Here is a 47,550-nt window from a genome sequence, read left to right on the forward strand (position 1 = left end):
TTGCGCGAGCGGATGAACATCCCCGTCTTCCATGACGACCAGCACGGCACCGCGATCATCACCGCCGCCGGGCTGATCAACGCCTGCCTGCTGACGCGGCGGCGGATGGATGAGGTCAAGATCGTCGTCAACGGCGCGGGCGCGGCGGCGATCGCCTGCACCGAGCTGGTGAAGGCGATGGGCGTGCGCCACGATAACGTGATCATGTGCGATCGCCAGGGCGTCATTTATCAGGGCCGCGAGGAAGGGATGGACCAATGGAAGTCCGCCCATGCCGCCAACACTGACCGCCGCACGCTGACAGAGGCGCTGCACGGCGCGGACGTGTTCCTGGGACTGTCGGCGGCGGGGGCGCTCAAGCCCGAGATGGTCCGCGACATGGCTCCCGCGCCGATCATCTTCGCGATGGCGAACCCCGAACCCGAGATCCGGCCCGAGGCGGCGACCGCCGCGCGGCCCGACGCTATCGTCGCGACGGGACGGTCGGACTATCCCAACCAGGTCAACAACGTGCTGGGCTTCCCATACGTATTCCGCGGGGCGCTGGACGTGCGGGCGACGGCGATCAACGACCGGATGAAGGTCGCCGCCGCGCATGCGATCGCCGACCTGGCGCGCCAGCGCGTGCCGGAGGAGGTCGCGGTCGCCTATGGCGTGCGGCACAGCTTCGGTCCCGAATACATCATCCCCGCGCCCTTCGATCCGCGGCTGATGGAGGTGGTGCCGATGGCGGTCGCGCGCGCGGCGATGGATTCGGGGGTGGCGACGCGGCCGATCCTGGACATGGACGCATACCGCCAGCGGCTGCGCGAGCGGTTGAACCCGACCACCTCCGTGCTGACGCTCGCCTATGAGGGCGCGCGGGCCCGACCCAAGCGCGTGCTGTTCGCGGAAGGCGAGGAGGAGGTGGTGCTGCGCGCCGCCATCGCCTTCAAGGAGGGTGGGCTCGGCACCCCCGTGCTGGTGGGGCGCGACGACGTCCCCGATCGCCTGCGCGCGCTGGGCGTCGAGCAGCCGGAGGAGTACGAACTTCACAACAGCCGCCATTCGCCGCTGGTCCCCGCGATGGTCGAATATCTGTACGGCCGGCTCCAGCGACGCGGCTATCTTCGCCGCGATATCGAGCGGATGATCAACCAGGATCGCAACACCTTCGGCGCGGTGCTGCTCCAGATGGGGCATGCCGACGCGATGATCACCGGCGTCACGCGCACCTACGCGCACACGATGCGCGACCTGCGCCGAGTGATCGACCCCGCCGAGGGTCGCGTGCCGTTCGGGATCCACCTGCTCGTCGGGCGGACGCACACGGTGTTCATCGCCGACACCACCGTCAACGAGCGTCCGACCGCCGAGGAGCTCGCCGACATCGCCGAGCAGACCGCCCAGGTGGCTCGGCGGATGGGCCACGAGCCGCGCGTCGCGTTCCTGAGCTACTCCACCTTCGGCAATCCCGAGGGCAAGTGGCTGGAGAACATCCGCGCGGCGGTGGGCGTGCTCGACGGGCGGGAGGTCGCGTTCGAGTATGAGGGCGAGATGGCCCCGGACGTGGCGCTCAATCCCAAGCAGCTGGCGAACTATCCCTTCGCGCGGCTGTCGGGGCCGGCGAACGTGCTGGTCATGCCGGGGCTCCAGTCGGCCAACATCTCCGCCAAGCTGCTCCGCGAACTGGGCGGCGACGCGATGATCGGGCCGATGCTGGTGGGGATGGAAAAGCCCGTCCAGATCGCGCCCATGACCTCCACCGCGAGCGAGCTGGTGACGCTGGCGGTGCTCGCGGCGGGCGGGATCGCGCGGTAGCCGTCATGCGCAGCACGTTGGCGGCGATATGCGTCGCGATGCTCGCCGGGCCGGCTGCGGCGGCCGAGCGGGCGGGGCTGGTCCACGTGCGGCTGGAGACGTCGGCGGGGCCGATCACGCTCGCGCTCGACGCACGGCGAGCGCCGATCACGACCGCGAACTTCATGGCTTATGTCGATGACGGCCGCTTCGACGGCACCGTCTTCTACCGCGCGGCGAGGAGCAAGGCGCGGCCCGGAGCGGGGTTCGTCCAAGGCGGCGTGCGCACCGACCTGCGCCGCGCGCTCCCGCCGATCGATCTGGAGCCGACGAGCCGGACGGGCCTGCGTCACTTGGATGCGACCGTGTCAATGGCACACGGTACCTTCGATGCGTCGGCGACAGGCAACTTCGTCCTGACGGTCGGCCCCTCGCCGCAGATGGACGCGCGGCCCGGCTTCACCGGCTACGCCGCGTTCGGGCGAGTGACGGGGGGCATGGACGCGGTCCGCCGCATCCTGGCGCAACCATCGGGCGGTGGATCGGGCGTGATGCGCGGGCAGATGATCCTGCGACCGGTCCGGATCGTACGTGCGGTGCGGCTGGACGGGGTGGCGAAGCCGTCCGGGCGGCCCAAGGTATGGCTGATCCTGCGGGGTAGCTAAGCGGGCGAGATGCCGGTTCGGCTTGCGGGATGTCGCGATCAGCTCTAAATGACTAGCTAGATAGTCCGGAGATCGACATGGAGACCTTGCCCTTAGCCGATGTGAAAGCGCGGTTGAGTGAACTCGTGAAACGGGTGCAGCACGGCGAGAGCATCTCGATCACGTCGCGCGGCAAGCCGGTCGCCAAGTTGGTGCCCGACACGCCGCCTCGAAAGCCCGTCGATATCGCTGCGCTGGAGCGCCTGGCCGCTTCGCTGCCCCCGCAGGACGAGGACGCCGGAACGTTCATGCGTCGAATGCGCGACGATTATCGCTATTGATGATTTATCCGGACACGTCGGTACTGATCGCAGCCGCCACTCGGGAGAAGTTCACGTCCAACGCGCTGCGCCTACTGGCGGCTACTCCGGCGGGCGGACTGCTCGCGAGTCTGTGGACGCGGACCGAGCTGGCGTCCGCGCTAGGCGTGAAGCAACGGTCCGACCGGATCGATGCCGCGGGCCGGTTAGCGGCGGCAAGGACGCTCCGAGCGTTATTGGACGACGCGTTCACGATCGTACCGGTCGAGGATCGGCACTTCCGGCTGGCGACGGAGATGATGGAGCGCGATGTCGCGCCATTGAAAGCACCGGACGCGCTGCACCTTGCGATCACGTCCGCGGTCGGTGCTACCTTGTGGACGGGTGATCGCCCGATGGTGACCGCGGCCAAGGCGCTCGGCGTACCGGTCCGGCACATAACGGAAGCGTAGCCGTACGCTATCCGTCGATGCTTGTCCCCACCGCCGCATGGACGAGCCCGCCGTCGACCGTGATCGTGTCGCCGACCACGTAATCGCCCGCCCGGCTGGCGAGATAGATCGCCGCGCCCGCCATGTCCTCGTCGACGCCGATGCGCTTGGCTGGAATGCCCTGCGCCACTTCGGAGCCGTGGTCGCGCGCCGATCGGTTCATCTCGCTCGCGAACGCGCCGGGGGCGATGGAGGTGACGTTGATCGCATCCTGGATCAGCCGCGCGGCCATTCGCTTGGTCAGATAGATTAGCGCCGATTTGGAGGCATGATAGCTATAGGTGTCCCACGGGTTCAGCCGCTGGCCGTCGATCGAGGTGATGTTGATGACCTTGCCCGGCCGCTCGCGGCTCGCCGCCGCCTTGAGGGCGGGGTGCAGCGCCTGGGTCAGGAAAAAGGGCGACTTGACGTTCAGGTCCATGACCTTGTCCCAGCCCTTTTCGGGAAACACCTCGAACGGCTCGCCCCAGGCTGCGCCCGCGTTGTTGACGAGGATGTCGAGCGCGCCCTCGGCCTCGGCATATTGCGCGGCCAGCGCCTGGCAGCCCGCCACGGTGGACACGTCCTGCGGCAGCGCGACGCAGTCGGGGCCGAGTTCGGCCGCTGCCGCGAAGCAGGCGTCGGCCTTGCGCGACGAGATATAGACCTTGGCCCCCTGCGCGATGAAGCCCGCCGCGATCATCTTGCCGATGCCGCGGCTACCCCCGGTGATCAGCGCCGTGCGCCCATCGAGGCGGAACAGGTTGGTCGTGTCCATCAATCTTCTCCTTCGTGTTTCCTTCCCTCTCCCGCTTTCGCGGGAGAGGGTGGCCGAGCGAAGCGAGGTCGGGTGAGGGCGGTTCACGACACGCACTGCCCTCACCCTGGCGCTTCGCGCCTGTCCCTCTCCCGCGGAGCCGAAGGCGGGCGTAGCCCTACGCGGGAGAGGGTTAGGTCAGCCACCGCGCTTCAGCGTCTCGCGGGCGATGATGACCTGCTGAATCTGGCTGGTGCCCTCATAGATGCGGAACAAGCGCACGTCGCGGTACAGCCGCTCGATCCCATAATCCGCGATATAGCCGGCACCTCCGTAGATCTGGACCGCGCGGTCGGCGACGCGGCCGACCATCTCAGACGCGTAGTATTTCGCGGCCGCCGACTCGAGCACCACGTCCTCCTGCCGATCCTTCTTGTCCGCCGTCTCGAGCACCAGCGCGCGCGCCGCCAGGGCCTCCGTCTTCGAGTCCGCCAGCATGCCCTGGATCAGCTGGTGATGGACGATCGGATTGCCGAACTGGTGCCGCTCCGACCCATAGGCGACGCAGTCGGCGATCAGCCGCTCCGCCACGCCGACGCATACCGCCGAGATGTGCAGCCGCCCCCGGTCGAGCACGCGCATCGCGATCTTGAAGCCTTCGCCTTCCGCGCCGAGACGATTGGCGGCGGGGACGACGACGTTGTCGAAATGAACGTCGGAGACCTTGGCCCCTTTCTGTCCCATCTTCTTCTCGGGCTCGCCCAGCGTCACGCCGGGCAGATCGCGGGGTACCAGGAACGCCGAGACGCCGCGCGCGCCCTTCTCCTCGCCCGTGCGCGCCATGACGGTGAAAAGGTCGGCCTTGTCGGCGTTGGTGATATAGCGCTTGGTGCCGCTTAGCCGGTAGGTGTCGCCGTCCTTGACCGCGCGCGTCTTTACCGCGCCGCTATCCGACCCGACATCGGGCTCGGTCAGCGCGAAGCTGGTGATGATCTCGCCGCTCGCGATGCGCGGCAACCAGTGCGCCTTCTGTTCGGGGCTGCCCGACATGACGAGCCCCTGGCTGCCGATCCCGACATTGGTGCCGAAGGTCGACCGGAAGGCGGGGGTGGTCCGCCCCAGTTCGATGGCGACGCGGCATTCCTCCGCCATCGTCAGCGCCAGCCCGCCATGCTCCTCGGGGATCGACAGCCCGAACAGACCCATCTCGCGCATCTCCCGGACGACGTCGTCCGGGATCGCGTCGGCTGCCTCCACATCGGCCTCGAGCGGGCGGAGCCGTTCGGCCACGAAACGGCGGACGCCGTCGATCAGCGCGTCGAAGGTTTCGGTGTCGAGGGCCACGCATACACTCCATCAATCCGGTCGCGTCGGCGGTACCCAGCGCGGGCGCGCAGCGCAAGAACCCCAAACCGCACCTTCGAACCGCGGCGTCATTGACGGCGCGCACCCCCATACTATGGTCGCAAAAAACGGGAGAGAGCCGGAATGCGGTTCACGAGCAAGCGCGCGGTGGTCACCGGCGGCGCATCGGGCATCGGGCGAGCGACCGCGCTCCGGCTGGCCGAGGAGGGCGCACAGGTCCTGATCGGCGACATCGACGAACAGGGCGCGGCCGATCTGGTCGACGGATCGGACGGCCGGATCGGATTCCGGCGCTGCGACGTGACCAAGGCCGACCAGCTCGAGGCGTTGATGGACCAGGCCGACGCCGAAGGCGGTCTCGACTTGCTGTTCAACAATGCCGGCGCGGGCGGCGCGCGCGAGGGGATAGACACGGTCGAGCCCGGCGAGTGGGACCGCACCATGGCGCTGCTCCTCACCTCCGTCGCGCTCGGCACCCGCTATGCCGCGCCATTGATCGCGAAGCGGGGCGGCGGCGCGATCGTAAACACCGCCAGCGTCGCCGCGCTCGCCAGCGGCTTCGCGCCGACCGCCTATTCGGTCGCGAAGGCGGGGGTGCTCCACCTGACCACCGTGTCCGCCGCCGACCTCGCGCGGCATGGCATCCGGGTGAACGCGGTACTGCCGGGGTTCATCACGACGAACATCTTCACCCGCCATCTCGACATCGCCGAGGACGCGCGCGCGCAGGCGGACGGCATGATCGCAGCCGTCGCCGCCAAGGCGCAGCCGATCGCGCGCGCGGGTCGGCCGGAGGACATCGCCGCCGCCGTCTGCTTCCTGCTGAGCGACGACGCCTCGTTCGTCACCGGCACCAGCCTGCTGGTTGACGGCGGGATGACGGTGGGCAGCCGCGCGAGCTGGGATCCGGCATCGCCGACCTTGTTCGAAGCGCTGGACCAGGTCCGATGAACGTCGCGCTTCCAGTTCCGCCCAGACGAGACCTGCGGCAGGGGACCGTCGTCGCCTATGGCTTCGGCGCGGTCGCGTACGGCGTGAAGGACGCGGGGTTCGGGACGTTCCTGCTGCTGTTCTACAACCAGGTCGTGGGCCTCCCCGCCGCGACGGTGGGCATCGTGATCGCCGCCGCCTTGATCATCGACGCGTTCGTCGATCCGGCGGTCGGGTTCCTGTCCGACCGGACACGCAGCCGCTGGGGACGGCGGCATCCGTGGATGTACGCCTCCGCGCTCCCGATCATGATCGGCTATGTCCTGCTCTGGCGCCCGCCCGCGGGCGAGACGGCGGCGCTCGCCTGGTTGTTCGGCTGCGCGGTGCTCGTCCGCACCGCCGTCAGCGCGTACGAGGTGCCCTCGGTCGCCCTCACCGCCGAGCTGACGAGCGATTACGACGAGCGCACGCGCATCCTGGCCTGGCGGTATCTGTGGGGCTGGGGCGGGGGGCTGACGATGGGGCTGGCCGCGTGGCTGTATTTCCTCGCGCCGGCGCCCGGCTATCCCAACGGCATGCTCAACCGCGACGGTTACGCCGGCTACGCGGTCGCGGGCGCGCTGCTGATGGGGACCGCGATCCTCGTTTCGGCGATCGGCACCCACCGCGAGATCCCGTACCTGCCGCGCCCCGTGATCGAGAAGCAGACATTGCGCGAAAGCTTCGGCGAGCTGGGCGAGGCGTTCCGCAACCGCGCCTTCCTCATACTGATGCTCGCGTCGCTGTGCGTGTACGTCAACCAGGGCGTGTCCTATGCTCTCGGCACCTATCTCCAGGGCTATGTCTGGGGATTTCGGCCGTCCGACTTCGTCGTCGTCACGGTCTCGTACCTGCTGGCCGCCTTCGCGGCGTTCGTGTTCGCGCCCCGGCTCGGCAAGCACGGCGACAAATCCAGGACCGCGGCGATCGTCGTGCTGATCGGTGCGGCCATCATCACCTTTCCCTATTGGCTGCGAATGGCCGGGCTCGCGCCCGCTTCAGGCGATCCGCTCGCGGTGCCGTTCGTCATCGCCTGCGCCGTCGCTGGCACGGCGTTCAACATAACCGGATTTATCCTGGGCGCGTCGATGATGGCCGACGTCGTCGAGGACTCGGAGGTCCGCACCGGTCGCCGGCAGGAAGGCGTGTTCTTCGCGGGCGCGTTCTTCGTCCAGAAATGCACCAGCGGGATCGGCATCTTCATCGCCGGCAGCATCCTCACCGCCGCCGGCCTGTCCGCAAAGGCGACGCCCGGATCGGTGCCCGAGGCGACGCTGGCGAGTCTGAGCACCTTCTATGCGGTCGGCTATCTCATGCTCGCGGTGCTCGGCGCGTATGTGTTCACACGTTTCCCGTTTGGCCGTGCGGAGCACGAGGCGCGGCTCGCAACGTTGGCAGAGGGCGGATCATCGGCGCGGTAACACGCTTCATCCCGATTTGTTCCCGCTCCGCTTTTCTTTTTTACTTCTCCCCCGTAGCCCCATTCTCAAGAGCAACCGAGGGCGGGGCTTACCTTGCAAATCAATCGTTTAACAGCGCGTTTTGCGCTGGTGTCTTCGTGCGTCCTGAGCCTGGCGGCTCCCGCCGCCGCGCAATTCTGGCAGTGTGCGCCCTATGCCCGCGAGATCTCGGGCATCCAGATCCGCGGCAATGCGAATACCTGGTGGGCTCAGGCGGCAGGTCGTTACGAGCGCGGCCGGACGCCCAAGGCTGGGTCGGTGTTGGCGTTCGAGCCCACGCGGCGGATGCGGGTCGGCCATGTCGCGATGGTGTCCCGCGTGGTCGGGGAACGCGAGCTGCTGCTCACCCATGCCAACTGGTCGCGCCGTGGCGGGATCGAGCGCGACGTGCGCGCGGTCGACGTGTCGGCGGCGAACGACTGGAGCCAGGTCAAGGTCTGGTACGGTCCGCAGGGCGGGCTCGGCACGTCGAGCTATCCGACGAGCGGCTTCATCCATTCGGGCGAAGCGCCCAAGGCCGCCGAGTTCCCGAGCGTCCGCATGGCGAGTGTCGGCGGTACGGTCGGCGTCCGGGCGTTCGTCGACGAGCGCTTCTGAGGTCAGGCGGCGCGGAACTTCATCGCCGCGCCGTTCATGCAATACCGCTTGCCCGTCGGCTTGGGGCCGTCGTCGAACACATGCCCCAGATGCCCGCCGCACTCGTCGCAGTGAACCTCGGTGCGCGCGATGAACATGGCGCGATCGGTCCTTTCGCCGACCGCGTTCGGCAGCGGAGCCCAGAAGCTCGGCCAGCCGGTGCCGGATTCGAACTTGGTCTTGGCCGAGAACAGCGCCTGGTCGCATCCCGCGCACCGGAACACGCCCGCGCGCTTTTCGGCGTCGAGGGGGCTGGAACCGGGCCGCTCGGTACTCTCTTGGCGGAGCACGGCGTAGGCGGCAGGCGATAGCCGCTTCTTCCATTCGGCGTCGGGCAGGGTCACGCGGAAGCGCTCGGTCGCCTTCGCGTCGGCGTCGCGGCAGCCGAACAGGAGCGCGGCGGCTCCAGCGGTGAAGCCCGCGAGCAGGCCGCGGCGGTCGGGGTAGTTGGTCATGGTCGGGATGTAGGGAGCGCGAGGCGGAAGGGGAGAGGTGCTTCAGCCTGATCCTACCGCCTTCATCCCCCAATCCGTCATCCCAGCGAAGGCTGGGATCTCGTGGTGAGGATACGAGGTGCTTCCCCGGAGAGCGACCCCAGCCTTCGCTGGGGTGACGGAAGGAATGCGGCGAGATGCGCGCGCCCTCGCGCCTAATATCTACTGATCTCCACCGGCAGCTTTCGGTATCCATGCACGAAGCATGCGGCCACCCGCACCGGCTTCCCCACCACGTTCACCCGCATCCGGCGTTTCGCCATCTCCTGAAGCAGTATGCCGACCTGCATCTCCGCCAGCCGCGCGCCGACGCAGCGGTGGATGCCGTGGCCGAACGCCAGGTGCCGCCGGGCGTTCGGCCGGTCGACGACGATGTCGTCAGCGTCGTCGCCGAACACGCTCCGGTCGCGGTTCGCCGACACGTACCAGAGCGCCAGCTTGTCGCCCTGCTTGATCCGTTGCCCTGCAGCTCGTAATCCTGCGTCGCGGTGCGGCGCATGTGCGCGAGCGGCGTCTGCCAGCGGATCACCTTCTGCGTCGTGTTGCCGATCAGCCCCGGATCCGCCTCGAGCTTGGCGCGCGCGTCCGGGAACTTGTCGAGCCCGTAGGCCAGCGCCGACATGGTGTTACGCGTCGTGTCGTTGCCGCCTACGATGAGCAATATGAGGTTCCCGATGAACTCCATCTGGTCCATTTCCGCCATCGCGTCGGAGTGGATCATCATCGAAATGAGGTCGGGCGTCTGCGGCTGGCCGAGCTTGCCGTTCCACAGCTGCGAGAAATAGGCCCCGCATTCGTACATATGTTGGAGGCGTTGCAGCCGGAGCTCCTCGTTCTTGACGAGCTCGATGTCGCCCGCCCAGTCGGACCAGAAGGTCAGCTTGCGCCGATCCGCCCATGGAAAATCGAACAGGATGGCGAGCATCTGGGTCGTAAGCTCGACCGATACCGTGTCGACCCAATCGAACTCCTCGTTCCAGGGCAGCTCGTCGAGCAAGATCGCCGTCCGTTGCCGCAGCCCGTCCGACATCCGCGTCATCTCCGACGGGGTGAAGGCGGGGGCGACGGTGCGACGCTGCGCGGTGTGGACGGGCCGGTCGCGTGCGATGAACATCGGCATGCGTACGTCGATCGCGGGATCGAGGAAGTCCGCCAGCGTGATCCCGCCCACCTCCGACGAGAAGATTTCGGGGAGCGATTCGACCTCGACGATCGGCTTGTAGGTCGACACCGACCAATATGGGCCGAAGCTCGATGCGGGGGTGTGATAGACCGGGGCCCGCGCGCGTAGATGGTCGAACGGGGCCTGCCAGGTATCGTCGCGGTAGAGCTCGGCGCGGCTCACATCGAGCGGATCGGGCGCGGGTTCGGGCGCGAGGTCTGGTTGGGTCATCGCCGTAGCCATCGGTCCACTCCTGTTTCGCTCGAGTGAACCGATTACCTACAACGCTGTCAATAGCCTTACGCCGGACTGCGACGCAGGCGCGACAGCCAACCCGGCCCGCTTCCCGATTGCAGCACGCCCCGCCGGAACAGCCGCGCGCCGACCGTGATGAAGACCCCGACCCACAGCGCCTGCCACGCCAGCGCCGCGACGTGCGGCCAGATCGCGGCCGAATTGGCCGCGCGCGCGGCCATCGCGAAAGGCGACGATAGCGGGAACAGCTCGGCCGCGGTCGCGATCCAGCTGTCCGGCCTGGACGCCGCCGCCGAGGAGAGCGCGAACATCCCCACCTGGACGATCGTGATCGGGAGCGAGAGCATCTGGATCTCGCGCATGGTCGACGCCTGCGCGCCGATCCCCAGGAACACCGATCCCAGCAGCAGGTACGCCATCGTGAAATACGCGAAGAACAGCACCGCGAAGGCGGGGCCGCCGATGGCCGGGGTCAGCTCGCTCATCGCGGCGCCGAGAGCCGGGGGCAGGAAGCCGCCGACCTGTCCGACGATCGTGCCCCAGAACACGACGAACAGGACGGCCACGCCGAACATGCCGAGCAGCTTGCCCAGGAACACCGATTCGAGCGGGACGGCGGCGGCGAGCACCTCGAGCACCTTGTTGTTGCGCTCCTCCGCCATCGTGCCGACGACCTGGCCCGCGAGGAACAGCGTCAGGAAGAACACGCCGAACACCGCCAGGAACGCCGACTGGTTCCGCCCCCCGCGCGACGCGCCTTGTCGGGTGAGGCGCACTTCCTCCACGCGCACGGTCGGCACATCCGCCCCCAGCCGCTGGTCGACGAGCGTCTCGCGCGCGAGGATGCCGAGATAGCGCGCGGTGCGTCGGTCGAGCGGGCCGAACAGCACCGTCGGGCGGTCGAGGGGGCCGTACAGGACGCCGGCCGCGTCGTAATCCTTGGTCTCGAACGCCGCGCGCGCTTGGCGCTCCGGATCGGCGGCCGGGGTGAGAGTCAGCAGCCGGGGCGGGGCCTCGTCGCGGCGGAAGGCGGTGCGCAGCCGCTTGTCGGCCTCCGTCATGATCCGCGCCTGATCAGGCGGGAGGACCGCGACGACGCGCGCCTTGCCCGCCGAATCGTCCGCGACGCTGGCCGCGCCGAGGCCGCCGACCGCGCCGAACGCGCCCATGATGACGGGGGCGAACAGGAACAGGAGGAAGATGGGGGTGAAGACCGTTGCGACGAAATCGCGGCGCGCGACCGTCATCGTCTGGCGAAGGGTGCGGCGCAGGCTCATCGTGCGGTCTCCGCTTCGCCGACGATGCGCACGAAGGCTTCGTGGAGCCCCGGCCGCTCGATCCGCAAGCCGGAGATACCGTGCCCGGCCTGGATCAGCCGTTCGAGCAGGCGCTCGACGCCCTCGCCCGGCAGCTCGAAGCGCCAGCCGTCACGCTCGCGCTCGGCGTCGGCGGGGAGCAGCCGTCCCAGCTCCGGCCCGTCCGCGCGGGGCGAGTAGTGGACCTGGGCCGGGAGCATCGCGCGCGCGTCGTCGACCGTCCCCTCGAAGCGCCGCTTGCCGCCCGCGATGATCGCCAGCCGGTCGCACAGCCGCTCGGCGTGCGCCATCACGTGCGTCGAGAACAGGATCGTCGCGCCCCGGTCGCGCTCGGCGAGGATCAGCGCCTCCAGCTTCTCCTGGTTGACGGGATCGAGCCCGGAGAAAGGCTCGTCGAGCACCAGCAGATCGGGCCGGTGGACGACCGATCCCAGCAGCTGGACGAGCTGGGCCATGCCCTTCGACAATTTCCGGATCTTCTCGTCGACGGCATGGCCCAGTCCCGCTGCCTCGAGCAGTTCGACCGCCCGCGCCCGTCCGGTACGCCAATCGAGCCCGCGCAGCGCGCCCATGAACGCGATCGCCTCCCTGGCCTTCATCGCCGGATACAGCCCGCGCTCCTCGGGCAGGTAGCCGACCCGGTCGCTCGCGTCGCGCGGGCGGGCGTGGCCGAGCAGCGTGCGCGTCCCCGCATCGGGTTCGATGATGCCCAGCAGCATGCGAAGCGTGGTCGTCTTGCCCGCGCCGTTGGGGCCGAGCACGCCGTAGATCGCGCCCGCCGGAACCGCGATATCGACGCCGTCCACCACCCGCCGGTCGCCGAAACGCTTGACCAGCCTCTCGGCGGTGATCGCCATTCCGCCCCGCACTATATCGGTCCCCCACAAACCGGGGTGTGGTAGCGGGCGCGCGTGGCGGAACACAAGCCTTTGGCGACGCGGATCAAGGTGATGGCGGCCGAGCTCGGCTTCGCCGCCTGCGGGATCGCGCCCGCCGACGCCGCGCCCCGGTCGGGCGAGCGACTGCGCGAGTGGCTGGCCGAGGGGCGGCACGGCGACATGATCTGGATGGAGGAGCGCGCGCACCATCGCGAAAGCCCGGCCGCGCTGTGGCCCGAGGTCCGGAGCGTGATCGCGCTGGGGATGAGCTACGCCCCCGCCGCCGATCCGCTCGCGCTGGCGGAGGAAGGCGACCGGGGCCGCATTTCCGTGTATGCGCAAGGGGGCGACTATCACGACGTGGTCAAGCGGCAATTGAAGGCGCTAGGCCGCTGGCTGGCGAACGCGGCGGGCTGCGACCTGAAGGTGTTCGTCGATACCGCGCCGGTGATGGAAAAGCCGCTGGCCGAGGCCGCCGGACTCGGCTGGCAGGGCAAGCACACCAACCTCGTCAGTCGCGATCACGGCAGCTGGTTGTTCCTCGGCGCGATCTACACGACGCTGGACCTTGAACCCGACTGGGGCGGGGTCGCGTCCTGCGGCTCGTGCGACGCATGCCAAAGGGCGTGTCCGACCGACGCGTTCCCCGCGCCCTACCGGCTCGACGCGCGACGGTGCGTGTCGTACCTGACGATCGAGCATCGCGGCCCGATCCCGCATGAGTTCCGTAGCCGGATGGGCAACCGCATCTACGGCTGCGACGATTGCCTCGCGGTCTGTCCCTGGAACAAGTTCGCCGCGAGCGCCGCCGCGAACCGCGCCTTCCTCCCCCGCGCGGAGCTGACCGCGCCGTCGCTGGGCGATCTGCTCGATCTCGACGATGCGGGCTTTCGGCAGGTGTTCGCGGGATCGCCGATCAAGCGGATCGGGCGCGACCGGATGGTGCGCAACGTGGCGGTCGCGGCGGGGAACAGCGGCGACCCGGCGCTGGTGGAGCGGCTTATCCGGTTGCTGGACGACCCTGCGCCGGTCGTGCGCGGGGCGGCGGTATGGGCGCTTGGACGGTTGGACGCGGCGCGGTGGGTGGCGGAGCGGTGGCGGGTCGCGCAAGAGCAGGATGATGACGTTCGTGCAGAGTGGGCCGGTCTGCAACCCTCTCCCGCTTTCGCGGGAGAGGGACAGGCGCGTAAGCGCCAGGGTGAGGGCAGTTCTTAGGGCGAACTGCCCTCACCCGACCTCGCTACGCTCGGCCACCCTCTCCCGCAAAGGCGGGAGAGGGAAGAAAGCGGGAGAGGGTCACTTCACCGCCCCTCTCCGCGTCATCGCCGCCACGCAGCTGGCGCGGTCGATGGGGCTGCCGTCGGGCTCGCGCGCGTCAAGATAGGTGACGCGCGGGTCGGACCCGCCGTTCGGATACAGATACGCGTCGAGCACGCAGATCCCGCTCTCGAACTGCAACTTGCGCGCGTCGCCCTCGCGCATGTCGGCGTCCGCCTCTCCGAAGAGGCGGACCAGCCCGGCCGCATCCTGACCCAGCACCCGCTCCAGCCCGATCGCGGCGAAAGCGGGCGCGACGGGAGCGGCCGGCGCCGGGCGCGCGGTCGGCGCGGCGCAGGCGGAGAGCAGGCCGCCGACGAGGAACGGAGCGAGGGTGAACGAACGCGTCATGCCCGCAGCGCATGCTGCCGCCGCCCACCTTCGGTCAACGCCGGTTGCGCCGACCCGACCGCACGGCTAGCCCGCGTGCTTCCCCCATGCCTCGGAGCGCTCCTTGACCCAGCCCAGCCTTGACGTCGTCGCGATCGGCAACGCCATCGTCGACGTGCTCAGCCCCGCCGACGACGCGTTCATCGCCGCGCAGGGCATGACCAAGGGTTCGATGCAGCTGATGTTCTCCCCCGCCGAGGCCGACGCGCTCTACGCCAAGATGGGTCCGGGCCGCGAGGCGTCGGGAGGCTCCGCCGCCAACACCGTCGCGGGCGTCGCCGCGCTCGGCGGGCGCGCGGGCTTCATCGGCCAGGTCGCGGACGACCAGCTGGGCGGGGTCTTCGCGCACGACATCCGCGCGGCCGGCGTCCGCTTCGACACGGCCGTGCGCGCGGGGGAGCCGACGACCGGCCGCTGCCTGATCTTCGTCACCCCCGATGGCCAGCGGACGATGAACACGTTCCTGGGCGCGGGCCAGTTCCTGCCCGCGACCGCGCTCGACCGCTCGGTGATCGCCGACAGCGCGATCCTGTATCTCGAGGGCTATCTGTGGGATCCGGAGGAGCCGCGCGCGGCCATGCGCGCCGCGATCGACGTGGCGCGCATGGCCGGGCGCAAGGTGGCGTTCACGCTGTCGGACGTGTTCTGCATCTCGCGCCATGGCGACGATTTCCGCGCGCTGATCGCCGAAGGGGTGATCGACATCCTGTTCGCCAACGAGAACGAGCTGACCGCGCTCGCGCGGACCGACGATTTCGAGGAAGCGGCGGCGAGCGTCGCGCGTCAAGTGCCGACGCTGGTCGTCACGCGCGGCGAGCACGGCGCGCTGGCGATCCAAGCGGGCGAGCGGGTCGAGGTCGGCGCGGAGCCGATCGATCGGCTGGTCGACACGACGGGCGCGGGCGACCTGTTCGCGGCGGGCTTCCTGCACGGCCAGGCGAGCGGCCGCGACTTGCGCGCTTCGCTCCGTCTCGGCGCGATCTGCGCGGCGGAGGTGATCGGCCATTACGGCGCGCGGCCGGAGGTGGACCTGAAGGCGCTGGCGACCGAGAAGATGGGCTGAGCCTAACCCGGCGACCCATGCCAGCATGGAAAGAAGAAGGGTCGGAGCATCGCCGCTCCGACCCTTTCTTGGTTCAACGTCCGCTCGGCACGCCCGGCTCGAGCTTGCCTGTCTCGCTCTCCGGCACCTCCGCGATGCCCCGCCCGACATGGCTCATCCGGCGGCTGTAAAAGAAGTACACGATCAGCCCGACTCCACCCCAGATCGGCAGCACCAGCATCGCCGCCGTGGGCAGGTTGAAGAACAGGAACACGCATCCCACGATCGTCGCGGGCGCGATCAACCAGATGAACGGCGTGCGGAACGACCGCGCCCGGCCCGGGTCGGTGCGCCGCAGCACCAGCACCGCGACGGCGACCATCGCGAATGCGTACAACGTGCCGGCGTTGGCGATGTCGGCGAGCTGGCCCACCGGCAGGAACGCCGCCGCGAACGCGACCGCCGCGCCCGTGAGCATCGTCACGATATGCGGCGTCTTATACCGCGGATGAACACGCGACAGCGCATCGGGGAGCAGCCCGTCGCGACTCATCACGAAGAAGATGCGCGTCTGGCCGAACATCAGCACCAGGATGACCGAGGGTAGCGCGATGAACGCCGCGATGCCGAGCAGGTTGCCGATCGTGCCAAATCCGATCCGGCGGAGCACATGCGCCAGCGCCTCGTTCGAGCAGACCAGCGCCTGGGCATGCTGCGGCAACGCGCATTGACGCGCGAGCTCCTCCGACCCGGCGGGAAAGGGAATGCCGCCCGGCCCCATGATCGGCTGGCCGCCGATGGTGCCGACCGCGCCCGCCGCGACCAGGATATAGAAGACGGTGCAGAAGAGCAGGGACGCGATCAGCCCGATCGGTACGTTGCGTTGCGGGTCCTTGGTCTCCTCGGCGGCGGTCGAGACGGCATCGAATCCGACATAGGCGAAAAAGATCGTCGCCGCCGCGCCTACCGCGCCGACGCCCGTGCCGAAGCCGCCGAACAGCCCGGCGGGCAGGAAGGGGTTGAAGCGCGACGCGCTGAACTGGTCGGAAGGGAGCGTGAGCGCGATGAAGGCGGTAAGCGCGGTCACCTTGATCGCGACCAGCACCGCGTTGACCTTGGCGCTTTCGCTCGTGCCGACCACGAGCAGCCAGGTCACGAGCAGGGCGATGATGACTGCTGGCAGGTTGATGAACCCGCCCGGCGCGCCGCCCAGCGCCAGCGGCCCGGCCGCAAGCCATGCGGGCAGCTGAACTCCCAGGAACTCATTGAGGATGGTTCCGGAGAAATAGCCGGACCAGCCGACCGCGACCGCGCTCGCCGCGACCGCATATTCGAGCACCAGCGCCCAACCGACGGTCCAGGCCAGGAACTCGCCCATGGTGGCGTAAGTGTAGGTGTAGGCCGATCCCGCGACCGGGATCATCGACGCGATCTCGGCGTAGCAGAGCGCCGCCACGATGCAGATCGCCCCCGCGATCGCGAAGGCGAGCATCAGCCCGGGCCCCGCCTTTTGCGCGCCGGCGGCGGTCAACACGAAAATGCCCGTGCCGATCACGCAACCGATGCCGAATAGCGTCAGCTGAAACCAGCCGAGCGTCCGGCTGAGCGACTTCTTCTCGGCGGTCGCCAGGATCGCGTCGAGCGACTTGATACGGTCGAAGATCATCGAGAAACGCAACTCCCCATTCGGGGCTCATGGACGGCCCCGTAACATCATTGTTCCGGAACCTAGCCGCAAACGCGGGGCGCGCAACGCCTTATCGCGCGAGCATGAGGCCGAGCGGGGTTCCGCCGAACAGGTGGACATGCAGATGCGGCACCTCCTGCCCGCCATGCGGCCCCGTGTTGGCGAGCAAGCGATAGCCCGGCTCGACCAGCCCCAGCGTCCGTGCGACCGTCCCCACCGCCCGCACGAACCCCACGATCTCCGCGTCGGACCCGTGATCGCTGAAATCGTCCCACGACACGTACGGGCCGCGCGGGATCACCAGCACGTGCGTCGGCGCGACCGGCGCGATGTCATGGAACGCCACCGCCCATTCGTCCTCATGAACGCGAGTGGAGGGGATCTCGCCCCGCAAGAGGCGCGCGAAGATGTTGGCGGGATCATAGGGCAGGGTGGCGTCGATGGGCATACGAAGGTCCTTGAAGCCTGCGAGGTCGAGCGATCGACCTTATTCATCCCCGCCGCGCCAGCAAGACCGACCCGCGCCCCGCTTGTCGGGGACGTCTCTTCCTGGGTGGAACGCCGCACCCCAGCATTCGTGAAAGATCATCAAGACTTGATCCTGACCTAAGTAAGTTTCCGGAACCGGTCGGCATGTTACTCGCTTTAGTTATTGAAGCAGGGAGCATGCAATATGGATCAGCATCCGGATACGCCGCGCGCTCGGGGGGACAAGGACGCGCCGCATCTAAGTCCGGTCACGCCGGCCGAGGACGCGCGCACCATCATGATCAACCAAGTCGCTTGGGGCGCGATCTTCGCGGGCGTCGCGATCGGACTGATCACGCAGTTGCTGCTCAATATGGTCGGACTGGGCCTGGGCCTCGCGACGCTCGACCCGGGGACGTCGGACAACCCGTCGGCGGGCGGCTTGTCGATGGGCGCGGGCATCTGGTTCGTGCTGTCGGGGATCATCGCGTCGCTCGCCGGCGGCTGGATCGCCGGGCGGATGGCCGGAAAGCCGCGCGAGTCGACGGGCGGTTTCCACGGGCTGATCTCGTGGGCCGTCATGTCGCTGGCGGTGATCTACCTGCTGTCCTCGGCCATCAGCGGGATCGTCGGCGGGGCGCTCGGCGCGCTGAGCGGCGCGGCGGGTGGCGTGGCGCGCGCCGCCGGGACGGTGGCAACCGCGGCCGGCCCGGCGGCCGCGGGCCAAGGCGACGAGATCGCGGGCGCGGTCCAGAGCGAGGTCCGACAGGCGACGGGCGGGGCCGATCTGGGCCAGATCGCGGGCGCGGCGGGCGCGGCGTTGAAGGGCGCGACCAGCGACGACCCGGCCGAACAGGCGCGGGCGCGCGAGCAGGCGGCGCAGGTCTACGCCCAGACGCAGAACGTCCCGCCCGCCGAGGCGCGCGCCAAGGTGGCGCAGGCCGAACAGCGGACGGCCGCGCAGGCGACCGAGTTGAAGCAACGCGCGACGCAGGCGGCCGACACCGCCGCCAAGGCGGCGTCGACGGCGGCCCTGGTCGCGGCGGTTTCCCTGATCCTCGGGGCGCTCGCCGCCTGGTTCGGCGGTCGCCAGGGCGCGGTGCAACCGACGCTGACGTCGCGCATGCGGGAGTAAGAGTATGCGGCGGGCGATCCGATCGGACATCAAGGTCGTCTTGCCCGGTCCGTTCGGCCCCGCCGCGATCCAGAGCCGCCGCCGACCCCCGCTCATTCAGCGACCGAGCAGCGTCGCCATCGCGTCCAGATCCACGCGGACCAGTTCCTCGCGACCGTCGGGATGAACACGGCGGTCCATGACAACTCTCCTTGTCGCGGGCGGAACCTACACCGGGCGACGCGGCCCGCCTTAGCCACGCCGCCCCGCCTTCTCCTCCAGCCCCGACACGCCCTCGCGCCGCGCCAGCTCCGCGCGCACATCCGCAAGCGTCAGGTCCGCGTCGGCCAGGAGGACGAGCAGGTGATATAGCAGGTCCGCCGCCTCCGGCACGATCGCCCGAGCTTCGGGGCCAAGCGCGGCGATCACGCATTCGACCGCCTCCTCGCCCAGCTTCTGCGCGATGCGGGGGCGGCCGCGCGCGAACAGGCCGGCGGTGTAGGAGGATGCGGGATCGGCGCCGCGACGGGCGCGAATGGCGGCCTCCAGGCGGTCGAGCGGATCGTCCATCGCTGCTAATCCTTGCGCGGGAAACGGTCGCGCGGACGCAACCGGACCGCCGGCGCCGCCGTGGCGACGTAGGATGGTTCGGGCGCGGTGAGACCAGCGGCGGGAGCAATGGTCATAAGCAAGGCGACGATCACCGCCCGCGCACCGGGACGCCCGCCGCCGCCAGCGCGCGGTGGGCGTCGGCGATCGTCGCCTGCCCGAAATGAAAGATCGACGCCGCCAGCACCGCCGACGCGCCGCCCTCCGTGATTCCCGCCACGAGGTGGCCCAGCGTGCCGACGCCGCCGCTCGCCACCACGGGCACGCTTACCCGGTCGGCGACCTCGCGGGTGAGGGCGAGGTCGTACCCGTCGCGCGTCCCGTCGCGGTCCATGGAGGTGACGAGGATCTCGCCCGCGCCCAGTTCCGCCAGCCGCACCGCGTGCGCCACCGCGTCGATCCCGGTCGCGCGCCGCCCGCCATGCGTGAAGACCTCCCAGGCTCCGTCCGATCGGCGCCGCGCATCGATCGAGGCGACGACGCACTGGCTCCCGAACCGCTCGGCGATCTCCGCCACCACCTCCGGCCGCGCGACCGCCGCCGAGTTGACCGCCACCTTGTCCGCCCCCGCGAGCAGCAGCGCGCGCGCGTCGTCCGCCGTCCGGACACCGCCGCCGACCGTCAGCGGCATGAAGCAGACCGAAGCCGTCCGCCGCACGATGTCGAGCAGGGTCCCGCGCCCCTCGTGGCTGGCCGAGATGTCCAGGAAGCACAGCTCGTCCGCCCCCGCCGCGTCATAGGCGCGCGCCTGCTCGACGGGGTCGCCCGCATCGCGCAACGCGACGAAGTTGACGCCCTTCACCACCCGCCCGCCAGCGACGTCGAGGCAGGGGATCACCCGCGCGCGCACCGTCATGGTTTGACGCTCACGCCGCCGCCACGGCCAGCGCCGCGCCCAGATCGAGCCGCCCGTCATACAGCGCCCGCCCGGTGATCACGCCCTCCACCCCATCCTTCGCATGGAGCGCGAGCACGCGGATGTCCGCCAGTCCCTTGACGCCGCCGCTCGCGATCACCGGGATCGCGACCTGCCGCGCCAGGTCGACCGTCGCGTCGATGTTCGCACCCCTCAGCAACCCGTCACGACCCACGTCGGTGAACAGCAGCGCCGCGACCCCCGCGTCCTCGAACCGCCGCGCGAGTTCGACCACGCCCACGTCCGACACCGACGCCCAGCCTCGCGTCGCGACCATGCCGTCCTTGGCGTCCACCGCCACCACGATCCCGCCCGGGAAATCGCGCGCCGCCGCGCGCACGAATTCGGGGTCCTCCAGCGCCGCGGTGCCGATGACGACGCGCGCGACGCCCAGATCGAACCACCGTTCCACCCCCGCCCGGTCGCGGATGCCGCCGCCGAGCTGGACGTGTCCCGGGAAGGCCCCGACGATCGCCGCCACCGCGTCGCCGTTGACCGACGCGCCCGCGAACGCGCCGTCGAGGTCGACGACGTGCAGATGCTCCGCCCCGGCTTGCGCGAACGACATCGCCTGCGCGGCCGGGTCGTCGCCATACACGGTCGCGCGCGCCATATCGCCCTCGGCCAGCCGCACCACCTGTCCCGCCTTCAGGTCGATCGCGGGAAAGACGATGAGGCTCACGGTCGCCACGCCAGGAACCGCGCCAGCATCTCCAGCCCGTAACGCTGGCTCTTCTCCGGATGGAACTGGACGCCCAGCAGATTGTCGCGCCCGATCGCCGCCGTCACCGGCCCGCCATGATCGGTCGTCGCGAGCAGCCCCGCGCCGTCATAGGCGTAGCTGTGGAGGAAATACGCCTCGCCCCGCGCCAGCAGCGGGTGCTCGCCCATCGGGGTCACGTCGTTCCACCCCATATGCGGCACCTTGACGCTCGCGTCCTCCGGCGCCAGCCGCCGCACGCGCCCCGGCAGCCAGCCCAGCCCCGCATGGGCCCCATGCTCCTCGCCCGCAGCCGCCATCAGCTGCATGCCGACGCAGATGCCCAGGAACGGCTTGGCGTCCCGGAGCACCGCTTCCTCCAACGCATCGATCAGCCCGTCCACGGCGTGCAAGGCCGCCGCGCATGCCCCGAACGCGCCCACGCCCGGCAGCACGATCCGCTCCGCCCCGCGCACCGCGTCCGGATCGGCGGTCACCAGCACGTCGTCCGCGCCCACCGCCGCAAGCGCGTTCTCGACCGAATGGAGATTGCCCGACCCGATATCGATCAGCGCCAGCATCCTCCCCTCCCGCATGCGGGAGGGGTCGGGGGAGGGCAGGGCGCGGACGGCGGGGTCGGGCCCTCCCCCAAACGGGAGGGTAGCATCAAAGCACCCCCTTGGTCGACGGCACCGCGTCCCCTTTACGCGGATCGATCTCCACCGCCGTCCGCAAAGCGCGCGCCAACCCCTTGAACGCGCTCTCGACGATGTGGTGGTTGTTCCGACCGTGCAGCAGCTCGATATGGAGCGTCATCGCCGCCGTCTGCGCGAACGAGTGGAACCAGTGCTCGATCAGTTCGGTGTCCCACGTCCCCAGCCGCGTCTGCGTGAACGGGCAACGCCACACCAGCCACGGCCGCCCCGACAGGTCGAGCGCCACGCGCGTCAGGCATTCGTCCATCGGCGACAGCGCGTCGCCGTACCGCCTGACCCCGCGCTTGTCCCCCAACGCCTTGGCCACGGCTTGGCCCAGCGCGAGCGCCGAATCCTCGGTCGTGTGATGCCCGTCGATATGCAAGTCGCCCTCGACGGTCAGGTCGATGTCGATCAGCGAATGCCGAGACAGCTGTTCGACCATGTGGTCGAGGAAACCGATGCCCGTCCTCACCCGGTAGACGCCGGTCCCGTCCAGGTCGACGGTGGCCGAGATCCGGGTCTCGGCGGTGTCGCGTGCGATGGTGGCTTGGCGCATGGCGTCGCCGTTAAGCGCGCCGCCGCGCCCATGCAATCTTGACCCGCCCCGAAAACCGCCTAACCCCGTTCACCATGAGCGAAGGCCTCCCCGACAGCCTGATCCCCTATGACGAGATCGTCCAGGAGGCGTTGCGCGCGGTCGTCGGCCGCGTGTTGACGACGGTGGTCGAGGGCGGGTCGATGCTGCCCGGCGAGCACCATTTCTACATCACCTTCAAGACGCACGCGCCCGGCGTCGACATTCCCAAGCGCCTGATCGAACGCTTTCCCGACGAGATGACGATCGTGCTCCAGAACCGTTTCTGGGACCTGATCGTCGATGACGCGAAGTTCTCGGTCGGGCTGTCCTTCAACCAGGTGCCGTCCAAGCTCGTCATTCCATATTCGGCGATCACCGGCTTCCACGATCCCGCCGTCGCGTTCGAACTTCGCTTCCAGGCACAAGAGGGCCCGAACGACGGCCCGACCGAACATGACGCGGCGCAGAATGACGGGCCGACGGTGGTGCAAGCCGACGACGGTTCGAACGTGGTGAGCGTGGATTTCAAGAGGAAGAAGTAAGGCGCCAGGGCGCACGCGCCGAGCGAAGCTCGAAGCGAGACGCCCAAGCCCGGCCGGCGCGAGCCCGCTCGCGACCGACGGCGCGGCTTTGCCGCGACGCCCCTTCTTCACCCGTCACCCCGGACTTGTTCCGGGGTCCATCGTTGTACGCGCCCACCGGCTGCCATATGCGCACCGCGATGGATGCCGGAACGAGTCCGGCATGACGGAGTGACCAGACGCATGACCGCCTCCACCGACACCCGCACCGAAACCGATTCGATCGGCCCCATCGCCGTTCCCGCCGCCGCATATTGGGGCGCGCAGACTCAGCGTTCGATCGAGAACTTCCCGTTCGGCGCGGCGGAACGGATGCCGATCGGCATCGTCCACGCGCTGGCGCTGGTGAAGCAGGCCTGCGCCCGCGTGAACCGCGCCCATGGGCTCGACAGCGCCAAGGCCGACGCGATCGAGGCCGCCGCCGCCGAGGTAGCGTCCGGTAAGCTCGACGACCAGTTCCCGCTCGTCATCTGGCAGACCGGATCGGGCACCCAGTCCAACATGAACGCGAACGAGGTGATCGCCGGTCGCGCCAACGAGGCGATGAGCGGCACCCGGGGCGGCAAGGTGCCCGTCCACCCCAACGACGACGTAAATAGCGGCCAATCCTCGAACGACAGCTTCCCGACCGCGCTCCACGTCGCCGCCGCGATCGCGGTGCGCGACAAGCTTACCCCCGCGCTCGACCGCCTTCATGCCGCGCTCGACGCGAAGGCGCGCGAGTGGGACGACATCGTCAAGATTGGCCGCACGCACCTCCAGGACGCGACGCCGCTGACGCTCGGCCAGGAATTCTCCGGATACGCCCAGCAGCTCAGTAACGCGCGCGAGCGGATCGAGAACACGACCCGTTACAACATCATGCCGCTCGCCCAGGGCGGCACGGCGGTCGGCACGGGCCTGAACGCTCCCGCCGGCTTCGGCGAGGCGGTCGCCGCCGAGATCGCGAAAATGACCGAGCTTCCTTTCACAAGCGCGCCCAACAAGTTCGAGGCGCTGGCGTCGAACGACGGCCTGGTCGACCTGCACGGGACATTGAACGTCCTGGCGGTCGCCCTCACCAAGATCGCCAACGACCTGCGCCTCCTCGCCTCGGGTCCGCGCTCGGGACTCGGCGAGCTCGAGCTTCCCGCCAACGAGCCGGGCAGCTCGATCATGCCCGGCAAGGTCAACCCGACTCAGAACGAGATGCTGACCATGGTCGCGGCGCAGGTGATGGGCAGCAACGTCGCCGTCACGGTCGGCGGGCTCCAGGGCCATATGGAGCTGAACGTGTTCAAGCCGCTGATCGGCGCGAACGTGCTGCGCTCGATCGACCTGCTCAGCGTCGGCATGACCAGCTTCGCCGAGCGCACCGTCGAGGGCGCCACCGCCCGGCGCGACAACATCAAGCTGCTCCTCGACCGCTCGCTCATGCTCGTCACCGCGCTCGCGCCGGAGATCGGCTACGACAACGCCGCGAAGATCGCGAAGCACGCGCACGAGAAGGGGCAGACGCTGAAGGAGGTGGGGCTGGAGCTGGGCCTGGTCGATGCTGATACATTTGACCGGATAGTCAGGCCCGAAACGATGTTGGGTCGCTAGGCCTGTCCCCAATCCCGTCACCCCGGACTTGATCCGGGGTCCCGCTTCTTCTGTTCCGAACGGCCGCCGCGGACCAAGCGGGACCACGGGTCAAGCCCGGGGTGACGAAGGGAGTGGGGAACCCGCACCGCCCCCCACGCGTCCTACCTCCCGAAGGAGTACCAAACATGATCGGACGTATCTTGGGCGCGGTGATCGGCAGCCGCATGGACCGCCGCGACGGCTCGGGCGGGGTCAAGGGCGCGCTCACCGGCGCGCTCCTCGCCGGCGGCATGCGCCGCATGGGGCCGCTCGGGCTGGCGCTCGGCGCGGCGTATATGGGCAAGAAGGCGCTCGACCAGCGCCGGATGACCAAGCGCGGCTACTGACGCCTCCAAATTGACGGGCGGAACTGGCGCACCGGCCGCGGTCAACCCGCGGCTGGTGCGTTCCTATGACCTGCGCGGGCGCGTCGGGGCCGACCTGACCGTCCGCGACGCCCGCGCGCTGGGCCTCCGCATCGCCGCCGCCGTGCTCGAGCGTGGAGGGCGCACCGTGGCGGTCGGCCATGACGGCCGGCTGTCCTCCCCCATGCTGGAGGCCGCGGTCGTCGATGGCCTCGTCGCCGGCGGCGTCGAAGCGTGGCGGACCGGACTGGGCCCGACCGGCCAGCTATATTTCGCCGTCCACGCGCTCGAACTCGACGGCGGCGTCATGGTCACCGGCTCGCACAACCCGTCGGACGAGAACGGATTCAAGATCCTGCTCGGTATCGATCCCGTGCACGGCTCCTCGCTTCAGGCGCTGGTCGGGCGGTCCGCCGCGCCTGCCCTCGGCGGCGGGTCCCGCGCGGTCGCCATCCAGGACGCCTACCTCGCCCGCCTTCTCCAGGCCGCGCACGGCGCGCCTGCGCTCCGCATCGGCTGGGATGCCGGCAATGGCGCGACTGGCCGGGTCGTCGAACGTCTGACCGAACGCCTGCCCGGCGAGCATCACCTGATCCATTGCCGAATCGATGGCCGCTTCCCCGCGCATCATCCTGACCCGTCCGATCCCGCCAACCTCGCCGATCTCCGGACGCTCGTTCGCGAGCATGGCCTGGATCTGGGCATCGCGTTCGACGGGGACGGCGACCGCATCGGCGTGGTGGACGCGCATGGCGGGATCGTCTGGCCCGACCAGCTCCTGCTCTACCTCGCCCAGGACGTCCTCACCCGCCATCCGGGCGCGGCGGTCGTCGCCGACGTGAAATCCAGCCGCGTCCTGTTCGACGGGATCGCGGAGGCCGGGGGCAGGGGCGTCCTCTCCCCCTCCGGCTATGTCCTCATCCGCGAGGCGATGCTGCGCGAGGGCGCGCCGGTCGCGGGCGAGATGAGCGGCCACCTCTTCTTCGCCGAGGACTGGTACGGCACCGACGACGCCCTCCACAACGCGGTCCGCCTGCTAGGCGTGATCGGCCGCCGTGGCAGCCTGACCACCTGGCGCGAGGCGCTCCCCCGCACCCACGCCACCCCCGAACTTCGCCTGCCCTGCCCCGACGTCGACAAGCCCCGCGTCCTCGCCGGGATCGAACAGGCGCTGCTCGCGGAAGGCGCGGCCATCGATCGCACCGACGGCCTCCGCGTCACCACCCCCGAAGGCTGGTGGCTCCTCCGCGCCTCGGGCACCGAACCCAAACTGACCGCGCGGGTGGAGGCGTGGACGGCGGAGGGGCTGGAACGGCTGCGGGGGAAGTTGATGGGGCATCTGAGGGGGGCGGGGGTCGATGTCGGTCGAGGGGAGGAAGCCGGCTCTGGCATCTAGTTGACGAAAGCGATCGCGAGGGTCACCCCCGCAAGGGCTGGGGTCTCGATGGCGGTGTAGCCCAACCCTCTCCCGCTTTCGCGGGAAAGGGTAGGAAAGGCGCTATCCTACAAGCCCCGACCTGTGCCAGCATCGATGCGACTCGGACCTCGTCCGCGCTCTTTGACATCGCCAGCCCCGACCCATGTTCACCGTCGCGCGAGTGCAAGGTGCGAAACGACGACTCGCGGCACCTTCGGCAACATCCGGACGCTAAGCTGCTGAAAATGCGATGACCGGGTGCTGTCGCGCGTATCGATCAACGCCCATCCAGAAGCATTCTTGGCATGAACTTTAGTGAACTTCCAACCCGCACCACCCGCCGCCGCACCGTCGTCCGCGCCTCCGCCCCCCAAGCATATTTATACGGCTCCTCCCCACGCAGGAAGTGGAACTCGCCCGCGCCGCCGACCAGCGCGTCCTCGATCGCGACCGCGAAGGCGAGCGTGCCGAAGCTCTGCCCGGGCACGCTCTGGTCGACCCCGTTGATATACGAATAGCCCCGCCGCCCATCCGCGAATCCCAGCAGCACCGCGACGATCCGCCCGTCCAGTCGCACGACGCTTAGGCGGAGCAGCCCCGCCGCCGCCAGCGCGGGCGCGGCGGCGCGGTGGAACGCCTGGACCCGGGGGTCGGCGAGCACCCCCGGCTCCCCCGCCGCTGCCCAGCGCGCGGCGTGGAGCGCGAATAGCGCGTCGAGCGCTTGCGTGATCCCGCATGCTCCGACGATCGTCTCGCTCACCTCGCCGACCGCCGCGGCGCGATGTCTGTCATGCACCACCTTGCGCCGCTTGGATTTGGACAGTCCCGCCAGCAGCGGCGGCGCGGGCGGCAGGACCATGACCGGACACACCTCGCCCGGCTCGTCCACGGCGCGCCACCCGTCCGGCACCGGGCCGAGCAGCGGCGAGTCGGCGCGCAGGTCGGGCAGCAGCGCCTCGTCCCACCGGTTCGCGGTGGCGAGCAGTGCGTCCCACAAGCCCGCGACCGCATCCGGCCCGGCGGCGGGATCGACCAGCGCGTCCGAATAGTCGCTTTGCCCCGCCGCCACCGGCACGAGTCGACGCATGCCCGCATCGTGCCACACCGTCATCGGCAACGCCGCGACCAGCCGCCCATCAGGCCCGCGCGCCTCCAGATCGATCCGCTCGCCGCCGCCCAGACACTCCCACCACGCTTCCATCCAGGCCGGCGACTGGAACGGCGTCGCGCGCGGATCGCGCCGCCACAGGTCCCACCACTCGTCGCCGGAGAATGCCGGGATCACGGCAGCCGCCGGAGATGGTACCCCACCCCGTCCCAGATCGCGAACGGCCGCTCCCGCGACCGCACGAGTTCGAAGCCCGGCGCGCCCTCCGCCTCGCGCGCGTCCGCCGCGTCGTCGCCACGGTACGACCAGTTGAACACGAGCAGGTCGCCGCCCGGGCGCAGCACCCGCGCCATCTCCGCCATCTGGACCGCCAGGACGCCCGCACGGACGAGATACGGAAAGCTGTCGACCGCGATTGCCAGGTCGAAGCTCCCATCCGCGAAGGGCAGGACGCCCCCGTCCGTCGCCTCGAACGCGACATTGACCGATCCCGCCGCTCGCTCGCGCGCCTGCTCGACCATCCCGGCCGATATGTCGACGCCCACGACCCGCCCGGCGTCGGGCGCGAGCGCGGTCGCCAACCGCCCGATCCCGCTTCCGAAATCGAGCACCGCGCGGCCATCGATCGGGACCCAGGCCCGCACGACCGCGACCAGTTCGGCGGTCGCCGCCGCCAGCAGCGCGGGATCGCCCAGCGAGTAGAACGCCACCGCCGCCTCCGGCTCCACCGCCGCCAACCGGTCGAACAACGCGGCGGTCGCGGCGAGCAGGTCCGGCCCCTCCGGATCCAGCCCGTCCGCCGCGATCCGGCCCAGCCGCGCCAGCCGGGGCGCATGATCGGCCGCGAGCGCAGCCGCCACACGCAGCGGCGACCCCGCCGGCTCCAGCCCGGCGCGCGCCGCCAGCGCCTGCGCGTCCACGGCCGATCCCGACAGCACCAACCGCGCCACCGCGATCTGCGGCGAGATCTGGCCCGCCGCGCAGGCCCTGAGCACCTCTTCGGTCACGCCGCCAGCCGGTGATACAGATCGAGATACGCCGCCGTCGTCCGGCCGACCGCGAATCGCTCGACCGCCGCCCGCCGACATGCCGCCGGGTCGATCGCCCCGATCCGCCCGATCGCGTCGGCCATCCCAGCCACGTCGTCGACGATCAGCCCCGTGACCCCGTCCTCGACGATCTCGGGCAACGCCCCGCTTCGGTAGGCGATCACCGGGGTTCCCGACGCCAGCGCCTCCATCGCCACCAGCGACGACGTCTCGGGCGCGGTCGACGGGATCAGCAGCACGCGCGCCTCCGCGATCAGCCGCGCCTTCACCGCGCCCGCGACCGCGCCGACCCAGATGCGCGTCCCGTCCAGCCGAGGCGCGACCTCCTCGTCGAAATAACGGCGGTGCTCGGGATAAGGGAACACCGCCCCCGCCGCGCGGAGTGGCGCACCCGCTAGCCGCGCCGCATCGATCGCGTCGTGGAAACCCTTCTCCCGCGCGACCCGGCCGAGCACGAGCGCATAGTCCCGCTTGGGCGAGGAGGGACGGTATCGTTCGACATCCACCCCGTTCGCGATCGGATGGAGGAGCGCCGTTCCTTTCGGCGCGCGGCGCGCCTGATCCGCCGAGACCGGCTGAAGCCACGTACGCGGCCGGCCCGGCCGCAGCGCCATGGCGGAGTGCCAGGCGAGCGGCAGGTGCAGCGTCACCAGGCACGGCGGTCCCGGCGGCGGCGGGTAGGCGTCGAAATCGAGGCCGTGCAGGTGGAAGACGTCCGCTTCCCCCGCGAGCCGACCGATCGCCGCGCGCACCTCGCGGTGCGCCGCGGCGCGCGCCGCGTCGTCGATCGGACCCGGCGGCGCGGGCGTGGCGACCAGCTCGCCCGCGACCGCCGATCCCGACCGCGCCACTACGATCGACCGGTGCCCCGCATCGACGAGCGCGCGGTCGAGTTGCGCCAGCACCTGCTCCGCCCCGCCCGCCGGATCGGCGGTGACGGGCGCGAAGGGATAGGCGACGCTCACCACTGTCAGGCCCATGCGCCTGCCCGCTCGCGCCACCGCCGCGACGTCAGCGCCCAGCCGAAGCCGTCATAAAGGCAGCCCTCGCCGGGTGGCGGTCGGGTGAAGTCGTAGCGCGGCGCGGCCCGCCACCGCTCGACCTCCGGCCGCCAATCGCCGAACACCCCCGCCTGCGACGCGTGCGCCGCAAGCGCGCGGTCGATCCGCGCGCGTTCGCCCGGCAGGAGCGGGCGGCCATGCTCCGGACAGCCCGGATCGGGCTCGAACCGCGCCCACACTCGCTCGCCGCCGTGGAGGTTGTAGGACGCGAACTCGACCACCGGCACGCCCAATCGGTCGGCGGCGGCGCGGACGGCGAGCGCGGCGGCGTCGTGATCTGGATGTCCGCCCTCATAGGGGTGCGTGGCGATGGCGGCGACGCCCGCGCAGTCGATGACCAGCCGCTCGACGAGGGTAGGGACATGCTCGAACGCCTCCTGGTCGGGCACCTCGTACGCGAACCGTCTCGGCGACGCGTCGAGCGCGACCAGCGCGGCGTCCAACTCTTCCATCCGGGCCGCGGCGTACGCCCCACGCGTCGCGAAGCCCGAACGCCGCGCATCGCCCAGGTCGCGCGGGCTGGAGTCGGTCAGGTGGACCAGGCGGCAGTCGGCCATCCGCCCGAGCGCCGCGCCGGTCCACAGCGTCTCGTCGTCCGCATGCGCCACGACCACCGCGACGGGGTCGCGCACGGGCGCGCCGCTCGCGATCAGCCGCGCCCAGGCGTCCGCGCCCGTCACGCGCCCGCCAGCAGCCCGATTGCCGACCGGTAGCCGCCCAGCGTCCCCACATCGACATACGACGTGCCCGCCCGCACCCCGACCGCCTCGCCGCCGCGCGCCAGCCAGGCATTGACCAGCGTTCCGATATACTCGTCTCCGCGCCCCGGCTCGCACCACAGCCGGTGCAGCGAATGGAAGACGTGCCCCGGCATCCGGAACGCGCCCCACACCCAGTTCGACCGCGCGCCGGGCCGCTTGACCTCGATCTCCTCAACCCGGTCGCCGTCGCCCAGCACGACCGCGTCGAACAGCTCGGGGCTCATGACCGGGAACAGCAGGAAGGCCAGGCGATCGGTCGGCAGCCGCGCGAGGCCGTCGGACGGGAACCAGATGGTGTCGGGCAATCCGATCACGACGTCCTCATCCGCCGCGATCAACGGGCAGGCGCGGAAGATCGCGTCGCACAACCCGGCCGCGACCGGCTGCACGACGAAGGCGGTGTCCACCCGCCCAATCCCGCCGCCGTAATAGCGCACGATGTCCGACTTGGTGGGCGAGATCACGAAGCATATCTTCGTCGCGCCGCCCTCGACCATGCGTTCGACGAGATATTCGGAGACCGCCTTGGGCCGCTCGGACCCGTCCGCCTCGACGCGCGAGCCGACGGGGAGGAGCTCCTTGGAAAAGGCGAGCGGCTGGATGCGGGTGCCGTTGCCTGCCGCCGGGATGATGCCCCACATGACAGTTACGCCGCGACGGCTTCGACGTCGTGCGCGGCCTCGATCAGGCCCACGAATTCGCGCGCCCGGTGGTCGGAGCTGTGCTCGGCCAGGACCCGCGCGCGCGCCGCCCCGGCGATCCGCGCCAGCTCGGCGTCCGACAGCGCCAGCGCGCCCAGCGTGTCCTCCGCCCCGCCCGCCAGCAGGATCTCCTCGCCCGGCGTGAAGAACCGGTCGAGCCCGTCCCAATCGTCCGACACGATCGGCACGCCGCACGCCGCCGCCTCGAACAGGCGGCCCGACGGGCACCAGCCCATCGCCGCCATGTCCGCGCGCGTGACGTTCACCGTCAGGCGCGACGAGCAGAAGAAGGCGGGGTGATCGGGCGGCGCGACGTGGTTCATGAACCAAATGTTCGATCGCCACGGGAAGTCGGCGGGGTAGCTCGACCCGCCGAGCACGAAGCGGTGGGCGGGGCTACGCGCGGCGGGCTCGACGAACAGCCGGTGGACCGTCGGCTGGCGGTCGGCGGCGTAAGTGCCCAGGTACGACAGGTCGCTCCGATACACCTCCAGCGGGGGCACCGGGCGATGCGCGGCGGGGTCGACGTGGCCATAGAGGGGAGCGCACCGCCGCGCGCCCAGGCGGCGCCTCAGCGCGTCAAGCGCCGGGCCGCCCGTGTAGCTCAGCACCAGATCGAAGCGTTCCAGCCCGTGGTCGGGCAGGTAGTCGACCGCCTCGCCCGCCGCGAGCCGCCCAAGCGTCACGGGCGTGTCGAGATCGTAGAAGATCGTGCGCCCGCGCCCGCGATCGTGGACCAGCGCCTCGGCCGCCTTCGCGTCGGGACAATAGGAGGTGACGACCAGCGCATCGGCGTCGAGCAGGTCGCGGCCGCGCGCCAGTACGTCCGACCAGTCGCGGTAGAGGAGCAGGCGGCCACCTGGCAGGTCATGGAGGTCGCGGTGATCGGCGTACCAGGGCTGGTCGCGTTCGACGAAGACGACGTCGTGCCCCTGTTCGCCGAGCGCCCGGATCAGCCCGCGCCACAAGGTCGCATGGCCGTTGCCCCAGGACGAGCTGACGGTCAGCCCCCACACGACGATCTTCATCCGCATCCCCCGATCACGCCGGTGTAACGGTACCGGGCGACGGGCGTTCCGTCCACGCCGCTAAGCGATCGCCGTCGCCGGGGCGGTCTCGGCGATCCAGCCGCCGCCCAGCACCCGCTCACCCGCATAAAGCACCGCCGCTTGGCCGGGCGCCACGCCGTATTCGGGCGCCTCGAACAGCACGCGGTCGCCCCGCAGCCGGGCAGGGACGGGCTTGGCCATCGACCGCACCTTCACCGTGAGCGCATGACTCGCATCCCCGCCGATCCGGTTCAGGTCGGTCAGCCGCGCGGCGTCCACCGCCAGCGCCCGCCTGGGACCGACGACGACGCGCTTCGTTCCCGGCTCGATCCGCACGACATAAAGTGGCTCGAGCGACCCGCCAATCTCCAATCCCCGGCGCTGGCCAACGGTGAACCCGATTAGCCCGGCATGGCGGCCGAGCACGCGGCCGCCCCCGTCGACGATCTCGCCCGCCGTGTCGGCGTCCGGCCGCAGGCGGCGCACCAGCCCGGCATAGTCGCGGTCGGGAACGAAGCAGATGTCCTGGCTGTCGGGCTTGGCCGCGACGCCGAGACCGAGCTCGGCGGCGATCTCCCGCACGCGCGCCTTGGGCAGCGCACCGAGCGGAAAGCGGAGATAGTCAAGCTGCGCCGTTGTGGTCGCGAATAGGAAATAACTCTGGTCGCGCGCCGGGTCTGCGCCGCGGTGAAGCTCGGGCCCCGCCGTACCCTCGATACGCCTGACATAATGACCGGTCGCCAAACAGTCCGCCTCCAGCTCGCGCGCCAAGCCCAGCAGGTCGGTGAACTTCGGCCCCATGTTGCACTGGACGCAAGGGATCGGCGTACGCCCCACCAAATACTCGTCGGCGAAGCGGTCGACGACCTGCGCGCGAAAGCTCGCTTCGTGATCGAACACGTAATGCGCGATGCCCAGCCGGTCGCATACCGCGCGCGCGTCGCGAATGTCGCGGCCCGCGCAGCACGACCCGGCGCGCCCGACCGCCTCGCCGTGATTATACAGCTGGAGCGTGACGCCGATCACCTCCGCCCCCGTGCGTACGGCGAGCGCGGCCACGACCGAACTGTCGACCCCGCCCGACATGGCGACGACGATGCGCTTGGTCGCGGGGTCGCCCCCGAGCTGGAAATCGACATTCATCATGGATGGACCCGCAGATAAGCCTTGGCGCTCGCCGATGCAAAGCGACGCGCCATCAAGGTTCACAAAGCCTTGCCGGGCGTTTTACGCCCCCTTCATGCCCTAGGAGCTAAGGCAGCGGCTTACACGAGTGTGGGTGGGCGTGGCGATTGGATCTGAGCTTTACGTCGTTCGACCGGGCGTTCGAACTGCGCATATTTCCGGCGGACCTCGCCGTGCTGATGGTCGGGGTGGCCGCCCGCCAGGCGGCGAGCACGACGGCGGGCGCGCAGATCGAGCTTGCGCATCGGTCGCCCCCGGCCGCGCCGACACCGTTCGCCCCGGCGGACGGGCGCTTCGACCCGGACACGGCCGCGGCGTTAGCGGGATGGAAAGCCGAGTAAAGGCGGTGTTCACCAAGCAGTTTCAGCGGACGTTCAAGCCCGACGACGTAGCAGCGTAGGCGTGATGGGGCCCCGCCCCGATAGAGAGTGGACATGATCGAGAACCAGAAGATACGGCCCGCCAAAGTCATCGGTCCGCTCGGCGAGCCGCTGACCCTGGATTCCCTGCCGCCGCCGCGCACGAGCCGTTGGGTGGTGCGTCGCAAGGCGGAAGTGGTCGCGGCCGTGAATGGCGGGCTGCTGTCGGTCGATGAGGTGTGCGAGCGCTATTCCCTCACCGCCGAGGAGTTCGCGGGTTGGCAGCGCGCGATCGACCGGTCGGGGATGCCCGGCCTGCGGGTCACGCGCATCCAGCATTACCGCGATCTGTACGAGCGTCAGCAGAAGTACTGACGGTTCATCCGATTTCTCGGACTTTCCGGTTACGCAGGCGGAACAACTCCGCCCGTTCGCTCGTCTCATCGCCAGTGCCCGGATGTAACGGGTGTTAACGGAGGGACATTCATGATCAATCTTCTCATCTGGCTCGTCGTGGGCGGCGTGATCGGCTGGCTGGCCAGCATCATCATGCGCACGGACGCGCAACAGGGTATTTTCCTCAACATCATCGTCGGCATCGTCGGCGCGTTCATCGGCGGCCTGATCATCAGCGGCGGGTCGATCAATCGCGCCCCGCTCAACATCACCTCGTTCCTGGTGTCGTTGGTGGGCGCCGTGATCCTGCTCGCCATTGTGAACCTCGTTCGCCGGGGCCGCGTGCGCTAAAACGAGACCTCGGTCTCGCGGGAAATGGGCCGTCCGGGCGACCGAGCGGCCCTTTTCCGTTCAGCGGAGCAGGAAGCGCACGGTCACGGTCGCCGTGACCTCGGACTCGCCGGCCGCGAGCGCCGTCCTCGATTCTCCTTGCGCGCGCATCTGGCGGGCGGCGGCCGCGAACATGACGGGCGGCGGTCCACCGATCGGCGCGCCGCCCTCCGCGATGGCGACGATCCGCTCCACCCGCAGCCCCGCGGCACGTGCATAGAGTTCTGCGCGTGCGCGGGCGCGCCGCACGGCATCCGTCCGTGCCTCGTCGAGCGCGGCGTCGGGCCGGTCGAGCGACAATGACGGCCCGTCGATCTGGTTCGCCCCCTCCGACACCAGCGCATCCAGGAGCCCGCCCGCGCGACCAATCTCCCAAAAGCGGACGGCGACGATGTCGGTCGCCTGGTAGCCCGTCACGACCGGCGGCTGGTTCTCGGCATAACGATATTGCGGTTGAAGGTTCACCTGCGCGGTCTGGACGTCGCGTGCGGCGACCTCCGCGCGGCGCAGCCCGGCGAGGACGCGCGCCATGCGGTCGGCGTTGTCCCGCATCGCGGCGGCCGCCGTGGGCCCGGTCGTCATCACGCCCGCGCGGATCGTCGCCAAGTCGGGCACGCGCATCGTCCGGCCCTCGGCGACCACATCGAGGACGGCGCCGGACGCGGGCACCAGCGCCTCCACCGTCGGTTGCGGCGATTGCGGCGAACCTTGCGCGCCCGCTACGCCGCTCGCGAACATGGCGGCGGTGAGCGCCACTGTCTTCAACTCGGCTCTGTTCATATCGTCGTCTCCCCATCGCGGTCACCAGGGTGGACGAGGTGGCGCGCGAAGAAGCAACCGAAGCTGAACGATACCGCGTCGGCCGCTCGCCCGTGACGCTTGCGGCGTCGGGCGACGGGGGCCATGAAGCGGCATGGGGGCGGGCGCGTCGGGGTTGAGCCCGGTGCTATATTTCGCTAATACAGTTCGTATGGGTCGGGGCGACAGGGATGTGGTGGCGCGGATGAACTATGAAGCGGGAGCGATCGACGCCGGTGACGCGCGGGCGCTGCCCGACATGGGCATCGACGCGCTCGCCGCGGCCGAGCGGCGCCGCAAACGGCGCACGCTGATCGTCGCGGTCGTCCTGATGCTGCTCGCCGGCCTCGGCGCGACCTGGTGGTTCTCGCGCGATGGCGATGCGGCGGCGGGCGGCGCGGCGGGCAAGCGCGACGCGCAGCTGCCCACCGTCACCGTGATCGCGCCGGGCCGCCAGACGATCGACCGCGTCCTGTCGGCGACGGGCACGCTCGCGGCGCGGCGCGAGTTGCCCGTGGGCGTGGCGGGCGAGGGCGGGCTCGTCACCCGGGTCCTGGTCGAGCCCGGCCAGTGGGTCGGCGCGGGACAGGTGCTCGCGACCATCGACCGATCCGTCCAGACGCAGGCGATCGCGCAGCTCGCGGCGCAGGTGAACGTCGCCCGGTCGGACGCGGTGCTCGCCCAGGCCGAGCTCGATCGCGCACGCGCGCTCGTCGACCGGGGCTTCATCTCCAAGGCGGACCTACAGCGGCGGGGGGCGACCCGCGACGCCGCGCAGGCGCGCGTCAGCGTCGCGCAGGCCGCCGTCGCCGAGCAGCGCGCGCGGACCGGTCGGCTCGACATCCGCGCGCCCGCCGCCGGCCTGATCCTGACGCGTCAAGTGGAACCGGGCCAGATCGTCGGCCAGGGCACGGGCGTGATGTTCCGCATGGCGCAGGGCGGGCAGATGGAGATGCAGGCCCGACTGGCCGAGTCGGACCTGACCGGGCTGTCGGTTGGCGCGCGGGCTAAGGTGACGCCGGTCGGTTCGCAGCAAGGTTTCGATGGCGAGGTCTGGCAGGTGTCGCCGGTGATCGATCCACAGACGCGCCAGGGGATCGCGCGCGTCGCGCTCCGCTACGACCGCGCGCTCCGGCCCGGAGGCTTCGCCTCCGCATCTATCGTGGCGGGCGCGACGCATGCGCCACTGCTCCCCGACTCGGCGTTGCAATCGGACGAGCGCGGCAGTTTCGTGTACGTCATCGATCGCGCGGGCAAGGTGGCGCGACGCGACGTGCGGATCGGCCAGGTTTCGGACGGCGGCGTCGCGATCGCGTCGGGCCTGGACGGCACCGAGCGCGTGGTCCGGTCGGCGGGCGGCTTCCTGGCGCCCGGGCAGACGGTGAAACCGGTTCTGGCCCAGATGCAGGCGAAAGCGAGCTGATCCATGGACTTCCGCAACATATCCGCCTGGGCGATCCGCAACCCGGTGCCGCCGATCGTCCTGTTCCTCGCACTGACGCTGGCGGGGATCGTCAGCTTCATGGGAATGGACGTCAACGACGATCCCGATATCGACTTTCCCGTGGTCATCGTCGTCATCAGCCAGCCCGGCGCCGCGCCCAGCGAGCTGGAGGGCCAGGTTACCCAGCGCGTGGAGGCGGCCGCGCGGGGGCTCCAAGGCATCGACGAGATCAATTCGGAGGTAACTGAGGGTTCGTCCGAGACGGTCGTCCAGCTCGCGCTCGGCACCCCTATCGACCGCGCGGTTAACGACATGCGCGACGCGATCGCCCAGATCCGCGGCGACCTGCCCGAGGGTATCCTGGAACCGCAGGTGTTCCGTGCCAACACCACCGACCGCGACCTCGCCAGCTATTCGGCGATCGCGACCGACATGACGGTCGAACAGTTGTCTTGGTACATCGACAACACGGTAGCCAAGGAGCTGCTGGCGGTGCCCGGCCTGGCGAAGGTCAACCGCAATGGCGGAGTGTCACGTGAGATCCGCGTGATCCTTGATCCCGTGCGTCTTCAATCGCAGGGGCTGACCGCCTCGCAGGTCAATCAGCAGCTCCGCCAGGTCAATGTCGACGCATCGGGCGGACGGGCGGAGATCGCCGGGTCCGAACAGTCGGTGCGCGTGCTGGGTAACGCCAAGACGGCTTACGAGTTGGGCCAGACGCAGATCTCGGTCGGCGCGGGCCGTACAGTGCGGTTGACGGACATCGCCCAGGTTCGCGACTCCTATGCCGAACAGCGCAGCCGCGCGGCGGTCGACGGCCGGCAGACGGTGTCGTTCGACATCCAACGATCCAAGGGCGCGTCGGACGTGACGGTGTTCCACGAAGCGGAGAAGAAGCTGGAGGCGATCCAGAAGCGCAATCCCCAGGTCCGCTTCGTCTTGCGCCAGAACAGCGTCAAATACACCGAACAACAATATCATGCCGCCATGGCCGCGATCGTGGAGGGCGCGGTGCTGGCGGTCATCGTCGTGTTCCTGTTCCTGCGCGACTGGCGCGCGACGATCATCTCAGCGCTCGCGATTCCGCTATCGGCCATTCCCGCCTTCTGGTTCATGGACCTGATGGGGTTCAGCCTGAACTCCATGACGTTGCTGGCGCTCAGCCTGGTCGCGGGCGTGCTGGTCGACGATGCGATCGTCGAGATCGAAAATATCGTCCGGCACATGCGCATGGGCAAATCCGCTTATCAGGCCTCGATCGACGCCGCCGACGAGATCGGGCTCGCCGTGCTCGCCACCACCATGGCGATCGTCGCGGTATTCCTGCCCGTCGGGCTGATGCCGGGTATCGCGGGGCAGTTCTTCAAGAATTTCGGCCTTACCGTCGTCGCGGCCGTGCTGATGAGCCTGGGCGTCGCGCGTCTCGTCACCCCCATGATCGCGGCGTATTTCTTGAAGTCGGGCGGGGCGGCCAGCCACGGCGAGGGCTGGATCATGGATGGGTATATGGGCGTGCTGCGCTGGTCGCTGGAAACCGGCCGCGCCAAGGCCGTGGCCGCGCGCGGTGGGTTCGCGCGCGTGACAGGCCGCCTGCGCGACCACCGGCTATGGGTGGTCGGAATCGGCGGCGTCGCCTTCGCGCTGACTCTATTCATGTTCGTTGTCCTTCCCAAGACCTTTCAGCCGCCGCGCGACAACGACCGCGCGACCGCGACCATCACCATGGTTCCCGGCACCACGCTGGCGCAGACCGAGCGGGTTACGGAGCGCGTCAACGAGATTCTTAGCCGCGAGCCGGAGGTGGAATCGATCTATTCGCGCAGCTTCGTGGGTAACGGCCGCGTGACCGCGACCCTGCGCGAGGACCGCAAGAAGACCTCCACCGAGTTCGAACGCGGGCTCGCGCCGCAGCTCGCGGCGATCCCCGACGCGCGCGTGTCGTTCCAATCGCAATTCGGCTGGGGCGGCAGCGGACGCGACGTCACCATCGTGCTCGGCGGCGACGATCCCGAATTGCTGAATACCACCGCGCAGAAGATCGTGGCGGAGATGGCGATGTTGCCTGCGCTGCAGAGCCCGCGCGTCTCGGGCGACCTGAAGCGGCCGGAGATCGTGATCCGGCCACGGCTCGACCTCGCCGCCAACCTGGGCGTGACCACCTCGGCGCTGTCCAACGCAATCCGCATTGCGACCCTGGGCGATATCGACCAGAACTCGGCGCGCTTCTCGCTCTCCGATAGGCAGGTGCCGATCCGCGTCGCGCTCGACCAATCGGCGCGCGCCAGCCTGTCGACGATAGAGAACCTGCCCGTGACGACGCAGACCGGAGGGTCCGTGCCGCTCAGCCTCGTGGCCGATATCGGGTTGGGAGCGGGGCCGACCAAGATCGAACGACTGAACCAGCAGCGGCAGATCACGCTGGGTGCGGACCTGTCGCCCGGCATCGTTTCGGGCGTCGCGCAGAAGCAGATCGACGCGCTTCCCACCATGCAAAACCTGCCGGTGGGGGTGGCGCGTCCGTCGGTCGGCAGTTCCAAGTTCGAACAGGAGATGATCAAGAACTTCATCACCGCCGTCGCCGCGGGCGTGTTCCTGGTCTTCGCGGTGTTGTTGCTGCTCTATCGCCGGGTGCTTCCGCCGCTGGTCAATCTCGGCTCGCTGCTGCTGGCGCCGCTCGGCGGCCTGATCGCGTTGTGGCTGGCGGGACAGCCCGTCTCGATGCCCGTCTATATCGGCATGTTGATGCTATTGGGTATCGTCGCCAAGAATTCAATTCTCCTGATCGACTTTGCGCTTGAGGAGATGAACAAGGGCGTGGACACGCTAACCGCCGTGATCGACGCCGGACACAAGCGCGCGCAGCCGATCGTGATGACTACAGTGGCGATGGTCGCAGGCATGGTCCCGACCGCGCTGTCCTTGTCGGGCGACGGGTCGTTCAACGCGCCGATGGGCTTGACGGTGATCGGCGGGCTGATCCTGTCGACGCTGCTGACGCTCCTGATCGTGCCCGCGACGTTCAGCCTTGCGGTCGGCGTCGAGCGTTGGGCGGGTCCAAGGCTCGGGCGTCGGCTGCTCACCTATCGCCCCGGCGACGATGGCGCGCAGGTGGTGGGCCTCGCGGGGCCGAGCGGGCCGCGGCTGGCCCCGGTTCAGGGCAAACTTGGTTACGGCGAGGATGCCGTACGCCCTGCGGAATAGCGCGCGCCCGGCTTGCCGCCCAACACCGGGATGCGTGAACTTCGCGTGTTGCTGCGCATTGCCCCACCCATGAAGCATCAGCCCATAAAGCGCGCGGTGGTCGAGTCCGCTCCGGCGGCACTCAGACAGATGCGGCTGGTCGCGACCGGGTTGCTGGTCGCGATGGCGGTGCTGTTCCTCGGCAGCCGCGCGCTGATCGGAGCGTATCCGCGAGACACGTTGTTCTGGGGCTTCGTGCGCGCGTTCGCCGAAGCCGCGATGGTCGGCGGGTTGGCCGACTGGTTCGCGGTGACGGCGCTGTTCCGGCACCCGCTGGGCATCCCGATCCCGCACACCGCGATCGTGCCCAACAACAAGGAACGGATCGGCGACACGCTGGCTCAATTCCTGCGCACCTATTTCCTGGTGCCCGCGGTGATCGTCAAGCGCATGCGGCGGCTCGACGTCGCGGGGGCGATCGCGCATTGGCTGACCGATCCGCCGGAGGGGGCGGGGGGACGCTTTCGCCAGGGTGCGTCGCGGCTGGTGGCGCAGGCGCTGGAGGGACTGGATCCCGCGCGCATGGGCGGCATGGTCAAGGGCGCGATCGGCGCGCGGTTGCGTGAGACCGAGGCCGCCCCGCTCGCCGGGCAGCTGCTGGCGGCGGCGATACGCGAGGAACGGCACCAGCCGCTGATCGACGGCGCGCTGCGCTGGGCGGCGAGCGCCCTGGCGGAGAACGAAGGGCTGATCCGTCGGATGGTCCACGACCGGGCGGGAAGCATCCTGCGCTGGACCGGGCTGGACGAGACGGTCGCCAATAAGCTGATCGACGGGCTCGACAAGCTGCTGGGCGAGATGGTCGACGACCGCGCGCACCCCGTTCGCCTGCGCGCGGAAAAGTCGCTCGACCGGATCGTCTGGAACCTCCAGCACGACCCGGCGCTGCGCGCGCGGGTGGAGGCGGCCAAGGAGGAGCTGATCGCCAATCCCGCCGTGCAGCGTTGGCTGGAGGGGTTGTGGGAGGCGGCGCGCGCCGGGCTGCTACGCATCGCGCGCGATCCGGAGCGGGCGATGGCGGGACCGCTGGGGCAGGTGCTGCGCCAGCTGGGCGAGACGCTGCGGAACGAGCCGGCGCTCGCGCGGCGGATCAATCGTTTCACCAGGCGGGCGGTGGTCGGGATCGCGGCGGATTACGGTGACGGGATCGTCCGACTGGTGTCGGAAACGGTACGCGGCTGGGACACGCGGACGATCAGCGCGCGGCTGGAAAACCAGGTCGGGCGGGACCTGCAATATATCCGCGTCAACGGCACGGTGGTCGGCGGGCTGGTCGGGCTGGTCATCCACGCCGTCGATCTGGCGTTGGCTTGACGCCCGATCGTTCCCGACGGCGTTCCTAGCGTCTTGCCGCATGGCGGCATTTCCCGCATGAGCGACGTTGCATGAGCGCAACGGCCGATTTTTCCGCGACGGGCGACGACGGCGTCGTGCGCTTCACAGGCGACCTGTCGCTGGCGCGGCTGGGTTCGCTGCCCGACCGGCTGGCCGCGCATGGCGGGCGGGTCAGCCGCATCGACCTGTCGGGAATCGACCGGCTCGACACGATCGGCGCCTGGGTCGTCCACCGCTTCGCCGCCAAGCACGACGCGCCGGTCGAGGGGTTGGGGGAGGACGATCGATACTTGTTCGCGCAGGTCGAACACGCCGACCAGGCGGTCGCGACCCGCCCGGCGACGGTGACGCCGTTCAAGCGCGTGCTGGGCGAGGTCGGGATGGCCGTCTCCACCGCAACTCGGACGATGTACGGGCTGCTCGGCTTCCTGGGCGCGACTGCGCTCGCCTTCGTCGACATCGCGCGCCATCCCCGGCGCTTCCGCTTCAACTCGGTCGTCCACGAGCTGGAGGCGGTGGGCGTCTCCGCGCTCGGCATCGTCGGGCTGATGAGCTTCCTGATCGGCATGGTGATCGCGCAACAGGGCGCGGTGCAGCTTCGCCAGTTCGGGGCGGAGGTGTTCACGATCAACCTTGTCGGGCGGCTGACGCTGCGCGAGATGGGCGTGCTGATGACCGCGATCATGGTCGCGGGGCGATCGGGTTCCGCCTTCGCGGCGCAGATCGGCACCATGAAGCTGACGGAGGAAATCGACGCGCTCCGCACCATCGGGGTGTCGCCGATGGAGGCGCTGGTGGTGCCGCGCACGATCGCCGCGATCCTGCTGATGCCGCTGCTCGGCTTCTACGCGTCTGTCATCGCGCTGATCGGCGGCGGGCTCTTGACCTGGGCGACGCTTGACATCCCGCCGGTCACCTTCATCCAACGCATCCGCGAGGTGGTGCCGATCACCGACCTGTTCATCGGATTGATCAAGGCGCCCGTGTTCGGCGCGATCATCGCGGTCGCCGGCTGCTTCCAGGGCATGCTGGTCGAGGGCGACGCCGAGCAGGTCGGGAGGCGGACGACGGCGGCGGTCGTCCAGGCGATCTTCCTAGTCATCGTCCTCGACGCCTTCTTCGCGGTGTTCTTCACTTGGATTGGGTGGAACTGATGGCGGCGCGCGGGTCCGGCGACGAGCCGATCGTCCGTGTGCGGGGCCTGCGCAACGCGTTCGGCGAAGCGGTCATCCACGAGCATCTCGATCTCGACGTGCGGCGCGGCGAAATCCTCGGCGTCGTCGGCGGATCGGGCACGGGCAAGTCGGTGCTGATGCGCTCCATCATCGGGCTGCAGGTGCCGACCGCAGGCGAGATCACCGTGTTCGACCTACCCACGATCGGCCGCGAGGAGACGGAGATGGCCGAGATCAGCAAGCGTTGGGGCGTGCTGTTCCAGGGCGGGGCGCTGTTCTCGACGCTGACCGTCGCCGAGAACGTGCAGGTGCCGCTCAAGGAGTTCTATCCAGCGCTCGACCAGGCGTTGCTCGATCAGATCTCGTCCTTCAAGGTGGTCATGACCGGGCTGCCGCCCGATGCGGGTCCCAAATATCCCGCCGAGCTGTCGGGCGGCATGAGAAAACGCGCCGGCCTGGCCCGCGCCTTGGCGCTCGATCCCGACCTGCTGTTCCTCGACGAACCGACCGCCGGCCTCGACCCGATCGGCGCGGCGGCGTTCGACGAGCTGACCAAGTCGCTCCAGCGCACGTTGGGGCTGACCGTCTTCCTGATCACCCATGATCTGGACACATTATACGCTATATGTGACCGCGTGGCGGTGCTGGCGGACAAGCGTGTGATCGCGATCGGTACCATCGACGAATTGCTGGCGACCGACCATCCGTGGATCGCCGAGTATTTCAAGGGACCCCGCGGCCGCGCGGCGGTCGCGACGCAGGGCCGACAGGGTGCCGGGTCGGGATCGGTCGCGGCCGAGGCGAGAGTGGAAAGCTGATGGAAACCCGGTCCAATCACGTACTGGTCGGCGGCGTCGTGCTGCTGCTGCTGGCGTTGCTCGCGCTGTTCACCGTCTGGATCGCGCGATTGGGCGGCGCGTCGGAGAAGGAGTACGACATCTTCTTCCCGCAGTCGGTCGACGGGCTTGCGCGCGGTTCGGGCGTGACGTTCGCGGGTGTGCCGATCGGCCAGATCACCCAGATCGAACTGTGGCGCAACAACATCGAATTCGTCCGGGTCCGCATCCGCGTGAATCAGGACACACCGATCCTGCAGGGCACGACCGCGAGCATCTCGTCGATCGGTTTCACCGGGGTCAGCCAGATCTCGCTCGATGGCGCGCGCAAGGGCGCGCGGCCGATCGCCTGCCCCGAGGGCGACGCCAGCAGCGCCTGCCCATACGGGGTACCCGTGATCCCCACGCGCATCGGCGGGATCGGCGCGATCCTAAATTCCGCGCCGCAGCTGCTCGAGCGGCTATCGACGCTGACCGACCGGCTGACCGGGCTGCTCACCGATCGCAACCAGGCTTCGGTCGCGGGCATCCTGGAAAATACGACCCGCCTGACCGACGCCTTCGCCGACCGCGCGCCGGAGATCGCCGCGACGCTGGCGCAGACGCGCGTCGCGATCCAGCAGGCGGGCGACGCCGCGCAGCAGGTGGGCGCCCTGGCTGGGACGACCAACAACGTGCTCGCGCGCGACATCCAGCCTACGATCGCCAACCTGAACCGCACGATCGCCTCGGCGCAGCGGTCGGCCGATACGCTGAACGAAGCCATCGGCGAGGCACGGCCGGGGCTTCAGGCCTTCTCCAAGCAGACCGTGCCCGAGGTCGGGTTGCTGGTGCGCGACCTGCGCCAGACCAGCGCGGCGCTGTCGTCGATCGCCGAAAAGGTCGACCAGGGCGGCGCTGGCGCGCTCGTCGGGCAGTCCAAGCTGCCGGACTATAAAGGTAAGTGAGGCCGATCATGCGCTACGCCGTACTCCTCCCGATTCTCCTATCGACCGCGCCGCTCGCGGGTTGCATCAGCTTCGGGGCCACGCCGCCGCCGACCCTGCTGACGATCGAACCCTCGGCCGCCGTGCCCATCGGCCCCGTCCAGCGCGCGACGGGCGCGGGCGCGCTCACCGTGGCGGTGCCGAGCGTACCGCAGGCGCTGGCGACCAACCGCGTCCCGGTCCAGGCGACCCCGACCACGATCGCCTACATCAAGGACGCGCAATGGGCCGAGCCGCCCGCGCGGCTGTTCGCCCGGTTGATGGGCGACACGATCACCGCGCGTACCGGCCGCCTGGTGCTGACCGCCGGCGCGTCCTCGGTCGATCCCGGCGCGCGCCTGGGCGGCGAGCTCCGCCGCTTCGACCTCGACGCGACCGCGCGGGCGGCGGTGGTGACGTTCGACGCCACGCTCATCCGCGGTGATGCGGGCGCGGTCGAGAAGCGCCGCTTCGAGGCGCGCGTGCCCGTGACCGCGATCGACGCTGCGAATGCGGGAACGGCGCTGGGCGGCGCGGCGAACCAGGTCGCGGCGCAGGTCGCGGACTGGGTGGGGCGCTAGACGCTACTTCGGATCACCCTCACCCTTCCGGCGCTTTGCGCCTCCCTCCCTCTCCCGACGGGAGAGGGAGGGAGGCGCAAAGCGCCGGAAGGGTGAGGGTGACCGATGCTCCTACGGAACCCGCCGCACCGGGACCGGGACGTTGCAGATATCCGCGCCGCCCGCCGGCTGGATGAAGAACGCGTCACGCCGGTTCGCGCGCGCGTCGGCATAGGCGGCAAAGCTCGCGCTCTCGGTCGATAGGTATTGGAAGCGCGGGCGTTCGGCCGCGGGCAGGTCGCTCGCCAGCCGGATCGAACGGATCGCGGTGCGCTCGGCGGCGGTCTTGTAGAAGCCGAGCGCCTCCGTCCCGCGCGGTAGTGAGGACAGATGCTCGATCCCCTCCACCACGCGCCCCACCACCGCGATGTTGCGATCGAGATGGCGTGGCGCATGGCCGATCACGGTGTAAAGCTCCGCGCCCGTGCCGGTGTCGGGCGACAGGTTCCGCCCGACGCCGACAGCGGCGTAGCAGTGGACGGGCCAGAAGCCATCACCCGCCTTGCCGGTTTGCCCCGCTATCGGCCAGCCGTATACGAAGCTGGCGACCGAAGCATAAGCGTCTCCGATTTTGGGTTCAGGCAACGCCGAAGGTTCGGCTTTTCCGTTCGCAAGAGCTTCTTTAAATGCCTCTGAGACGACAACCGACCCGTTAGCCGCAATCATGGCGTTTCGCATTATAGCCGCGCCAAGATTATAGTTGATCCGGGGTCGCCCGCGTGGATCGGGGATCGCTAACAAGCCGCGTGCCACATAGGCATCCTCACCCAACACCTTCAGCCCCGCCGGCAACGGCTTCTTCTCGCTCGCGTCGCCCCATTGCACGACGTAATTGTCCTGCACTCGGTTCACCGACAGCCCGTCCCACCAGCGCGCCCGCGCGAGCAGGCGGATGTTCGCCACCCAGCCTTGGCTGAAGGGCGCGGGCATCAGCTGGATAGCGACCCGCCGCGCCCGCCCGCCCGCGCCTGGGGCGAGCTCCATAATGAGCAGGTCCTCCGCCGCGACCGCGAGCCAGTCCGGGGGCGGAGCGGCGGCGACGATCTCCGAAGGCGACCTGGCGTCGGCGCGGGTGCGCCCCGCCGACTGCGCGGCGGCCGCCTGGGCCAGCAAAAGCGGAAGCAGGACGGTGATCATGCCCCCGAACCTGCACCGAACCACCCCGGCGCGCAACGCTTGCGCCGACGGGGCCGCCACGATACGGCCCGCCACTTCCAGGCACCAAGTTGCGGAGCGGTGGCCGAGTGGTCGAAGGCGCTCGCCTGGAAAGTGAGTATGCGCCAAAAGCGTATCGTGGGTTCGAATCCCACCCGCTCCGCCACCCAGTCTAAGTAATTCAGATAACTAGATATTATGCCCGAAAAGGGCCCCACTGCGGGGCTTTCCATTTCGGTTTGGTACTGCGGAGAGTCAGTTGCGAACTGGGAATGCGCAATCTCTCGGCAGTTTCTCCGCCGCGACCTGATCCAGTACGGAACCGTGTCGCGATCGATTGCGATTGCCGGTCGCTTACTTCGCCATTTTAGGTGGAAAGAATTGGATATTTCGCTGCCGCGTTGTCCAGGGCGAGCAGCCTTTGTCCGGCCGCCTCCGCGGCAATCCCTGATTTTCCCTGTCGATCTGCGTGGCGTCTGGCCGCAAAAGTTGGGAACCGAATTGGGAAAACTGCGGGGTTAGTGGTCGTCTGCAAGTCGTTAACGGAAAAGATCAGAGTGTAAGCGCGATCGCACTTGCAAGCCTGCAAGTAGCTATTAGATTATCGCATGGTCAATCCCGTCTCGGGCGGACTCTAGAAGATGAGGCGAGCTTTAGAGCTCACTGCGATAGCTAACTACAGCGTGCGCGCTGAGTGGGCAGAAATCGCCGGATCAGTCTCTAACGGAGACTTTCGTCAACCTTCTGGAGTTTCACCATGTCATCAAACCAGTCCCATCCCGGCAAGTACGACAACGTTCGCCTGCATATCGAGTATCTCGATCTAGCGAGCATCGGCGTCAGTCGCCGGACCACGAACAAGCACAATGCGCGGCAGATCAAGAAGCTAGCGGGCGCAATTGACCGAAGCGGCTTCAACGTACCGGTCCTTGTTGATGACGAACCCTCCATCGTCTCAGGCCACACACGGCTCGCGGCGGCCAAGCTGTTGGGGCTCAGCTCCGTGCCGGTGATCCGCATATCGCATCTCACGCCTGAGCAGCTTCGGCTGTTCGCCATCTTCGACAACAAGATTGCAGGCGAGGCTACGATCGACCTCGAGGCCGTGCACCTCGAGCTCTCTGAGATCGTGCTCGAGGCACCGGAACTCGATCTGACGGACAGCGGTTTCGAGATCGACGCGATGAACGGCCTGCATCGCACCCAGGAACTGGACGATCTTGATGAGGATCTAGTTCCTCCGAATCTGTCGGTCAGTCGTCTGGGCGATCTCTGGCGCCTCGGTCGGCACCGCGTAATCTGCGGCGATGCGACGGACACAGCGGTGATCGATGAATTAGTCGGCGGCCGACCGGTCCGGGCGCTTGTTTCGGATCCTCCCTACAACCTGGCCATCCCCGGCATCGTCTCCGGCAAGGGCCGGGTGAAGCATGGCAACTTTGCCATGGCGTCGGGAGAGATGTCACAAAGCGAATTCGTCGACTTTCTTTCGCAGTTCATCGCGGCCGCAAAGCCGCACCTGATGGACGGCGCGATGGCGCTGATCTTCATGGACTGGCGGCACATCGCCGAGTTTTTGAGTGCGGGCGGGCAGGAGGGGCTCCACTACCGGCAGCCACTAGTGTGGGCGAAGTCCAATCCGGCCATGGGCGCGCTCTGGCGCAACGCGCATGAGCTGGTCGCGGTGTTCAAGCACGGCGATGCACCCAACATCGATAACGTGCAGCTTGGGAAGTTCGGTCGCAATCGGTCGAACGTGATGCACTATCCCGGCGCCAACGTGCCGACAAAGGGGAGGCGGCGGGCGCTCGAGATGCATGCGACGGTCAAACCCATCGCGCTCATCGCCGACCTGATCCTCGACGTGACGAGCCCGGGCGTGTCAACCGGCGTGCAAAAGGGACCCCCGATCGGCGTCGAACAGGGCCCCCC

47 protein-coding genes, 1 tRNA gene and 1 pseudogene are annotated in these 47,550 nt (G+C 69.3%); 26 read left to right on the forward strand and 23 right to left on the reverse strand.

The annotated features are described in order from the left end of the window. The 4 genes from ACFE71_RS05455 to ACFE71_RS05470 form a co-directional block, all read left to right on the forward strand. A partial coding sequence (locus ACFE71_RS05455; RefSeq protein WP_375427797.1) for a phosphate acyltransferase occupies window positions 1-1,800 on the forward strand: 1,800 nt, incomplete at its 5' end. A 5-nt stretch (window positions 1,801-1,805) separates the two neighbouring features. Continuing rightward, the gene (locus tag ACFE71_RS05460; RefSeq protein ID WP_375427798.1) at window positions 1,806-2,444 is read left to right on the forward strand and encodes a peptidylprolyl isomerase; all 639 of its coding nucleotides are present in this window, start codon (window positions 1,806-1,808) and stop codon (window positions 2,442-2,444) included. 77 nt (window positions 2,445-2,521) lie between these two features. Continuing rightward, window positions 2,522-2,764: a type II toxin-antitoxin system Phd/YefM family antitoxin gene (locus ACFE71_RS05465; RefSeq protein WP_375427799.1), complete on the forward strand. Its 243-nt coding sequence runs from the start codon at window positions 2,522-2,524 to the stop codon at window positions 2,762-2,764. Next, complete coding sequence (locus tag ACFE71_RS05470; RefSeq protein ID WP_375427839.1) at window positions 2,764-3,195, forward strand: type II toxin-antitoxin system VapC family toxin; 432 nt, start codon at window positions 2,764-2,766, stop codon at window positions 3,193-3,195. Before ACFE71_RS05465 ends, ACFE71_RS05470 begins: the two co-directional genes overlap by 1 nt. 7 nt (window positions 3,196-3,202) lie before the next feature. Here the strand turns inward: ACFE71_RS05470 and ACFE71_RS05475 are convergent, their stop codons facing one another. Beyond that, entirely contained in the window at window positions 3,203-3,991 is a 789-nt protein-coding gene (locus ACFE71_RS05475) for an SDR family oxidoreductase (RefSeq protein ID WP_375427800.1), read from the reverse strand. A gap of 177 nt (window positions 3,992-4,168) precedes the next feature. Next, the gene (locus tag ACFE71_RS05480; protein WP_375427801.1) at window positions 4,169-5,314 is read right to left on the reverse strand and encodes an acyl-CoA dehydrogenase family protein; all 1,146 of its coding nucleotides are present in this window, start codon (window positions 5,312-5,314) and stop codon (window positions 4,169-4,171) included. 144 nt (window positions 5,315-5,458) lie between these two features. On the opposite strand from ACFE71_RS05480, the gene ACFE71_RS05485 reads away from it, so the two are divergent. The 3 genes from ACFE71_RS05485 to ACFE71_RS05495 all read left to right on the forward strand — a co-directional run bounded on the left by ACFE71_RS05485 (window position 5,459) and on the right by ACFE71_RS05495 (window position 8,361). After that, window positions 5,459-6,286, forward strand: a complete 828-nt coding sequence (locus ACFE71_RS05485) for an SDR family NAD(P)-dependent oxidoreductase (RefSeq protein WP_375427802.1) — start codon at window positions 5,459-5,461, stop codon at window positions 6,284-6,286. Further along, window positions 6,283-7,725: an MFS transporter gene (locus tag ACFE71_RS05490; RefSeq protein ID WP_375427803.1), complete on the forward strand. Its 1,443-nt coding sequence runs from the start codon at window positions 6,283-6,285 to the stop codon at window positions 7,723-7,725. The genes ACFE71_RS05485 and ACFE71_RS05490 overlap by 4 nt, the downstream gene beginning before the upstream one ends. A 129-nt stretch (window positions 7,726-7,854) precedes the next feature. Beyond that, window positions 7,855-8,361: a CHAP domain-containing protein gene (locus tag ACFE71_RS05495; protein WP_375427804.1), complete on the forward strand. Its 507-nt coding sequence runs from the start codon at window positions 7,855-7,857 to the stop codon at window positions 8,359-8,361. 2 nt (window positions 8,362-8,363) lie between these two features. On the opposite strand, the gene msrB is transcribed toward ACFE71_RS05495, so the two are convergent. From msrB to ACFE71_RS05515, 4 genes and pseudogenes are all read right to left on the reverse strand, one after another. Continuing rightward, entirely contained in the window at window positions 8,364-8,855 is a 492-nt protein-coding gene (msrB, locus tag ACFE71_RS05500) for a peptide-methionine (R)-S-oxide reductase MsrB (protein WP_375427805.1), read from the reverse strand. 194 nt (window positions 8,856-9,049) lie between these two features. Then, window positions 9,050-10,299 (reverse strand): annotated as a pseudogene (locus ACFE71_RS05505) (cytochrome P450). 56 nt (window positions 10,300-10,355) lie between these two features. Next, window positions 10,356-11,588, reverse strand: coding sequence for an ABC transporter permease (locus ACFE71_RS05510; protein WP_375427806.1), 1,233 nt, complete (start codon window positions 11,586-11,588; stop codon window positions 10,356-10,358). Next, window positions 11,585-12,484 carry an ABC transporter ATP-binding protein gene (locus ACFE71_RS05515; RefSeq protein WP_375427807.1) on the reverse strand — a complete coding sequence of 300 codons (900 nt, stop codon included), beginning with the start codon at window positions 12,482-12,484 and terminating at the stop codon, window positions 11,585-11,587. Before ACFE71_RS05515 ends, ACFE71_RS05510 begins: the two co-directional genes overlap by 4 nt. Window positions 12,485-12,577: 93 nt before the next feature. Here ACFE71_RS05515 and queG point away from each other — a divergent pair, with 93 nt between their 5' ends. After that, complete coding sequence (queG, locus tag ACFE71_RS05520; RefSeq protein ID WP_375427840.1) at window positions 12,578-13,720, forward strand: tRNA epoxyqueuosine(34) reductase QueG; 1,143 nt, start codon at window positions 12,578-12,580, stop codon at window positions 13,718-13,720. A gap of 81 nt (window positions 13,721-13,801) precedes the next feature. Here the strand turns inward: queG and ACFE71_RS05525 are convergent, their stop codons facing one another. Further along, window positions 13,802-14,173, reverse strand: a complete 372-nt coding sequence (locus ACFE71_RS05525; RefSeq protein WP_375427808.1) for a hypothetical protein — start codon at window positions 14,171-14,173, stop codon at window positions 13,802-13,804. Between the two features lie 103 nt (window positions 14,174-14,276). Between ACFE71_RS05525 and ACFE71_RS05530 the strand changes: the two genes are divergently transcribed. Then, on the forward strand, window positions 14,277-15,275 hold the full coding sequence (locus ACFE71_RS05530) for an adenosine kinase (RefSeq protein ID WP_375427809.1): 999 nt from the start codon (window positions 14,277-14,279) through the stop codon (window positions 15,273-15,275). Between the two features lie 73 nt (window positions 15,276-15,348). Here ACFE71_RS05530 and ACFE71_RS05535 read toward each other — a convergent pair whose 3' ends face one another. Together ACFE71_RS05535 and ACFE71_RS05540 are read right to left on the reverse strand one after the other, a co-directional pair. Continuing rightward, window positions 15,349-16,920 carry an amino acid permease gene (locus ACFE71_RS05535; RefSeq protein ID WP_375427810.1) on the reverse strand — a complete coding sequence of 524 codons (1,572 nt, stop codon included), beginning with the start codon at window positions 16,918-16,920 and terminating at the stop codon, window positions 15,349-15,351. A 91-nt stretch (window positions 16,921-17,011) separates the two neighbouring features. After that, window positions 17,012-17,389: a histidine triad nucleotide-binding protein gene (locus ACFE71_RS05540; protein WP_375427811.1), complete on the reverse strand. Its 378-nt coding sequence runs from the start codon at window positions 17,387-17,389 to the stop codon at window positions 17,012-17,014. Between the two features lie 225 nt (window positions 17,390-17,614). Here ACFE71_RS05540 and ACFE71_RS05545 point away from each other — a divergent pair, with 225 nt between their 5' ends. Then, on the forward strand, window positions 17,615-18,544 hold the full coding sequence (locus ACFE71_RS05545) for a hypothetical protein (RefSeq protein ID WP_375427812.1): 930 nt from the start codon (window positions 17,615-17,617) through the stop codon (window positions 18,542-18,544). 231 nt (window positions 18,545-18,775) lie between these two features. Here the strand turns inward: ACFE71_RS05545 and ACFE71_RS05550 are convergent, their stop codons facing one another. From ACFE71_RS05550 to hisB, 5 genes are all read right to left on the reverse strand, one after another. Next, the gene (locus tag ACFE71_RS05550) at window positions 18,776-19,093 is read right to left on the reverse strand and encodes a phosphoribosyl-ATP diphosphatase (RefSeq protein ID WP_375427813.1); all 318 of its coding nucleotides are present in this window, start codon (window positions 19,091-19,093) and stop codon (window positions 18,776-18,778) included. Between the two features lie 130 nt (window positions 19,094-19,223). Next, a complete protein-coding gene (gene hisF, locus ACFE71_RS05555; RefSeq protein WP_375427814.1) occupies window positions 19,224-19,988 on the reverse strand; it encodes an imidazole glycerol phosphate synthase subunit HisF in 765 nt (254 codons plus the stop codon). 10 nt (window positions 19,989-19,998) lie between these two features. Then, window positions 19,999-20,730 (reverse strand): 1-(5-phosphoribosyl)-5-[(5-phosphoribosylamino)methylideneamino]imidazole-4-carboxamide isomerase, encoded by a 732-nt coding sequence (gene hisA / locus ACFE71_RS05560; protein WP_375427841.1) that lies wholly within the window; start codon window positions 20,728-20,730, stop codon window positions 19,999-20,001. Further along, a complete protein-coding gene (hisH, locus tag ACFE71_RS05565) occupies window positions 20,727-21,329 on the reverse strand; it encodes an imidazole glycerol phosphate synthase subunit HisH (protein WP_375427815.1) in 603 nt (200 codons plus the stop codon). The genes hisA and hisH overlap by 4 nt, the downstream gene beginning before the upstream one ends. An 85-nt stretch (window positions 21,330-21,414) precedes the next feature. Beyond that, a complete protein-coding gene (gene hisB, locus ACFE71_RS05570; RefSeq protein ID WP_375427816.1) occupies window positions 21,415-22,002 on the reverse strand; it encodes an imidazoleglycerol-phosphate dehydratase HisB in 588 nt (195 codons plus the stop codon). 74 nt (window positions 22,003-22,076) lie between these two features. Between hisB and ACFE71_RS05575 the strand changes: the two genes are divergently transcribed. The 4 genes from ACFE71_RS05575 (at window position 22,077) to ACFE71_RS05590 (ending at window position 25,970) form a co-directional block, all read left to right on the forward strand. Then, window positions 22,077-22,565 carry an SspB family protein gene (locus ACFE71_RS05575; RefSeq protein WP_375427817.1) on the forward strand — a complete coding sequence of 163 codons (489 nt, stop codon included), beginning with the start codon at window positions 22,077-22,079 and terminating at the stop codon, window positions 22,563-22,565. A gap of 222 nt (window positions 22,566-22,787) precedes the next feature. After that, a complete protein-coding gene (gene fumC / locus ACFE71_RS05580) occupies window positions 22,788-24,188 on the forward strand; it encodes a class II fumarate hydratase (protein WP_375427818.1) in 1,401 nt (466 codons plus the stop codon). A gap of 167 nt (window positions 24,189-24,355) precedes the next feature. Then, window positions 24,356-24,556 carry a hypothetical protein gene (locus tag ACFE71_RS05585; protein ID WP_375427819.1) on the forward strand — a complete coding sequence of 67 codons (201 nt, stop codon included), beginning with the start codon at window positions 24,356-24,358 and terminating at the stop codon, window positions 24,554-24,556. A gap of 55 nt (window positions 24,557-24,611) precedes the next feature. Then, the gene (locus ACFE71_RS05590; RefSeq protein ID WP_375427820.1) at window positions 24,612-25,970 is read left to right on the forward strand and encodes a phosphomannomutase/phosphoglucomutase; all 1,359 of its coding nucleotides are present in this window, start codon (window positions 24,612-24,614) and stop codon (window positions 25,968-25,970) included. A 298-nt stretch (window positions 25,971-26,268) separates the two neighbouring features. Here ACFE71_RS05590 and ACFE71_RS05595 read toward each other — a convergent pair whose 3' ends face one another. The 7 genes from ACFE71_RS05595 to mnmA are packed head-to-tail and all read right to left on the reverse strand — an operon-like array spanning window position 26,269 to window position 32,866. Further along, window positions 26,269-27,276, reverse strand: a complete 1,008-nt coding sequence (locus tag ACFE71_RS05595; protein WP_375427821.1) for a GNAT family N-acetyltransferase — start codon at window positions 27,274-27,276, stop codon at window positions 26,269-26,271. After that, window positions 27,273-28,106, reverse strand: coding sequence for a class I SAM-dependent methyltransferase (locus tag ACFE71_RS05600; RefSeq protein ID WP_375427822.1), 834 nt, complete (start codon window positions 28,104-28,106; stop codon window positions 27,273-27,275). The genes ACFE71_RS05595 and ACFE71_RS05600 overlap by 4 nt, the downstream gene beginning before the upstream one ends. Next, a complete protein-coding gene (locus tag ACFE71_RS05605; protein ID WP_375427823.1) occupies window positions 28,103-29,128 on the reverse strand; it encodes a glycosyltransferase in 1,026 nt (341 codons plus the stop codon). Before ACFE71_RS05605 ends, ACFE71_RS05600 begins: the two co-directional genes overlap by 4 nt. After that, window positions 29,119-29,889 carry a PIG-L deacetylase family protein gene (locus ACFE71_RS05610; protein WP_375427824.1) on the reverse strand — a complete coding sequence of 257 codons (771 nt, stop codon included), beginning with the start codon at window positions 29,887-29,889 and terminating at the stop codon, window positions 29,119-29,121. Before ACFE71_RS05610 ends, ACFE71_RS05605 begins: the two co-directional genes overlap by 10 nt. Then, a complete protein-coding gene (locus tag ACFE71_RS05615) occupies window positions 29,886-30,611 on the reverse strand; it encodes a sugar phosphate nucleotidyltransferase (RefSeq protein ID WP_375427825.1) in 726 nt (241 codons plus the stop codon). The genes ACFE71_RS05610 and ACFE71_RS05615 overlap by 4 nt, the downstream gene beginning before the upstream one ends. 5 nt (window positions 30,612-30,616) lie before the next feature. Further along, window positions 30,617-31,699, reverse strand: a complete 1,083-nt coding sequence (locus ACFE71_RS05620; protein ID WP_375427826.1) for a glycosyltransferase — start codon at window positions 31,697-31,699, stop codon at window positions 30,617-30,619. 60 nt (window positions 31,700-31,759) lie between these two features. Beyond that, the gene (mnmA, locus tag ACFE71_RS05625; protein WP_375427827.1) at window positions 31,760-32,866 is read right to left on the reverse strand and encodes a tRNA 2-thiouridine(34) synthase MnmA; all 1,107 of its coding nucleotides are present in this window, start codon (window positions 32,864-32,866) and stop codon (window positions 31,760-31,762) included. A gap of 146 nt (window positions 32,867-33,012) precedes the next feature. On the opposite strand from mnmA, the gene ACFE71_RS05630 reads away from it, so the two are divergent. The 3 genes from ACFE71_RS05630 (at window position 33,013) to ACFE71_RS05640 (ending at window position 34,011) form a co-directional block, all read left to right on the forward strand. Then, on the forward strand, window positions 33,013-33,246 hold the full coding sequence (locus ACFE71_RS05630) for a hypothetical protein (RefSeq protein ID WP_375427828.1): 234 nt from the start codon (window positions 33,013-33,015) through the stop codon (window positions 33,244-33,246). A gap of 93 nt (window positions 33,247-33,339) precedes the next feature. Beyond that, on the forward strand, window positions 33,340-33,639 hold the full coding sequence (locus tag ACFE71_RS05635; protein WP_375427829.1) for a DUF1153 domain-containing protein: 300 nt from the start codon (window positions 33,340-33,342) through the stop codon (window positions 33,637-33,639). Window positions 33,640-33,750: 111 nt separating this feature from the next. Next, on the forward strand, window positions 33,751-34,011 hold the full coding sequence (locus ACFE71_RS05640) for a GlsB/YeaQ/YmgE family stress response membrane protein (RefSeq protein WP_375402326.1): 261 nt from the start codon (window positions 33,751-33,753) through the stop codon (window positions 34,009-34,011). Between the two features lie 60 nt (window positions 34,012-34,071). Here ACFE71_RS05640 and ACFE71_RS05645 read toward each other — a convergent pair whose 3' ends face one another. Continuing rightward, window positions 34,072-34,830, reverse strand: a complete 759-nt coding sequence (locus ACFE71_RS05645; RefSeq protein WP_375427830.1) for an SIMPL domain-containing protein — start codon at window positions 34,828-34,830, stop codon at window positions 34,072-34,074. Window positions 34,831-35,053: 223 nt separating this feature from the next. Between ACFE71_RS05645 and ACFE71_RS05650 the strand changes: the two genes are divergently transcribed. The 7 genes from ACFE71_RS05650 (at window position 35,054) to ACFE71_RS05680 (ending at window position 44,424) form a co-directional block, all read left to right on the forward strand. Continuing rightward, entirely contained in the window at window positions 35,054-36,271 is a 1,218-nt protein-coding gene (locus ACFE71_RS05650) for an efflux RND transporter periplasmic adaptor subunit (RefSeq protein WP_375427831.1), read from the forward strand. A gap of 3 nt (window positions 36,272-36,274) precedes the next feature. Then, the gene (locus tag ACFE71_RS05655) at window positions 36,275-39,493 is read left to right on the forward strand and encodes an efflux RND transporter permease subunit (RefSeq protein ID WP_375427832.1); all 3,219 of its coding nucleotides are present in this window, start codon (window positions 36,275-36,277) and stop codon (window positions 39,491-39,493) included. 69 nt (window positions 39,494-39,562) lie between these two features. Beyond that, window positions 39,563-40,846 carry a DUF445 domain-containing protein gene (locus ACFE71_RS05660; RefSeq protein ID WP_375427833.1) on the forward strand — a complete coding sequence of 428 codons (1,284 nt, stop codon included), beginning with the start codon at window positions 39,563-39,565 and terminating at the stop codon, window positions 40,844-40,846. Between the two features lie 71 nt (window positions 40,847-40,917). After that, entirely contained in the window at window positions 40,918-42,021 is a 1,104-nt protein-coding gene (locus ACFE71_RS05665) for an MlaE family lipid ABC transporter permease subunit (RefSeq protein ID WP_375427834.1), read from the forward strand. Further along, window positions 42,021-42,860 carry an ABC transporter ATP-binding protein gene (locus tag ACFE71_RS05670; RefSeq protein ID WP_375427842.1) on the forward strand — a complete coding sequence of 280 codons (840 nt, stop codon included), beginning with the start codon at window positions 42,021-42,023 and terminating at the stop codon, window positions 42,858-42,860. The genes ACFE71_RS05665 and ACFE71_RS05670 overlap by 1 nt, the downstream gene beginning before the upstream one ends. Continuing rightward, window positions 42,860-43,825: an MlaD family protein gene (locus ACFE71_RS05675; protein ID WP_375427835.1), complete on the forward strand. Its 966-nt coding sequence runs from the start codon at window positions 42,860-42,862 to the stop codon at window positions 43,823-43,825. Before ACFE71_RS05670 ends, ACFE71_RS05675 begins: the two co-directional genes overlap by 1 nt. An 8-nt stretch (window positions 43,826-43,833) precedes the next feature. After that, on the forward strand, window positions 43,834-44,424 hold the full coding sequence (locus ACFE71_RS05680; protein ID WP_375427836.1) for an ABC-type transport auxiliary lipoprotein family protein: 591 nt from the start codon (window positions 43,834-43,836) through the stop codon (window positions 44,422-44,424). Between the two features lie 111 nt (window positions 44,425-44,535). On the opposite strand, the gene ACFE71_RS05685 is transcribed toward ACFE71_RS05680, so the two are convergent. Then, the gene (locus ACFE71_RS05685) at window positions 44,536-45,600 is read right to left on the reverse strand and encodes a peptidylprolyl isomerase (RefSeq protein WP_375427837.1); all 1,065 of its coding nucleotides are present in this window, start codon (window positions 45,598-45,600) and stop codon (window positions 44,536-44,538) included. A gap of 93 nt (window positions 45,601-45,693) precedes the next feature. Between ACFE71_RS05685 and ACFE71_RS05690 the strand changes: the two genes are divergently transcribed. Both ACFE71_RS05690 and ACFE71_RS05695 read left to right on the forward strand, forming a co-directional pair. Then, window positions 45,694-45,784 (forward strand) — tRNA-Ser (locus tag ACFE71_RS05690). 591 nt (window positions 45,785-46,375) lie between these two features. After that, the coding region (locus ACFE71_RS05695) for a site-specific DNA-methyltransferase (protein ID WP_375427838.1) at window positions 46,376-47,550 on the forward strand (1,175 nt) is incomplete at its 3' end.

Source organism: uncultured Sphingomonas sp., from assembly GCF_964237155.1.
In the GTDB taxonomy this organism is placed as follows: Bacteria; Pseudomonadota; Alphaproteobacteria; order Sphingomonadales; family Sphingomonadaceae; genus Sphingomonas.

Excerpts from the sequence above, each read along its gene's own strand:
- ACFE71_RS05460 (WP_375427798.1), top strand. The coding sequence starts at position 1,806 with ATGCGCAGCACGTTGGCGGCGATATGCGTCGCGATGCTCGCCGGGCCG.
- ACFE71_RS05465 (WP_375427799.1), top strand. The coding sequence starts at position 2,522 with ATGGAGACCTTGCCCTTAGCCGATGTGAAAGCGCGGTTGAGTGAACTC.
- ACFE71_RS05470 (WP_375427839.1), top strand. The coding sequence starts at position 2,764 with ATGATTTATCCGGACACGTCGGTACTGATCGCAGCCGCCACTCGGGAG.
- ACFE71_RS05475 (WP_375427800.1), bottom strand. The coding sequence starts at position 3,991 with ATGGACACGACCAACCTGTTCCGCCTCGATGGGCGCACGGCGCTGATC.
- ACFE71_RS05485 (WP_375427802.1), top strand. The coding sequence starts at position 5,459 with ATGCGGTTCACGAGCAAGCGCGCGGTGGTCACCGGCGGCGCATCGGGC.
- ACFE71_RS05490 (WP_375427803.1), top strand. The coding sequence starts at position 6,283 with ATGAACGTCGCGCTTCCAGTTCCGCCCAGACGAGACCTGCGGCAGGGG.
- msrB (WP_375427805.1), bottom strand. The coding sequence starts at position 8,855 with ATGACCAACTACCCCGACCGCCGCGGCCTGCTCGCGGGCTTCACCGCT.
- ACFE71_RS05510 (WP_375427806.1), bottom strand. The coding sequence starts at position 11,588 with ATGAGCCTGCGCCGCACCCTTCGCCAGACGATGACGGTCGCGCGCCGC.
- ACFE71_RS05515 (WP_375427807.1), bottom strand. The coding sequence starts at position 12,484 with ATGGCGATCACCGCCGAGAGGCTGGTCAAGCGTTTCGGCGACCGGCGG.
- queG (WP_375427840.1), top strand. The coding sequence starts at position 12,578 with ATGGCGGCCGAGCTCGGCTTCGCCGCCTGCGGGATCGCGCCCGCCGAC.
- ACFE71_RS05525 (WP_375427808.1), bottom strand. The coding sequence starts at position 14,173 with ATGACGCGTTCGTTCACCCTCGCTCCGTTCCTCGTCGGCGGCCTGCTC.
- ACFE71_RS05535 (WP_375427810.1), bottom strand. The coding sequence starts at position 16,920 with ATGATCTTCGACCGTATCAAGTCGCTCGACGCGATCCTGGCGACCGCC.
- ACFE71_RS05540 (WP_375427811.1), bottom strand. The coding sequence starts at position 17,389 with ATGCCCATCGACGCCACCCTGCCCTATGATCCCGCCAACATCTTCGCG.
- ACFE71_RS05545 (WP_375427812.1), top strand. The coding sequence starts at position 17,615 with ATGGATCAGCATCCGGATACGCCGCGCGCTCGGGGGGACAAGGACGCG.
- ACFE71_RS05550 (WP_375427813.1), bottom strand. The coding sequence starts at position 19,093 with ATGGACGATCCGCTCGACCGCCTGGAGGCCGCCATTCGCGCCCGTCGC.
- hisF (WP_375427814.1), bottom strand. The coding sequence starts at position 19,988 with ATGACGGTGCGCGCGCGGGTGATCCCCTGCCTCGACGTCGCTGGCGGG.
- hisH (WP_375427815.1), bottom strand. The coding sequence starts at position 21,329 with ATGCTGGCGCTGATCGATATCGGGTCGGGCAATCTCCATTCGGTCGAG.
- hisB (WP_375427816.1), bottom strand. The coding sequence starts at position 22,002 with ATGCGCCAAGCCACCATCGCACGCGACACCGCCGAGACCCGGATCTCG.
- ACFE71_RS05575 (WP_375427817.1), top strand. The coding sequence starts at position 22,077 with ATGAGCGAAGGCCTCCCCGACAGCCTGATCCCCTATGACGAGATCGTC.
- fumC (WP_375427818.1), top strand. The coding sequence starts at position 22,788 with ATGACCGCCTCCACCGACACCCGCACCGAAACCGATTCGATCGGCCCC.
- ACFE71_RS05585 (WP_375427819.1), top strand. The coding sequence starts at position 24,356 with ATGATCGGACGTATCTTGGGCGCGGTGATCGGCAGCCGCATGGACCGC.
- ACFE71_RS05605 (WP_375427823.1), bottom strand. The coding sequence starts at position 29,128 with ATGGGCCTGACAGTGGTGAGCGTCGCCTATCCCTTCGCGCCCGTCACC.
- ACFE71_RS05615 (WP_375427825.1), bottom strand. The coding sequence starts at position 30,611 with ATGTGGGGCATCATCCCGGCGGCAGGCAACGGCACCCGCATCCAGCCG.
- ACFE71_RS05620 (WP_375427826.1), bottom strand. The coding sequence starts at position 31,699 with ATGAAGATCGTCGTGTGGGGGCTGACCGTCAGCTCGTCCTGGGGCAAC.
- mnmA (WP_375427827.1), bottom strand. The coding sequence starts at position 32,866 with ATGATGAATGTCGATTTCCAGCTCGGGGGCGACCCCGCGACCAAGCGC.
- ACFE71_RS05635 (WP_375427829.1), top strand. The coding sequence starts at position 33,340 with ATGATCGAGAACCAGAAGATACGGCCCGCCAAAGTCATCGGTCCGCTC.
- ACFE71_RS05640 (WP_375402326.1), top strand. The coding sequence starts at position 33,751 with ATGATCAATCTTCTCATCTGGCTCGTCGTGGGCGGCGTGATCGGCTGG.
- ACFE71_RS05645 (WP_375427830.1), bottom strand. The coding sequence starts at position 34,830 with ATGAACAGAGCCGAGTTGAAGACAGTGGCGCTCACCGCCGCCATGTTC.
- ACFE71_RS05650 (WP_375427831.1), top strand. The coding sequence starts at position 35,054 with ATGAACTATGAAGCGGGAGCGATCGACGCCGGTGACGCGCGGGCGCTG.
- ACFE71_RS05655 (WP_375427832.1), top strand. The coding sequence starts at position 36,275 with ATGGACTTCCGCAACATATCCGCCTGGGCGATCCGCAACCCGGTGCCG.
- ACFE71_RS05660 (WP_375427833.1), top strand. The coding sequence starts at position 39,563 with ATGAAGCATCAGCCCATAAAGCGCGCGGTGGTCGAGTCCGCTCCGGCG.
- ACFE71_RS05665 (WP_375427834.1), top strand. The coding sequence starts at position 40,918 with ATGAGCGCAACGGCCGATTTTTCCGCGACGGGCGACGACGGCGTCGTG.
- ACFE71_RS05670 (WP_375427842.1), top strand. The coding sequence starts at position 42,021 with ATGGCGGCGCGCGGGTCCGGCGACGAGCCGATCGTCCGTGTGCGGGGC.
- ACFE71_RS05675 (WP_375427835.1), top strand. The coding sequence starts at position 42,860 with ATGGAAACCCGGTCCAATCACGTACTGGTCGGCGGCGTCGTGCTGCTG.
- ACFE71_RS05680 (WP_375427836.1), top strand. The coding sequence starts at position 43,834 with ATGCGCTACGCCGTACTCCTCCCGATTCTCCTATCGACCGCGCCGCTC.
- ACFE71_RS05685 (WP_375427837.1), bottom strand. The coding sequence starts at position 45,600 with ATGATCACCGTCCTGCTTCCGCTTTTGCTGGCCCAGGCGGCCGCCGCG.